A 57,033-nucleotide genomic window follows, 5' to 3' on the forward strand; every position below is an offset into this window, starting at 1 on the left:
TCGATTCCTCCAATGCCGTCGCGACGGGCGGTGGTCTGAACCTTGAGACGCTTGATCCAAACACGAATACGGTTGTTCGCAATCCTTTCGTGCCGGACGCGATTTTCGATGATGCGATCGACACCAATGGCGACGGCCTGAAAGACATCAATCTGGTGAAGCGTCTGGTTGATTTCGGTCCTCGCGCCAGCGAGGCAACTCGCCAGACGTTCCGTATCGTTGGTGGCTTTAGAGGCGACATTGCTGAGGGCTGGAATTATGAAACGTTCGTCAATTATGGCGAAACGAACATCGCTCAAACAGGCACGGGTCAGATTAACATTCTGAATTACCGCGCTTCGCAGCAGATCATTTCCGATGGCCAGGGTGGTTTCCAGTGTGCGGATGCAAATGCGCGCGACGAAGGTTGCGTGCCGGTTGACTATTTCGGGCTGAATTCCTTCACGCCTGAAATGATTAACTATCTTGCTGCTCCGCAGGCGTTCAACGCGAAAATTTCGCAGGTTTCCGTCGGTGGTAACGTGGGCGGTGAGCTGTTTTCAATCACGCCGGATGACCCCGTTCTGGTGACGTTCGGTGCGGAATATCGTAAGGAGCAGTCGGCTAGCCAGTGGGATGCGCTGCAGCAGCAGGGGCTTAATGGCGGTAACGCGCTGCCCCCGACCGTCGGTGAGTTCGACGTTGTCGAAGGTTTTGCTGAAGTTCTCGTGCCGCTCGTTCGTGAATCTTTCATCCACGATCTTTCGGTCCGCGGTGCTGTCCGGATTTCGGATTATTCCACGGTCGGTAGCACACTTAGCTGGAATGCCGGCGGTGAGTTTGCACCGATTGAGGATATTCGCTTCCGCGCCATGTACGCAAAGACAGTGCGTGCGCCTAATATCAGTGAGCTTTTTGATGGTCTGAATCAGACATTCCCGACGCTGACTGATCCTTGCGAAGGTGTTACTGCTGCGGGCACAGACGCGCTTTCCGTAAATTGTCGGGCCGCTCCCGGCGTTAACGAAAATATCGCTCAAAATGGCGGTGTCTTCTTTGTCGGCCAGGCCGATCGCCAGGGCATTTCCGGGTTTACGGGCGGTAATCCAAATCTTGATGAGGAAAAAGGTGAGACGATCACTGCCGGTGTTGTTATCAACCCGCGTTCGATTGATGCACTTCGTAACCTGAGCCTCTCGGTCGACTACTTCCAGGTCAAGATTGAAGATGCGATTACGAACACGCCGCGCCAGTTTATTGTGAACCAATGCTATCAGGCTGGTAATCAGGACTTCTGCGACTTCATCACACGTCGTTCCGTCACCGCTGGCTTGAACAATGTCGGTGCGCTGGAGTTCGTGAATACGGGCCCATCTAACTCGGGGGGTGAAGAAATTCAGGGCATCGATGCTGTCCTTACTTACCGTCACAGCTTCCCGATGGGTGATGAGGATTTGGGCGTGAACTTGCGGGTTGCTTATACGCATCTGCTTGATCACTTTGTGATCCCGCTTCCTGGCTCCGACAAGGACAATCTGGATGGTGAAGTCGGTAACGCAAAGGATCGCTTTAACGTCTCCCTCGTTGCCGACCGTGGGCCAGTACAATTCAGCCTGACCGGTACATATATTGGTGAGTCCTTCCTCGATGATCAGTTTACTGGCGTGGAAGAAGGGGAAGATGATGCATTCCGTCTGCATCCTGAGTTCTATCTTGATACTCAGATCCGGTTTGCCATTGCCGAGCAGTACGAATTCTATGTTGGTGTAGACAACCTGCTCAACAACGATCCTATCTACACCGCCAGTGTCCCTGGAGCGTCGACGACTGGTCAAGATGCCAATACAGGTGTGTATGACCCACTGGGTCGCCGCTATTATGCGGGTGTCAAGTTGAGCTTCTAATTCATAGCAGCATAACTTAAGTTAGGGGCGGTACTACGGTACTGCCCCTTTTCTTTTTGGTTTCCGAATATGGGGCCTGCTTGTCGCGATTGAGTCCCAATCCCGCTTGGGGGAAACCGGCGCAAAGCGAATTGACGTTGGCACGCTCTTGAAGGGGTCTCTTGCGTAATTGACTATTGGAGGCTGATTTTCACCGCAGAGAATATTCAGAAATCACACGGACAGTGGAATTGTCCTTAGGCCGTAGACTCATAGAACTCGAAATCATGGGCGCATTGAGGCGAGTTGGGCCACTGCCAGGGAGTTTTCAGCAAACTTGCCGTATCTGGTGGTAACGTGACGGACATGCTTCAGCTTGGAAACGAAGCGTTCGATCAGGCTCCGCTCGCGATATAGCTGTGCTGAAGTAGGGTTTCCATCGCCGGTTGGTCTTGGGCGGAATTTTGGCAAACGCTCCCCCGTTTCGCGGGAAGACACGCGGATGCGATTAGCATCGTATGTCTTATTATCCGCTAGCAAGCTTGTTTCTTCGCCAACATGATCTGGTAGCGCGTCATGGCTTTGCCCAGCGGACAGGCTCGGCCGGATCGGGAGACCCTTTCCGTCAACAACCGCATGAATTTTGGTTGAGAGTCCACCTCGGGAACGACCGAGACGATGATCTCGATCCCTTTTTACCGTTGCGGCTTGTTGGTGGGTGCGGACGGAGGTGCTGTCGATCATTTGGATGTCGCCAGCGCGCGAAGCAGTTATAGCAGGTGGTACGCGGTCCATAGCATTCCGGTAGATCGCGCCACGGCGCACCGGATCTCAGCACCCAGAAGTTGCCGTTCAAAACGCGGCGATATCATCAACGCGAGGTATGCCTCGAGGCTTGTCGGGCAGCAGGGGTTCGATCCCGCGCGATTCGAAGTCTGGGGACAGTATCGGCTCATGAGCAGCGTGAATTTGAGAGCGGCACGATATGAAGGCGATTTGTCGGGCAACGCCGATTAGGGCAATGTTCAAACGGGTTGCGGCCCCAGATTGAAGCAGTCATTGATCTTATTATGACCCCGGCAACAGATACACAGACCACAATCGTCCGTCCTTACGTTACGTCCGACCGGCGAGACTGTTTTTCGTTGTTTGACGGTAATGTTCCCCGGTTCTTTTCTGCCGCGGAGCGAGCAGATTTTGCGGACTTTCTGGATCAGGAGGCAGGGGCCTGGTCATATCAGGTTATTGAACGGAGCAATCGTGTCATAGCATGCGGCGGACATTCGGTGGATGCGCAAGGTCAGACGGCTTACCTTTGCTGGGGAATGGTTGCGAGGGAGCTTCAAGGTACGGGATTGGGCAACATCCTCACCAATGCACGCTTGCGCGCTGCCCAAACTACGCCCGGTGTGACGCAGGTCCGTTTAGACACCAGCCAGCACACCCAAGGGTTCTATCGCCGGTTCGGTTTTACCGTCGAGAAGATCGTACCTGACGGGTATGGACCTGGCTTAGATCGATGGGACATGCTTCTCTGCTTTTGAGCGAGATGCGCACTCCACCAGCCACAAAAGCCTGCCCTTGCCCAACCTTCCGATGTCAGCCATTCCCGTTTGTGGGTTCACGGCCTAGTATCTCATGCGGCCGCCAGTGCCGAAGCACCAGACATGATACCTAATTCTAGACGGCGCCAATTCCTGGCACGCTATAATCCAAAAATAGCGGCGGCCATGGTACCGTTCGGTGCCTTGGCCGCCCTTCTCATGATCCGCGAGTATGATTACCGACTTTTGGCTGTTTGTCCCTGCCGTCCAGCACCGGAAGGTCCGCTACGCCGTGGGCCCTGCTTGGCGCCGCGCGGTTTTCCGTGGTGCTGGCCCTGCGTTTCGCCCTGGGGACGACCGCCGGGCTTGCCCTTGCGATGCGGCTTGCCGCGAGTTTCCGGAACGGCCTCGCCGACCGGTTTGCCGCGTCGGTTGCCGCCGTTGCGGTTGCCATTCCGGTCGCCGCCGCCGCCATTGCGCGGCCCGCGTGAGCGGCCGCCGCGGCCGCCCTCATATTCTCCGCCTGACTTTTTCGGCGGCAGTTTGAGCGCGCCGATGCGGTCGACGTCGGCCATGAAATTGTCAGGCAGCGGGACCATCTCGACCTTCTGGCGTGTCAGTCTTTCGATATCACGAAGATAGGGACGTTCGTCCTTCGCGACGAAACTGATGGCAAGGCCCTCAGCGCCGGCACGCGCGGTGCGGCCGATGCGGTGTACATATTGCTCCGGCACGTTCGGAATCTCGAAATTGATGACGTGGCTGATGCCATCGACATCGATACCGCGCGCCGCGATGTCGGTCGCGACGAGGACACGGCATTTGCCCTCGCGGAACGCCTCCAGAGCGCGTTCACGCTGGGCCTGGCTTTTATTGCCGTGGATCGCCGCGGCCTTGACGTTCGCGGCGAGCAGGTGACGGACCACACGGTCCGCGCCATGTTTTGTGCGGGTAAAGACAAGCGCCCGCTCGATATTCTCGCGCTCGAGCGTGACGGTCAGCAGCGCCTGCTTTTCCTTGCCGTTGACAAGCACTGCGCGCTGCTCGATCCGCTCCGCGGTCGTTGCAACGGGGGTGACAGCGACCTTTTTCGGGTTTGTCAGATACTTGCCTGCGAGCTCTGCAATGTCCTTCGGCATGGTTGCCGAGAAGAAGAGCGTCTGGCGGCTCTTGGGGACAAGAGGCACGATCCGGCGCAGCGCATGGATGAAGCCCATGTCCAGCATCTGGTCCGCCTCGTCGAGGACGAGAACTTCGATACCGTCAAGCGTCAAGGCGCGCTGTTCGAGAAGGTCGATCAGGCGTCCCGGCGTGGCAACGAGGATGTCGACACCGCGGTCGAGCGCGCGTTTCTGTTTGCCGACCGGCGTGCCGCCAAAAGCTGTCTCCACCGACAAGCGAAGAAATCGGCCATAGGTCCGGAAGCTGACCGCAATCTGCGTCGCGAGTTCACGCGTGGGTGCGAGCACCAGTGCCCGCGGACGGCGCGGCGCAATCTTCGTCGTATTGCGGCTGAACCGGTCGAGGATCGGCAGCGCGAAGGCTGCGGTCTTGCCGGTGCCCGTCTGCGCAATGCCGAGGACATCATGGCCGTCAAGGCAGATGGGAATGGTCTGCGCCTGGATGGGCGTCGGGGTATCATATCCTTCGCTCTCCAGCGCGCGTAGCAGCGGCTGGGCGAGGTTCATGTTCTTGAAACTGGTCATAATCTTTGTTCTTTATCTTTCTGTGCGCGCATGCTGCGCGCAGCGCCGCAGCACCATGCCGATGGGCAGGGCGCGTACGTCCGCGAGGGTTGACGCCCCGCGTGAATCAGGTCGCTTTTAAACTGGTGTGCATCCAAACGCGGTGACTCTACAGGGGATGTCTCTCCCCCGGCGATTCACGCCGCCCCGCGATCATGCCGCATAAAAGGGGCAGTGATGCTGGCGCGCATATGAGGGGCAAACCTGGCGAAGTCAATGGCGCTGCCTTTGACGCAGGCGGGCATAGCGGTAAGACGTACTGTTCCTTTGTATAGAAATCGCCATCACATGCAGTCTGATACTTCCTCCTCCGGAATTGCCTGGTGAGCGACCTTCCCGTCCGCGAGGCGATCCTTGAATTCGTGAAAGCTGCGCCCGGCCCGGTCGGGCGGCGGGAGATTGCCAAAGCGTTTGGCGTGCGCGGCGATCAGCGGCGCGGGCTGAGGGCGCTGCTGAATGAAATGGCGGATGAAGGCGTGATCGATTTCGGCCCTAAAAAGTCCGTATATGAAGGCGGCGGGTTGCCGCGCGTTACCGTGCTGCGCGTCACTCATGTCGAGGATGGCCGGGCGTTCGCCGCTCCCGAAGGGTGGGACCGGCCTGACCCGCCGCCGCGCATTGTGATCAAGGAACTGCGCGGCGGGCGCGGCGGTGGCCGTCAGAATGCACGGCAGTCAGCGCTTGGCACTGGCGATCGTGTTCTGGCGCGCATCGAGGAAACCGGGCGCGGACACATTGCGCATGTGATGAAACCCATCGGCCGGGCCGAAGAACAGCTAATGGGCATCCTGCGCCGCGATGCGAGCGGATGGTATCTGCAGTCGGCGGACAAGCGTGTCCGCGCGATGCTGCCTGTCGACGATGCGGGCGGTGCCGATGCCGGTGAACTGGTGCTGGCGCGCAAGGAAGGACGCACGGCGCGGGTCACCGAGCGGCTGGGCGATCCCTTCGCGCCGCGGTCGATCTCGCTGATCGCCATTCATGCAAAAGGCATCCCGGACAGGTTTTCTGAAGATGTGCTCGAAGAGGCCGAAAAGGCCGCCGACCTCCCCCTTGGCGATGAGCGCGAGGACCTGCGGCACCTGCCCATCATCACCATAGATCCGGAAGATGCGCGCGATCATGACGACGCGATCTGGGTCGAGGCGAATGAGGATAAGGATGGCTGGCACGCCGTCGTGGCCATTGCCGACGTATCCTTTTACGTCCGCCCGGGGACGGCCCTGGACCGGGAAGCGCGGAAACGCGGCAACAGCGTCTATTTTCCCGACAGGGTGGTCCCGATGCTCCCCGAAGTGTTGTCGGCGGGCGCATGTTCGATCGTCGAGAATAAGGACCGGGCCGTCATGGCCTGTCATCTGGATATTGCGGCGGACGGCAGCCTGCGCGGCTGGCGTTTTTCGCGTGCGGTTATCCGCTGCACAGCGAATATCGCTTATGAACAGGCGGCGGAATATCCGGGAATCGACGCGATGTGGGAGGCGTGGCGCGCGCTCTATGCCGCGCGGCAGCGCCGCGAGCCGCTGGAACTGGACCTGCCGGAGCGCCGCGTTGAACTGGATGAAGACGGGCGTGTCGCGCGGATCGCCGTCCGTGAACGCCTGGACGCACATAAGATGGTCGAGGATTACATGATCGCGGCGAATGTCGCGGCGGCAAAAGCGCTGGAGGCGAAACGCTCTCCGGTCGTTTACCGCGCGCATGAGACACCCAGCGCGGAGAAAATCGATGCCCTGCGGGAATATCTGAAGACGATCGGCATTCCGTTCGCGAAGGGGCAGGTCGTCAAACCAGCCATGTTCGCACGCGTCCTTGACGGGATCGAGGATGATCTGCTCCGCGAGCAGGTCAGTATCGAAGTGCTGCGCAGCCAGACGCAGGCCTATTACGGGACCGACAATTTCGGACATTTCGGACTTTCGCTGGCCAGCTATGCCCATTTCACCTCGCCGATCCGGCGCTATTCCGACACGCTGGTACACCGCGCTCTGGTGCGGTCGTACAAGCTGGGGGCAGGCGGCCTGACCGACGCGGAAATCGGCGAACTCGATCAGATCGCCGAACATATCTCCAAAACCGAGCGCCGCGCAATGGAAGCGGAACGCGATACCACGGATCGCTATGTCGCCGCCTATCTTGCCGAGCGGGAAGGGGAGATGGTGACGGCGCGCGTGACCGGCGTCACGAAGCACGGGCTGTTCGCCACCGTTGACGGTGTCGGCGGCGATGGATTGCTGCCAATGCGTGCGCTGGGCGTCGACTATTATAATTTCGACGAGACGTCGCGGACCATAAAAGGGGAGCGGACGGGGGAGACGTTCTCGCTGGGCCAGCGGCTCGACCTGAAGCTGGCGGAGGCCAATCCCGTCACCGGTGGTCTGCGGTTCGAGCGCGCGGATGGTGAGTTCGCGCTGCCACCACGCGGCGGCGGGAAGCCAAGGACGAAGCACCGCGGGAAGGCGGGCAAAAAATCAGGCAAGGTGAAGCGCCGCCGCGGCTAGAAAGCGGCCGCGCGCGCCGTTATGACGGTTCCGGCCTATGTGGACGCTCCATCATTTCACGCTCTGCCCATTCTCCCGGAAAGTACGCATTGTACTGGCCGAGAAAGGCGTGGAGTTCACGCTTGAAGAAGAACTGCCATGGCTGAAATCTGACGAACTGATGGATATGAACCGTGCGGGACAGACGCCGGTTCTGTCAGGCGGCAAGGCTGGTCCCATCGCGGATTCCATTGCGATCTGTGAGTATTTTGAGGAAACCATCGAGAAGGCCCCGCTTCTGGGCAGCGGCGCAGCGGCGCGCGCCGAGGTGCGCAGGCTGACGGCATGGTTCGACCAGAAATTCTATGCGGAGGTCGTCAATCCGCTGCTGACGGAACGGATGTTCAAGCGGCTGGTCATGCGGGCCTCTCCCGACAGCGCCGCGCTGAGGGTTGCGGCGCGGGCGATGGCGGTGCATCTCGACTATATCGAATATCTGCTGGGCGACCGCCGCTGGCTGGCGGGATCGACATTCAGCCTCGCGGATATTGCCGCCGCCGCCCAATTATCTGTCGCGGACTATCTTGGCGGCATCGACTGGCGCGGTTATCGCGATGCCAAGACCTGGTATGCCACCGTTAAATCGCGGCGCAGTATTCGCGCCATGTTACCGGAACGGATGGCGGGGATCAGCCCGCCGATCCATTATGACAAGCTGGATTTCTAACGCCTAGCTGAACGTATCGGCGATGGGCCTGCCAACGAGCATTTCATAGGCTTTCGCCGCGAACACCGCCGCCAGGATGCCGGTGCCGGAGGCGACGACGCCCGCGGCAATCGCCTCCAGAAGACCGGCATCCCCGATTTTCGGATCACCCAGTCCCAGGATTCCGTCCAGCGCGGACAGGGCGACGACCGGCATCCCCGCCAAGAGAACCACGATCATAAGCATGGCGAACAGCCCCAGGATCTTGAGCGTGTGTCCGTCGGTCATCGCCCAGCTGCGTTTCATGATGTCGATTGTCCTGCCCCGCTCCTCGATAAGCACCGGTATGACCAGCCACAGCCGCGCGGCGATGATAAGGCCGGGCACGATCAGCGCGAAAATGCCGATGATGGTGGCGATCCCCGACAGGAGTGCCAGTATGAACGCGGCAGGAAAGAGCTTCCCGGCCCGCCTGATCGCCATTCCGGTCGGGACTTCTGGCGATAGCGACTTGATCGTGATCGCCAGCGTTCCCATCACCGCGACGATGTTCGTCAGGCCGCCCCAGCGTATCGCGGGATTGTCGAGCAGTTCAGCATCCGGGGGGACATTGACCAGCAGGCTGACCGCAAGGCTTGGCAGGAAATAGAAGGCGGCGGCCGGAAGCAGATAATCGCCCAGTCGTAGGCGAAGGTCTGTCTGCACGGCGGCCCAGAGGCGATTCAGATTGAAGTCCATGATCGCTGCGCCTAGCGGGTTCGGGCGCCGATTAGCAAGTCGCGCGATTCGAACGATTGACTCATTCGCGGCCCTCCCGCAATGCCGTCCCTGCCGTCGGACTCCGGTCCGGCATCCCGCGCGGGAGAGGTGCTGGCAGGGACCGGTTTTGGAACCCCTGAAAGCGCCGCCGAAGGAGCAAGCCTTCCCCCGGAATCTCTCAGGCGCACAGGACCGCGTCGGGATGCAGTCAAGCGGCACTCTGGAAAAGTCCGGCGACGGGCTACCGACGGGGTAAGGTCGTGCAGACGACTGGAAACTCTCAGGTTCCGCGACAGAGGGGGAAGACGTTCCGAATGCCGCGCCACAGTTGCGCGTGCGTTTCGGCCTGTCGAACCTAAATGCGTGGAACCAGATGACCGATACCGAAACCACAAAAGATGTTGAGACGCTCTCGCTGGATGCGCTGCACAGGGAACTGGGCGCGAAAATGGTGGCGTTTGCGGGCTATTCCATGCCGATCCAATATGGTGACGGCATCATGGCGGAACATCTCTGGACCCGTGAGAAGGCCGGACTGTTCGACGTCAGCCATATGGGCCAGCTGGAGATACGCGGTAAGAATGTCGCCGCCGAACTCGAAGCGCACATGCCGGGCGACTTTATCGGTCTGAAAGAGGGACGTCTGCGCTACAGCATGCTGCTGGATGACAATGGCGGTATCATCGACGATCTGATGGTCACGCGCCGCGCCGACCATTTCTATCTGGTCGTGAACGGCGCGGTGAAGAATTCGGATATCGCACATCTGAACCGGCATCTGCCTGCCCATATCGAAGTCAGGGAACGCGCCGACCTGGCGCTGCTGGCGCTGCAGGGGCCGCGGGCAGCCGACGTGCTGGAACGCCTTGGCGCGGAGGTTGGCCTGATCACGTTCATGCGCGGGTCCGAAATTCGTCTGCGCGGCGTCGAGATGTGGATCAGCCGCTCGGGTTACACCGGTGAGGACGGTTTTGAGATTTCCATACCGGCGAAGAAGGTTGCCGGCCTCGCCAGGCTTTTGCTGAAGGATAAGGATGTGCGTCCGGTCGGGCTCGGCGCGCGCGATTCCCTTCGTATGGAAGCAGGGATGCCGCTTTATGGCCATGATCTCAGCCGCATGTCCACGCCGATCGAGGCGGGTTTGGCCTTTGCCGTGTCCAAGCGGCGAAAGATGGAAGGTGGCTTCGCCGGTTTCGACCGTATCGACAGGCAGATCAAGGACGGTACGAAGGTCCGCAGGGTCGGCCTGAAGCTTGAGGGGAAACGCCCCGCACGCGAGGGTGCGCCTGTTTATGCGGGCGAGAGGAAAACCGGCGTGCTGACATCGGGCGGCTTTGCCCCCTCCGTGGATGCACCGATCGCCATGGCATATGTTGCCAATGAAGACGCCGCTGACGGCACCGAGCTGGATGTCGAGGTGCGCGGCAAGCGCCTGCCCGCCACCGTCGTCGCGATGCCCTTCGTGCCGCACAAATACGTTAGATAAGAACTTCAAAAAAACGAGCATTGGGAGAGAGGGATGAGCGTCTACTTCACCGAAGACCATGAGTGGGTCAGTGTCGAGGGGGATACCGGAACCGTCGGCATTACCGACTATGCGCAGAAGCAGCTTGGCGATGTTGTCTTCGTCGAGCTGCCTGAAGTCGGCAAAATGCTGGCACGAGGCGATGAGGTTGCCGTTGTTGAATCGGTAAAGGCGGCGTCGGAAGTCTATGCTCCGGTGTCCGGCGAAGTGATGGACGTCAACGAAGCGCTTGAGGATGAGCCCGCTACCGTGAATGCGTCAGCCGAAGAGGATGGCTGGTTCGTCAAGGTCGCGCTTTCCGACAAGTCCGAACTCAGCGAACTGATGGACGAACAGGCGTATAAATCCTTTGTAGGAGGTCTGGAAACCTGATGGCAGGCGCGCCCTCAACCGCGGCCACAAACCTTTGGGATGCCGGCGCCTATGCTGAGAATGCAGGTTTCGTGCCCGCACTTGGCAATGCGGCGCTCGAGCTGCTGGCTCCGCGCGCGGGGGAACGGATATTGGACCTTGGCTGCGGCGACGGTGTCCTTACGGAAAAGATCGTTGCGGCGGGTGCGGATGTGCGCGGCGTGGATTTTGACGAGGGCATGGTCGCGGCGGCACGCGCACGCGGGATCACTGCGGATGTCGCCGATGGACAGGCACTTGCCTTTGACGCTGAATATGATGCGGTTTTCTCAAACGCCGCCCTGCACTGGATGCCTGACCATGATGCCGTGTTTTCGGGCGTTGCAAAGGCGCTGAAACCCGGCGGGCGCTTTGTTGCCGAATGCGGCGGGTTCGGCAATATTGCGGCCATGCGCACGGCACTTCGGGCCGTGCTTGCAAGACGCGGTCTCGGCTCCCCGGATCAACAGAATTACCCGACTGTCGCTGCGGCAACGCGGCAACTTGAGGCGGCGGGCTTTTCGGTCGAAACCTGCGTGCTGGTCCCCAGGGCGACACCGCTGGCGGCGGGTATGGCGGCGTGGTTCCATACCTTCCGCCATGGCTTCCTGCCCGAGGAAGGCCGTGACGAGATAATTGCCGAGATCGCCGAGCTGCTGCGCCCGTCGCTCTGTGACGGGGATGGCAACTGGACGGCGGACTATGTCCGGTTGCGGTTCAAGGCTGTAAAAACAGCATAAAAACAAACATTAACTTTTCTCCTTCGGAGTATGTTCGCTTGAGATACCTACCCCTTACAGATACTGATCGGCAGCAGATGCTGTCGGCGATTGGCGCAGCCGACATAGACACGTTATTTGCGGATGTTCCTGAAAGCGTGCGGCTTGACGGTCCGGTTCGGGAGCTGCCGCCACACGCCAGCGAGATGGCCGTCGAGCGCGACCTTGGCCGGATGGCGCGAAAGAACCTGACCGCATCTGACGCGCCCTTTTTCCTGGGCTGCGGCGCCTATAAGCATCACGTGCCCGCAAGTGTCGATCACCTGATCCAGCGCGGGGAGTTTCTGACGAGCTATACACCGTACCAGCCGGAAATCGCGCAGGGTACGCTGCAATATCTGTTTGAGTTCCAGACGCAGGTCGCCCGCCTGACCGGCATGGATGTCGCCAATGCCAGCATGTATGATGGTTCCACCGCATGCGTAGAGGCGATTTTCATGGCGCGCCGTATCACGCGCCGAAAGCGCGCGCTGATTTCCGGCGGCGTGCATCCGCATTATGTTTCTGTCGCAAAGACACTGACACATTTCACGGACGACGTGCTTGACGTTCATACGCCGGTTCTGCGGCCCGGCGCGCCGGGCGATGATCTGGACGCGCTCATCGCCGCCATTGACGAGGATACAAGCTGCGTCGTCGTGCAGAATCCCAATTTGTTCGGACATGTCGCGGACCTTGGTGCGCTCGCCAGTGCCTGTCATGAGAAGGGCGCATTGCTGATCGCCGTGGTTACGGAGATCGTGTCGCTCGGCGCGGTGCGCTCGCCCGGAGAAATGGGCGCGGATATTGTCGTGGGCGAAGGGCAGTCGATCGGCGGCGGCCTCAATTTCGGCGGGCCGTATCTCGGTCTGTTTGCCTGTAACCAGAAACATATACGGCAGATCCCGGGGCGTCTTTGCGGTGAAACGGTCGACGCCAGCGGAAAGCGCGGCTTCGTGCTGACGCTGTCCACGCGCGAGCAGCACATCCGCCGCGAGAAGGCGACTTCGAACATCTGCACCAATTCCGGCCTTATGGCGCTGGCATTCACCATCCATATGAGCCTGCTGGGGGAGGCGGGCATCCGGAAACTGGCCGCGCTCAACCATGCACGCGCCTGTCAGGTCGCGGACCGCCTTGGCGCATTGCCAGGTGTGACAGTCCTCAACGACACTTTCTTCAATGAGTTCACGATCCGGCTGGACCGCGAGGCCCGGCCGGTTATCCGGCACCTGGCCGATAAGGGGGTGCTGGGCGGCGTCGCGCTCGGGCGTCTCTACGCCGACGATGGCGATATTGAAAACTGCGTCACGCTCGCGGTCACCGAAACGGTTACCGATAGCGATATCGATGCCCTGGTTGCCGCCTATGAAGGAGCGCTGTCATGCTGAAGACGGGAAGAGCCACCGCCGCCGGTGTCACCATGAGCGAAGCGCCGGAAACCTTTTCTGGAAACCGTGCGCTGATGCTGGACGAGGCCCTGATCTTTGAGGTCGGCACGCGCGAAACAACCGGGGTCGACCTGCCTGATGTGCCGGATGTCAGGATGCGGCTTGGCGGCACGGAGCGCAACAAGCCGATCGATCTTCCCGGCCTCGCAGAGCCTGAGGTTGTGCGTCATTTCACGCGCCTCTCGCGCATGAACTACGCCATCGACATGGGTGTTTTCCCGCTCGGTAGCTGCACCATGAAACACAATCCGCGCCTGAATGAGAAGGTGGCGCGCCTGCCGGGCTTTGCGGACATTCATCCGTTGCAGCCGGTCGGCACGGTGCAGGGCGCGATCGAACTGATCGATACGCTGGCTTTCTGGCTGAAGACGCTGTGCGGTATGCCGGAGGTCGCGATGAGCCCGAAGGCGGGCGCGCATGGCGAATTGTGCGGCATGCTGGCGATCCGCGCCGCGCATGAGGCAAAGGGGGATGCAAGAAAACGCGTGCTCGTCCCGGAATCAGCGCATGGCACCAACCCGGCGACGGCGGCATTTTGCGGCTATGATGTCGATTCCATTCCGGCCACACCGCAGGGCCGCGTCGATCTGGCCGCGCTGAAGGCAAAGCTTGGCCCGGACGTGGCGGGTGTGATGATCACCAATCCCAATACGTGCGGCCTTTTCGAAAGCGAGCTCAAGGACATTTCCGACGCTGTCCACGCCGCAGGCGGCTATGTTTATTGTGACGGCGCGAATTTCAATGCGATTGTCGGCAAGGTCCGCCCCGGCGACCTTGGCGTCGACGCCATGCATATAAACTTGCACAAGACGTTTTCCACGCCGCATGGCGGCGGCGGTCCTGGCTCTGGCCCCGTCGTATTTTCCGCCGCGCTTGCGCCCTACGCACCGCTGCCATTCGTGCGAAAGGGCGATGAAGGTTATGAACTGGTGGAAGAGGAGCAGGTTGCCGCCGGCTCCCATAAGGGCAGCTTTGGCCGCATGGTCGCGTTTCACGGCCAGATGGGCATGTTCGTGCGGGCCCTCAGTTATATGATGTCACATGGTGCAGACGGCCTCCGCCAGGTCGCGGAAGATGCGGTCCTCAATGCCAATTACGTCCTCCGCCAGCTTGAGGACGATATGACGGCACCCTTCGCGGAATCCGGCCCGTGCATGCACGAGGCGCTGTTTAGCGATGAATGGCTGGATGGTACCGGAATTACGACGCTCGACATTGCAAAGGCGATGATCGACGAGGGGTATCACCCCATGACCATGTATTTCCCGCTGGTGGTGCACGGCGCGATGCTCGTCGAACCGACGGAAACGGAATCGAAGGCGAACCTCGACGCTTTCATCGACACGATGCGTGCCCTGGCCCGTGCCGCCAAAGCCGGCGAAGTCGAGCGTTTCCACGAGGCACCGTTCTACGCGCCGCTACGCCGCCTCGATGAAACCGCGGCCGCGCGAAAGCCGAAACTAACATGGTCCGAACCGGAAGTCGCCAAGGCGGCTGAGTGAAGCCGCCACAAATGGTGCCGCAATTCGCGTTATTCGTCGAGGTTGTGCTCACCAAGCTTACGGTAAAGCGTTGAGCGGCCGATACCGAGGCGGCGGGCGACTTCGCTCATTTTGCCGCGATAGTGGCGCAGTGCGTACTGGATATGTGCCGCTTCGACGTCGGCCAGACTGAGAATGTGGCCGTCATGATCGACGGCGGCGTGACTGTGCACGCCGCCTGCCTGATGCTGGTCGGGGCCATTGCCGGACGCGGCGGCGGGCGGGTGCACGCCATTTTTTGGATGAGCCGAATGACGATCTGCCTCGCCGCCTCCCGCCATCGCGGCTGACGCACCCGCAGCGGCTGCGGCACTGCCGCGGGGAATGACGAAGGTTCCGCTTTGTCTGGCAAGCTCCGGAAAGTCCTTTAATCCAAGGCAATCGCCGTCGCACAGGACGCCCGCGCGGAAGATGGCGTTCTGTAGCTGCCGGACATTACCGGGCCAGTCGTAATTGCTGAGGAGGGCCATCGCCTCCTGGTCAATGTCCGCACAGGCAATATCGCCTTCTTCATGCAATTGGGCCGCGAAATAGCGGGCAAGAGCAGGAATGTCCTCACGCCGCTCCCGCAGCGGCGGGATTGTGATGGGAACCACACCCAGCCGATAATATAAATCCTCGCGGAAACGTCCTGCGATGACTTCTTCGGCAAGGTCACGATTGGTGGCAGCCACGATCCGCACGTCTACGGTCAAGTGGCCCTTCCCGCCGACCGGTTCAATCTGACCGGTCTGCAATGCGCGCAGCAACTTGACCTGAGCGTCCAGCGGCAACTCGCCCACTTCATCGAGAAACAGCGTGCCGCCGTCCGCTTCAACGAAACGGCCTTCATGCTTCGCGGTCGCTCCTGTGAAGGCGCCCTTTTCATGGCCGAACAGGACGGATTCGACGAGGTTCGCCGGGATTGCGCCGCAATTGACGATGACCAGCGGTTTGTCCGCCCTCGGGCTTGCGGCATGGATGGCATTGGCAACGACTTCCTTGCCCGTTCCGCTTTCTCCGCCAACGAGAACGGGCACGTTCCGTTTTGCGGCCTTTGCCGCGATTTTCAGAGCGGCGCGGAACGAGGTTGCCGTGCCGACAACGTCCTTGAAGGCGGCCTGCACCGGCAGCTTTTCAGTGATCGGGCGTAGCTCGCCCGCCTCTTTCTCGCTGGACATCGCGCTGGAAAGAGCGGCGGCGATCTTGTCGGGCTTGGCGGGTTTTATGAGAAAATCGGTGGCGCCCGCGCGCATCGCGTCAATGGCGACTTTGACAGTGGAGTGACCTGTCAACATGATGACCGGAAGTTCGGGGCATTTTGGCCGCAGCGCCTGCAGCATCTCCAGACCGCTCATATCCGGCATGGAGTGGTCAAGGATGACGGCACCTATATTCGTGTCGGGAGACGCAAGTGCTTCAAGCCCGCTGCGGCCGCAGCCTGCCTCCACCGTGTCGTAACCGGCACGCTCGACGATCATCCTGAGCAGCGTGCGCTGCGCAGGTTCGTCGTCGACAATCAGGACGGAGGATGCGGTTCGATGCACGTTGTTTGAGGCCCTTCCCTGCTCAACTTCGCGGCCCATCCGTTAAGACCGGACTAAAATGTCGCATCTTCCGCTTCACACGCCGCGCCGACCGGGTCATAAGGCGGTAAGATGAACAAAAAGGATCATTCGGATCATGAGTGCGCAGAAGCCTTATACCCATAAAGCGATGAAGGATCACGCGAATACATATGCCGGGTTCAAAAGCCTGATGAAATGGTCGATCGCGGTAATTGTGCTGGTTTTACTGGCCCTCGCGGTTTTTGCGCTTTGAGCACGGTATGAAGATTGCCGTTCTGAACGAAGGTGACGCGGACGAACCCCGCGTTGCCGCCACACCGGAAACGGTCAAGAAGTTTTGCGATCTCGGTGCGGACGTTCACGTTGAGGCGGGCGCAGGTCTGCGCGCCGGAGTCGCTGATTCTGCCTATGCGGATGCCGGGGCCGAGATCACGGCACTGCGCGCTGACGCGGTTAAGGGCGCTGATGTTATCCTTGCCGTTCGCGGACCTGAGCCGGCAACGCTTTCGGGTGCCGCGCCCGGCGCGGTTCTTTGCGGCATTTTAAATCCTGTCCAGAACCGTGACCTGCTGGACAGCTACGCGCAGGCGGGCCTGACGGCGATGGCGATGGAATTCATGCCGCGCATCACCCGGGCGCAGTCGATGGATGTGCTGTCATCGCAATCGAACCTTGCTGGTTATAAGGCTGTTCTGGATGCGGCCGCCGAATATGGCCGCGCCTTTCCCATGATGATGACGGCGGCAGGGACGATCAGCGCCGCGAAAGTTTTCGTCATGGGCGTCGGCGTCGCGGGATTGCAGGCCATTGCGACGGCTCGCCGCCTTGGCGGCCAGGTGAGTGCAACCGACGTACGCGCCGCAACGAAAGAGCAGATCGAGTCTCTCGGTGCGAAAGCCATCTTCGTCCAGGATGTCGCCGGTATCGAAGGCGAAGGCACGGGCGGCTATGCGACCGAAATGTCGGATGAATATAAGGCTGCGCAGGCCAAGCTCGTCAGCGATCATATCGCCAGGCAGGATATCGTCATTACGACAGCGCTGATCCCGGGCCGCGCCGCGCCGCGGCTGGTTTCGGACGAGCAACTGAAGACGATGAAACCGGGCTCGGTGCTGGTTGACCTCGCCGCAGAGCAGGGCGGCAATGTCGAGGGGGCAATTCTCGGTGAGATTGTGGAGAAGCATGGCGTGAAGATCGTGGGACACAAGAATGTCCCCGGCCGCCTCGCCGAGGTGGCGAGCCAGCTTTACGCGCGGAATTTGTGGAATTTCCTCAGTGCTTTCTGGGACGCTGATGCCAAGGCGCTCATCTGGCCAAAGGATGATGAGATCGTTCAGGGGGTGCGCGTCACACATGGCGGTATTGTGGGCAATGAGCGGCTCGACGGCTAATGGGCCTGTTTAGCTCCCACGAGATCACGCCTGGCGAAATTCAGGAAAAGTTCGGGCAGCATTTGTTGCCGGACGAAAATGTGCTCGCTGCTTTCAAGACGATCCGGGATATCGCCTTTCTGACCGATCTTCGTTTTGTGATGATCGACGTGCAGGGCCTTACAGGCAGCAAGGTGGACGTCGCCAGTGTGCCTTATAAGTCCATTACGCGTTTCAGCGTTGAAAGTGCCGGAACGCTCGACCTGGACACCGACATGAAGATTTGGGTGTCTTCGCGTTCACAGCCCTTCGAAGTCAAAATTTCTCGCAAAAGCGACCCGGCGTTGATCCAGCGCCTGCTCGCCGAGCGCGTGCTCGCGCATAATTAGGAGGACACTCGAAATGGACTTCATTTCAATCCTGTCGATCTTCGTGATGGCCTGTTTCGTGGGCTATTACGTGGTCTGGTCGGTGACCCCCGCGCTGCACACGCCGCTTATGGCGGTCACGAACGCGATCTCTTCGGTGATTATTGTCGGCGCGTTGATCGCATCCGCCGCGGCGGGTGTCGCGTCTGCGAAGTGGCTGGGATTGATCGCCGTCGCGCTGGCCAGCGTCAACATTTTCGGTGGCTTCGCCGTCACAGCGCGTATGCTCGCCATGTACAAGAAAAAAGAGAAAAAGGCCCTGGCCGTAAAGGCGGGGAGCTAGCGCGATGGAGCATGTCGTAAACACACCTGCATGGGCGCTACTCGCCTATCTCGTTTCGGGCGTTCTTTTCATTCTTGCACTGCGCGGGCTTTCCTCGCCGGAAACGAGCCGTGCGGGCAACCGCTATGGCATGGCAGGCATGCTGATCGCCGTGGTGACGACGCTCGTCATGCAGCAGCTGGCCGGAATCCTCGAAATTGCTGTCGCCATTGCGGTTGGCGGTGCCATCGGGCTCGTCACCGCGCGCAGGATCGCGATGACCGATATGCCGCAGCTGGTCGCGGCGTTTCACTCGCTGGTCGGCATGGCGGCCGTGCTCGTCGGACTTGCGGCCTGGCTGAATCCCGCCGCCTTTGGCATCGCCGACAGTGCGGGTCAGATCTTCGCCATCAGCCGTGTGGAGCTGGCGCTTGGCACCGCGATTGGCGCGATTACATTTTCCGGGTCGATCATCGCCTTCGCGAAGTTGAACGGCAACATGTCCGGCGCGCCGATCATTCTGCCGGGGCGGCATCTTATCAACTTCGGCATTCTTGGCGGAATTATCGTTCTGGTTGTTCTCTACGTCCTGTCCGGGGCGGGCGGGGCCGGAGAGGGGTCGCTGATCCCGACCGTGGTCGCCCTCAGCTTTCTGATCGGCTTCCTGTTGATTATTCCCATTGGCGGCGCGGACATGCCCGTCGTCGTATCCATGCTCAACAGCTACTCCGGCTGGGCCGCGGCGGCGATGGGGTTCACCCTGTCGAACAGCGCGATGATCATCACCGGCGCGCTGGTGGGCTCATCGGGTGCGATCCTCAGTTACATCATGTGCAAGGCGATGAATCGCAGCTTCATCAGCGTGATTTCGGGCGGCTTTGGCCAGGACGCGACCGCCGCGGGTGGCGGTCCCGTCATCGATCGCCCCTATAAGACCGGCAGCGCCGACGATGCCGCGTTCCTCCTTAAAAATGCGGAGAAGGTCATCATCGTCCCGGGCTATGGTATGGCTGTGGCGCAGGCGCAGCATGTCCTGCGCGAGATGGGTGATCTGCTGGAGGAGCAGGGCGTGGACGTGCGTTATGCCATCCACCCGGTGGCGGGCCGCATGCCGGGCCATATGAACGTCCTCCTCGCCGAGGCAAATGTGGATTATGAGAAGGTTTTCGAACTGGAAGACATTAATTCCGATTTCGGGCAGGCGGACGTCGCCTTCGTGATCGGCGCGAACGATGTCACCAATCCAGCCGCGAAGACAGACAAGACATCGCCGATTTACGGCATGCCGATTCTGGACGTCGAAAAGGCGGCCACAACGCTGTTCATCAAGCGTTCGATGGGGGGCGCGGGGTATGCCGGCGTCGAGAACGAACTGTTCTTTCGTGACAACACCATGATGCTCCTCTCCGATGCTAAGAAGATGGTGGAAGAGATTGTGAAGGCGCTCTGAGCGCGGGCCACTGAACAATCCGCGTATATCGGCGTTGGGTATCCTGAAACGGGAGAATAACGCATGAAACGCATCGGCCCTGTCCTGGGTGCCTCCACCGCAGTCTGTCTCGCAATGGCCATCGCCGCCTGTGCAGCGGGCGCGGATGACGAGACGGTCCAGGCTGCCAGCAGCGCGCCGCCACCGCCGTCCAGCGTTGCCTATGCGCAATTGACGGGCGCGGCGGGCACGTTTCATGGCCGCGCGGTATTCACCGATGTCGGCAATGATATTTCGGTCGACGTGAAGTTTCAAAATCTGCCTGGCGGAACCCACGGCGTCCATATTCATGCCGTCGGCCGCTGTGCCGCCCCGGATTTCACAAGTGCGGGCGGGCATTGGAATCCGACCGATGAGGCGCATCCCCGGCATAAGGGGGATCTGGGCAATGTGACCGCGAATGCTGACGGCACGGCACAATTGCGTGCGATCGTTTCGGGCGCGTCTTTGCTGGACGGTGAGATATCATTGATCGATTTCGACGGTGCCGCGCTGATTGTGCACGCCATGGCGGACGATATGATCAGCCAGCCATCAGGAGCGGCTGGCGCGCGGATTGCCTGCAGCGCGATCACGGTAGGATGAGTGAAATGCCCAAGGCACGTCCTTTCAATGTCGATCAGCAGGCCTTTGAGGATATTGCGCGGCAGATAGACCGCGATGGTATCGATCCAAAATCACCGGCGGCGATCCGCGCCCGCGTCGAAGTGCTGGAGACCGTGCTGGAGAAGGCCATCCGCCTGCCTGTGCGGCTGCCGATCATCGGTGACCGTGTCGGCCTGGACGCCATTCTTGGATTTCTGCCGGTTGTCGGCGACGTTATCGGCGGCATCATGTCGAGCTACCTGATCTGGGAGGCGCGCAATCTCGGCATGTCAAAATGGAGCCTGGTGCGCATGGGGTGGAATACGCTGTTCGACACAGCGATCGGTTTCGTCCCGTTCCTCGGCGACGCCGCCGACGTCCTGTTCCGGTCGAACACCAAGAATTTGCGTATCGTGAAGAAGCATCTCGACAAACATCATCCCGAAAGCGCGATTATAGACGGCGACTCCCGCTAGCTCGTTCGCCGCTGAACTCGCCGAAAGTTCATCGGTTTTTAAAGATTTAGCATTTTCCCGTGCTACCGCGCTCGACCAGCCTGTAGGGCAGGGTCATCTGCGTAACCTCCACATCCGCACCGCTAATGACGCCGGTAAGGATGCGCACCGCCTCCGACACCATGTCGACGATCGGTTGATATACCGTCGTTAGCTGGGGGCTGATCACGCTTGCGACGGACGTATCGCCGAAGCCCGCAACGCTAAGATCGCCCGGCACGCGCATGTCGCGGCGATAGGCGGCGGCGATGACAGCGGCGGCCATATCGTCATTGGCGGCGAAAATCGCGCTTGGCGGATCGTCCAGATCGAGCAGCCTGTCCGCCGCCACGAGGCCGCTGTCCCAATCAAACCTGCCAGAGACAACCAGCGTGTCCTCGGCGGCGATATGGGCGTCTGCGAGGGCCGAGAGATATCCCCTGCGGCGCAACGATGACGCCGGGTCGTCCGGATCGCCCTGGATAAAGCCGATTTGCCGATGACCAAGGCCGATCAGCAAAGCCGTCATTTCCCGTGCCGCCGCCTCATCATCCATTCCGACATGTGGGGTGCCAGGCCCCGGCGCGACAGGCGAGATCAGCACGTAACGGAAATGATGGCGCTCAAGCAGGGCGATAATCTCAGCATTGTCGCAAAGCGGCGGTGTCACGACAACGCCCATCGGCGCCGTTTCGAGAAGGCTACGCTCCAAAGCCTCGATATTCACCTCTATGTCCGCCGCCGCGCTTTCGACGACCACGTGCACACCGGCCTGCTGGCATTGCTGTAGCGCGCCCAGATGCACGCTTTGGGTGTACGCGCGGCTTTGATTGCCAGTCAGAAGACTGACGATCTGCGCGGACCCCGAGCGCAGGCTGCGGGCCGCATGATTGAACTGATAATCGAGGCTGCGGGCGGCCTCCAACACCTTGCCGCGCGTTGATTCCCGGACATAGGCTTCACCATTGAGCACGCGGGACACGGTCTTGAACGATACGCCTGCGGCATTTGCCACGTCGATCATCGTCGTTCGCGCAGCGACGCCTGCCTGCCCGCCTTTGCTGTCAGCCATATGCGGCCATGCCATCTCTCCCAGGAACAGAAGCGCCTAACCGATCGGCCTTTTCGTGACAATGTTGTCAGTGAAGGTACGGCGGTCGCGTCGTATACCGGGTCGCCCGCGCCCGGCGCATCGGGTCGGCACTTCGCGCCGATGTTGTCGTCGCAGCATTTTCGTTGACGGCCTGATGCCCCCTTGGCAATAGCGGCCCCAGACGGTGCCTTGCGGGCCATTGCGGCGCGCAAAGCTAAGAGGGAAGCCGGTTCAATGCCGGCGCTGTACCCGCAACTGTATGCCGGGAATTCCGGGCCATTCATGTCACTGGACGCGCACGCGACCGGGAAGACGGCCTTGGGAGTGAAGATCGGCAAGCCAGGAAACCTGCCGTCGCGTCGTTCGTCCGGGACCGGGTAAGTCCGCCGGGACGGGGAACATGTGTTTCCAGAGTAACGACAAGAGATGGCCGCCTTATGGCGTGACCGGGTGAACCGTCGTGTCTTCATGCGCAGACGGAATGCCGGGTCACGGGCCGGATTGTCATGAACCCGCGCTCGGCCCCGGCCCGCGCGTCGGGACCGTTCTGGATTACTGAAATTATGAGAAGTCTATTCATCAGCCCATGGTTTGCCGGGTGCGTTCTGGCGAGCACGGCCCCTGTCAGCGCTCAGGTCGCCGACATCGATGCCGCCACCGACCAGACCATTGTCGTCACCGCGAACCGGACGGCGCGTGCGCTGTCACAGGTCGGCGAGTCTGTCGCGATCATCGGCGAGGAGGAAATTACGCGCCGCCAGTCTACCGAGACGCTCGATATTCTGCGCACCGTGCCGGGCCTGACGTTCAATCGAAACGGCGGTATTGGCGGCAGCGCCTTTGTCAGCATTCGCGGCGCCAATACTGATCAGACCGTTGTGCTGATCGATGGTGTGAAGCTGAACGATCCCGCATCGCCCGGCGGCGGTTTCGATTTCGGCCCGCTATTGACCGGAAATATTGCGCGCATCGAGGTCGTGCGCGGTTCGCAGTCGGTGCTGTACGGCAGCCAGGCCATTGGCGGCGTGATTAACATGATCACGCGCGTGCCGACAGACGACCTGGCCGTTACGGGCCGTGCCGAATATGGCGAACGGAACAGCGCGCAGCTGATCGGCAATGTGTCAGGCCGTGCCGGTCCCGCCGCCATCAGTGTTGGCGGCGGCTATGCAAGGACGGACGGCATTTCTGCCTTTAACGCAGCGGGCGGTGGGCAGGAGGCCGACGGCTTCGAAAGCTACGGCGCGAATGCGAAAGTCGGTGTTGAGCTGACAGAGGCGCTTTCCGTCGATCTTCGCGGTTTCTACGCCGACAGCACGACCGAGATTGATGGCTTCGGCCTTGGCGGTTTTCAGGACACGCTCGATGAAAGTCATCGCCGGGACCTGGTTGGCTATGCCGGTCTGAACGCGGCGTTCCTGGACGGGCGGTTCCGCAATCGCATCGCCTTTGCCTATACGAACATCGACCGGCTGAATGTCGATGGCAGCGGCGCGGACACGTTCGAAGCGGAGGGCGAGAACCGCCGCTTCGAATATCAGGGCGTCTTTGACGCGACTTCGTTCGCGCAGCTGATCTTTGGCGCGGAGCGCGAGACGTCGGAATTTCGCACGGTCAGTTTCGGTGGACCGGCGTCACGCGCGAACACATCCATCGACAGCGCCTATGCGCAGCTGAACCTGACGCCTGTGACCGGCCTGTCGCTAACCGGCGGCGTACGGCATGACGATCATGAGACATTTGGCGGGGAGACGACGTTTGCCGCGAGCGGTGCCTATACACCGAATGATGGCGCGACGGTTCTTCGGGCGAGTTATGGCGAGGGCTTCAAGGCACCGTCGCTGTTCCAGTTGTTCAGCGATTTCGGCAACCGCACGCTGACACCCGAAACCGCATCGACGTGGGACATTGGTGTCCGTCAGAACCTTTTGGACGGCCGCGCCGAAATCGGCATTACCTATTTCAGTCGGCAAGCCCGGAACCAGATCGTCTTTGCCAGCTGCTTTGGCGTGACCGATGCGATCTGCGACAATCGCCCCTTCGGTACCTATGACAATGTGGACAGCGCGAGCGCGGAAGGCGTCGAGATCGGTCTGGCCCTGCGTCCGGTGGACGGCTTCGACCTCAGCGCGAGCTATTCGCTCATCGATACGCAGGATGACGAAACCGGCGAGCCGCTGGCACGGCGGCCAAAGCATCAGCTCAATATGGTTGCGGACTACGCATTCGACTTCGGCCTCAAGATGGGTGCGACCGTGCTGCATGTCGGCGAGAGTTTCAATGGCGGTTTCTTCAATCAGCGCCTGGACGGTTATGTTGTCACGGATGTGCGCATGGCCTTTCAGCTGAAAGACGGCCTTGAACTGTTCGGCCGCGTGGAGAATGTGTTTGACGAGGAGTATGAGACCGTCTTTCAATATGGCTCACCCGGCCGCACGGTCCTTGGCGGCATAAGGATGGCCCTGTAGCGGGCGATGACGGTTCGGCTGCCTCTCCTCATGATCCTCGCGCTGGCGGGATGTGCAGGGGAGGCTGTGCCCGCAGCCGATGGGCCGCGCCGGATTGTCAGTCTGGATTATTGTGCTGACCAGTATGTCCTCAAATTCGCCGCGCGCCGGGACGTCCTCGCTTTGTCGCCTTTTGCCGAGGCAGACTTTTCCTATATGCGTGAAGCCGCGGCGGGTCTGCCGACCGTGCGCCCGCGCGCGGCAGACATATTGGCACTGCAACCCGATCTGGTCGTCCGTTCCTATGGCGGCGGCGCGCAGATGGCGGGCTTTCTGAAACGGGCAGGTGTGCCCGTCGTGCAAGTCGGCTATCCGGGCACCATCGCCGATGTCCGCAGCGAAATCGCACGCATGTCGGCGGCGCTCGGCAATCCGGAAAAAGGGCGAACGGTAATTGCGGATATGGATGCGCGTCTTACGGAAATCGCGAGCCGGAAAGGGCGCAGCGCGCTTTACATGACACAGCTGGGCGCGACGAGCGGTACGGGCACGCTGGTCAATGATATCATCGAAGCGGCGGGCCTCCGCAATTTCGAGGCCCGCTGCGGCTGGCATCCGATCCCGCTGGAACGGCTTGCCTATGAAAGCCCCGACATCGTCGCGGCGGCATTTTTCGATGAAGATGGAGACGATGTCGACAGCTGGAGTGCGGCCCGGCATCCGGTCGCGAAGCGGCAATTGGAGCGCCGCGCGGCCGTGCCGATCTCGGGCGCGTGGACGTCATGCGGCGGTTGGTTCCTGATGGACGCTGTCGAGCGTCTTGCCGAGGCAGCCGAAGAATGACACGGTCCGCCCTTATTCTGTGCGCAGCGTGGCTTGCCGCGATGGCGACCGCGATCATGTTCGGATCGGTGCCGCTCGGCCCCGAACGTGTTTTGGCCGCGGTATCCGGTATGGGCAGCGCAGGCGACCAGATCGTCATATGGCAGATACGCCTGCCGCGCGCGCTGGCGGCAACTCTGGTGGGCGCCGCGCTTGGTATGAGCGGTGCGGCACTGCAAGGGCTCCTTCGCAATCCGCTTGCCGAGCCGGGGGTGCTTGGCGTTTCCGCCAGCGCCGCGCTCGCAGCGACGACGGCGCTCTATTTCGGACTGGTCAGCGCAGGACCGCTCGTATTGCCGCTGGCCGCGATCACCGGCGCGCTCGCCGCCACCTTCATCGTCGCCGCGGCGGCGATCAGGACGCGCTCCGTCGTCACGCTGATCCTGATCGGTGTCGGTCTGTCGAGTTTCGCCGGGGCGCTGATGGCGCTTTTGATGAATCTCGCACCCAATCCGTTTTCGCTCGCGGATATGGTGAACTGGATGTTGGGCACGGTGGCAAATCGCAGTCTTGATGACCTGATGATGTCGGCGCCGTTCCTGATCGCGGGCATGGCCATGCTGATGAGCCGCCGCCGCGGCCTTGCGGCGCTCAGCCTGGGTGAAGAAGCCGCCGAAGGGATCGGCCTTGACCTTCGCCGCCAGCGGCTGATGGTGATCCTCGGGGCCGGTCTTGCGACGGGCGGCGCTGTCGCACTAGCAGGCGCCATTGGCTTTGTCGGCATTGTCGCTCCGCACCTTGTTCGGCCCTTTGTCAGATATGATCCGGCACGGCTATTGCTGCCGTCTGCGATGCTGGGGGCGGTGATGCTCGTTGTCGCCGACATTGGCGTGCGCCTTCTGCCGACGGATGCGGAACTGAAGCTGGGCGTGGTCGCCGCGCTTGTCGGTGCGCCGGTCTTCATCTGGATCGCTGCGCGCCGCAGGAGCGTGGGCGCATGACGATCCTGTCCGCCATGGGCCTGAGCTATCGTGCAGACGAACGCGCGCTGGTCGACAATGCATCTTTCCAGCTTGGCGAAGGCGGTTTTACCATGCTGATCGGGCCAAACGGGTCGGGCAAGACGACCTTGCTTCGTCTGGCGCTCGGCCTGCTGCGGCCGGCCGCCGGCCGTGCTCTGCTTTGCGGGAAGGATATGTCGGCGCTGCCCGCCGCTGCGCGTGCCCGCAGCGTTGCGTATCTTCCGCAAGGGCGCAGCCTGGCATGGCCCCAGCCCGTTCGTGACGTCGTGGCGCTGGGCCGTTTTGCCCATGGCGGTGCCGTGGGCCAGCTGGCAGCGGCTGACAGGCAGGCGATCGAGATGGCCATGCAGGATTGCGGGCTGACCGGGTTCGAGAACCGCGCGGTCGATACGCTATCGGGCGGCGAACTGGCGCGTGTACATATTGCGCGCGCGCTTGCAGGCCAGGCGCCGTTGCTCATGGCTGATGAGCCGATCGCCGCGCTCGACCCGCATTATCAGCATGACGTGATGCAGCTATTCCGCACGCTGTCGCGCAGCGGGCGGACGGTGCTCAGCGTCGTGCACGATCTTGGCCTTGCCGCGCTTTACGCCGACCGGCTGATCTGGATGCAGGGCGGGCGGATCGTGGCTGACGGTTCCCCGGCGGACACGATGACAGCGGCGCGGCTGCGCGACGTGTTCGGGGTGTCAGCCGAGGTTCGGCAGACGGCACATGGCCTTCAGGTGGATATCCATGGTGCCGCGTGATCCCGGGGGCGTCAGGCCAGACCGATCTCGCGCAGACGCTGTTCCAGAAAATTCTGCGCCGTAATCGGCTCAGGATAACGATTTTCCCGTCCGTCCAGACATGAAGGCAGCGTCTCAATCAGGAAATCAGGGCGGAAGTGCAGGAAGAACGGCATGGAATAGCGGGCATTGCCTCGCCGCTCCGGTGGGGGATTGACGACCCGGTGACTGGTTGATGGCAGTACATCATTGGTCAGGCGCGACAGCATGTCGCCAATGTTGACAACCAGCGCGCCGGGCGGCGGCGCGACCGGCAACCACCTGCCGCTCCTGTCCTTCAGTTCCAGACCGGCCTCTTCCGCGCCCAGCAATAGCGTTATGGTATTGATATCCTCATGCGCGCCGGCCCGGACGCCAGGTGCGTCGACGGATATGGGCGGGTAGTGCAGTAGACGAAGCACTGAATTCCCGTCCGTCACGCCGTCCCGCAGCAGGTCACGGCCAATATCAAGATAGTCGGATATGCCGTCGAGAATGCGGATACCCGCCTTGTCGAGGGCATCGAACAGGGCGGCGAACGTCTGCTCGAATCGCGCGACCTCCTTTGGCCAGATGTTCGGCGGCATTATCTCCGCATGTTGGTGATCCGCGGGAAGCGCGCGGCCGATATGCCAGAATTCCTTCAGATCATGTGCCTTCGCGTCCTTGGCGATTTCGGTGCCAAAGGGCGTGAATCCGCGCGCTCCGGCGGCACCCGGCACGTGGTAGGCGCGCTTCACATCCTCCGGCAGGGCGAAGAAGACGCGCATGTCCTCTTCTGCCTGTGCGATCAGATCGGCAGGCACGCCATGGTCTGCGATGACCGCAAAGCCATATTCGCGAAACGAGGCGCCAAGGCGCTCGGCAAAGCCGGCGGCGTCTTTGTTTTGCAGGTCAAGCGAAAGGGCGGGCAGCACGGTTTCGGTCATGCCGGCATCATTATAGGGAAAGTATCATCCCTGCCAGCGCTGCACTCATCAGGTTTGCGAGCGATCCGGCCAGCAATGCGCGCAAGCCAAGTCTGGCAATGACTGGCCTTTGATTCGGAGCCAGACTGCCGGTGACCGCCATCTGGATGGCAATGGAGCTGAGATTGGCGAAGCCGCAAAGCGCGAACGTCACGACAGCGACGGTACGCTCGCTCAGCGTGTCCTCGACGGCGCTTAGCGAGATGAACGCGACGAATTCGTTCAGCACGATCTTTTCGCCAAAGAGGCTGCCAGCCGTGCCTGCTTCCGCCCACGGAATGCCAAGCAGATACATGATCGGCGCGAAAATATAGCCCAGGATCTGCTGAAAGCTCAGGCCCTCGGCGCCGATCAGGTCGCCGATCCAGCCGCAAATGCCATTGGCCAGCGCGATCAGGCCCACAAATGCAAGCACCATGGCACCGACAGCAACAGCGATCTTGAGGCCGATCTGCGCGCCTTCGGCGGCGGCCATGATGATGTTGGCGGGCTTTTCGTCCTTCTCAAGTTCCAAATCGGCCTCGGGTTCGACAATCGGGCCTGGCGGATCCGGCATGATGAGCTTCGCCATCAGGATTCCGCCCGGTGCGGACATGAAGCTGGCCGCGAGTAGATAAGGCAGTGCCCGGTCGCCAAGCAGCGCGGCATAAGCGGCCAGGATCGTACCTGCGACACCGGCCATGCCGACGGTCATGATCACGAACAGCTGTTCGGGCGCCAATGAGCGCAGGAACGGCTTCACTGTCAGCGGCGATTCCGACTGGCCGACAAAGATATTCGCCGCCGAACATAATGCCTCGACACGGGAAATGCCGGTGATGAATTTCAGGCCGCCGCCGACCCAGCGGATGACAATCTGCATGATACCAATATGGTACAGAACCGAAACCAGCGCCGCGAAGAAGATGATGACGGGCAGGGCCGCGATCAGAAAGCTGCTGCCGCCGATTTCCGGCGACGCCAGCGGTCCGAACACGAAATTCGTCCCAGCCTGCGCGTAGCCAAGCAGGCTCGAGACGCCGCGCGAAAGGCCGCCGATCGCGGCGCGGCCCCAGGGCGTGTAAAGCACCAGAATTGCCATGCCCGCCTGTAACAGGAATGCGGGACCGACTGTCCTGATGCGGATGGCGCGGCGGTTGGTGGAAAACAGGATCGCCACCGCGATGATGGCCAGCATTCCCAGAAGTGCGATCACCAGATCATCCCCGCTTCAGTGCCCGCTCCTTCGCCAAGGGCGTCGATCAGTTCGTTGATATTGTCCGACACGATCAGCTTTTCACGCCGCTTCGCCGACATGAAACCTTCTGTCGTGACTCTGTCCAGAAAGCTCGCCAGTTCGTTCCAATAGCCGTTGATGTTAAGCAGGCCGAACGGTTTCGAGTGATAGCCGAGCGCATTCCAGCTCCACGCCTCGAACAGTTCGTCCAATGTACCGATCCCGCCCGGCATGACGATGAACCCATCGGACAATTCGGTCATCAGCGCCTTGCGCTCGTGCATGGTCTCGACCTTGTGAAGCCGGGTGAGGCCGGTGTGCGCGACCTCCAGTTCGACAAGGGCGCTCGGAATGACGCCGTCCACCTCGCCGCCCGCGACGAGGGCGCTGTCGGCGACCATGCCCATCAGGCCAAGCCGTCCGCCGCCATAAACCGTCCCGATACCGCGCATGGCGAGCGCGGTGCCGACAGCCCTTGCGGCCTCCGCATAAGCCGGACGCGCACCTTCGCTCGATCCGCAATAGACCGCGACCCGTTTCATATGCGCAAAAACCCCCGCCCTCATTTTTGAGGCATTGTCATGCCGTGTCGGTCTGCGCCCGTAAAGCCGCCCGCGGTCAGGCGAGCCGCAAGTCCCGGCGCAGGCCGCGCTCCGATGGCGCAGATCACGTCCGCCGCCGCTGCCGCGCCCAGCCGCAGGCAGCTGCGCTCGTCCTGCCCATTGGCTTCGGCGGCGAGATAGCCTGCCGCGAAGATATCGCCAGCGCCCGTCGTGTCGCGCAGCTGCAAGCAGTCGACCGAAGCGGCCTCTGTCACGCCGTCCGCCGTTACCGACAGCGCGCCGCCCCGCCCACGGGTGACCACCGACAGGGGAACCAGCGCGCGCAGCGCGGCCACGGCGTCATTCAGCGTCGTCTCCCTTGTGAGCGCCAGCACTTCTTCCTCATTGGCGAATAATTGATCGATTGCGCCGTCCGCCATCAGGGCGAGCAGGTCATGGCGGTTATTTTCGACCATGCGGATTGCGGCGAGCGTGAAGGCGATACGGCGGCCGGCGGCCCTCGCGATCTCAATCGCGCGGCGCATGGCAATGCGCGGCACCGGCTGATCCCAAAGATACGCCTCCAGCAGGATCGTTTTCGCCGCTGCGATTTCGGTTTCGTCCGTTTTGGTGAGCGCCAGGGTTTCGGACGCACCGCGCCATGTGTTCATCGTACGCTCGCCGTCCGGCGTGACGAAGATGAGGCAGCGGCCCGTCATGGGCGGTCCGGGCTGCGGCGGCTTTGGCATTGCCGCGCCGACGGCGACAAGGTCGCGGGTAAACAGGTCCCCCATCTCGTCATCGGCGACCTGTCCGATAAAGGCGGCGCGCCCGCCCAGCATGGCAAGGCCCGCCATTGTGTTCGCAGCCGAACCACCTGCCACGGCGTTCCGGTGCGACATCAATGCTTCGAGGCGTGCGGCCTCCGCTTCGCTCGTCATCACGCGCATCTGACCATGGACCATGCCTTCATCGGCAAGCAGGTCAGTGGTCGCCGGGCTGAGAATATCGACCATGGCATCGCCAAGGGCGAGCGCGTCGTAGCGAATGTCCGTCATGCCATCCGCTTAGGCGGCCCGGTGCCGCGTTGAAAGCGCGCTTTCCTCCACCGTCCAGCCGCGTTACGAACTTGTGATGGTGCCTTCACGTTCGCTCTTCGCAATTTCGGTTTTTTATGGCGGCATGACCTGCATTGCGGGCGTGCTTGGCAATAAGCTGGTCGCGCTCGGCCCGCTGGCGGTGGAGGCGGGCATTTTCGCCTTTCTGCTGCTCGTTGTGATGTCGAGCGTCGTTGCGGAAACCGCAGGGCGCGCGACGGCAAACCGGCTTGTCATATTCGGTTTCATTCCGCTGATTATTTCCATGTTACTGATCCGCCTGGTGCTTGCCTTGCCGCCTGCGGAGTTCTGGGAAGAAGAACGGCGCGCCGCTTTCGATATCATTCTGAACCAGTCATCGCGCCTGATGCTGGCGGGAATGATCGCCTATGGCGTATCGCAATTGCTCAACGTGTCGATTTTCGCGTGGCTGAAGGGCAAGGCAGGGGCGGGCAGCCGCTTCGCCTGGGCACGCGGCCTGATTGCGGGCGTGCTCAGCCAGACCGTCGATACGGTTCTGTTCATTACCATCGCGTTTTACGGCGTCGAGCCTATCGAGCTGATCCTGCCCGGACAGCTGATTGCGAAAATCGTGCTGACCGCGCTTCTGGTACCGCCGCTGATCCAGCTCGGCATCGCGCTGTCGCGGCGTGTCGATGGTCCTGCGATAGGGAAGCAGCCCGCTTAGGCCTCAAACAAGAAGGCAGCGATATTCGAGGCGGGCGCATCGCTATCTGCTTCGCGCCTGTCAAGCGCGGACATTCGCACGGAGACGAGTCGATGTCTCAATATCGGCGACCGAAAAAAAAGCCGCCTTCCGGTAGGAAGGCGGCCTTAATTGCCTGCTATTGGCACCGCTACTAGAACTCGTAACGAACACCTAAAACAATGCGCCAGGTAGAAGAGCTGACCGTTACGTCATTGTCGTCATCCGGATTGAAATCGGAGATGATGTAACGGCCTTGGTCGTCAACACCGCCATCGACAATGTCGACCAGCTCTTCACGTGAGCGCAGCTCGTTCCACTCACCGTTCAGGAGATTCAGAAAGTTATCGACATCGGCAAACACTTCGATGCGGTCGTTGCCGCCAAAGAGAGTACCAGGGCCGGGCAGTTCCTGCGCCAGACGCAGGTCGAGGTCGAAATACCAGTCGTTCCGGCAGCTATTGGCGCGGATCGACGTTCCGCGAGCATCCTTGGCGCAGCTCAGTTTGTCGATATAGCTGTTGAACATCATTTCAGTCTCGGCCGCCGTTTGGACAACGGTATCTACACCGTCGATCTCACGGATGGTGTCGACATATACGACATTCGTATCGCCCTGACCTGTCGGGATGTAAAGTAGCGCATTGTCCTCACCTGAAGATGCGTCGGCAAAAACGCCGCCACCATCGAATGTCAGGCTGTACGGACGACCCGAACGTGCTTGGAAGAAAAGGCCGAGCTCAGTTGCATAGTCTTCGAAGAACTGCTCTTCAAACCGGGCAGCGAACGTAATGTTGTGCCGCGTTTCATAGGTTGAGGTGCGCGTTGCTGGGTTCTGACGGTCGAAAGCCGCTGTTCGGTCGAAGCCGGAAGTTGCCGTCGAGTTGTCGTTCGTGCGGCGCTCTTCGGCGTCAGTGAAGGCATAGCCAAAGTTCATCGTAACGCTACCGCCCTCTGTGAAAACACCGCGGTCAAAGTTCTTTTGAAGGATGAACGATACCGCATGGCTGTCGAAACCACCGGCATTGGTCAGCTGAATTTCGTCGTCGCGGCGTGTGCCGAAGCAATCCGCCGTGACATTATTATAGACCGGCGATGTGCCACCGTCACCGACAAGGTTGGCGTTGCAGCCGTCGTTCAGCGGGTCAATCGGGCGCAGGATCGGACGACCGTCAACGGTAAAGCCGCCAATGCCACGGGAAGGATCGGGAATCTGCGATAGATCGACAAAGTTATACGGGTCGCGGAAACGGCTGTAGATATAGTCTATTTTCGCGGTCCAGTCGTCAAAGAACCCGCCATTTCCCGAACCGAAGTCGGTCGAAAAGCCGATATTGGCACGCAGCACTGTTGGAATTTTGATGTTCTGATTGGTCGACTGTGTGTCGGCGGAGCCGGCGCTTGCACGTTCGGATGCATTCTCGACAGCACACTGCGGGAAGCCTGTAAACTGACCTCCTGCCAATACATTGAAGCTGCCATCGTCATCCTGCAGGCCTGCGCAATTGCCACTGAACGTGCTACCGCTTGCCGTTGAGAAGCCATTGTTGGAAAACGCATTGGAGAACCAAACCGTTGGATCGCCGCCAGCGAAAAGGCCAACACCGCCGCTGACCTGCGAGTTGTACATAAACCCATCATTGTTGAAATCATAGGTAGCTGCAAGACGTGGCAGGAACAGTGGCTCTATGCGCGAGAAAGGCGTTGCATTCGAGATGCCATAGCGCTCGCGGAACTGCGGATTCTGGCGCGGCGCGTCTCCATCATACAGATCAACACGGGCACCGGCGAGGATACTCAATTGGTCGGTGACCTGCCAATCGTCCTGCGCGTAGAAAGTGTAGATCTGGCGTTTGAACGTTGCGGCTGCGTCATTGATGTCGCCGCTGGGCGATGCGTTGATGGTGCCGCCACCAATCAAGCCACCAACGAGATTTTCGCCAACGTCGCCGAAGACGGACGAGAAAAAGCCCGGTGCGACGCGGCCCGCTGCGAAATCGTCGAGATTTCGGAAGTACAGCGTGCCGGTTGCATTGATCGCAAACAGGTTGAAGACCTTGAGGCCATTATATTCGGCGCCGACTGTAAAATTGTGATCGCCAGCGTTCAAGCGCGCGGCGACCTTGAACTGGTCAACCGTAGTGTCGAGCTGGTTCGCGGAGCGGAAGATACCTGGGCCATCGGATAAGAATCCTGCCTCGCCATCGGGGCCGACAACGCCGACTGCCAGACGGACGCGCGGGTCGGCGGATTGAGCTTCGCCGCCACCTACAGGCCCCTGAATATCACCAACCTCGGAGCGTGAAAAGCGAACTTCGGTAGAGAAATTATCAGTCCAGTTCGAGAACAGGCGCGCCGAGTAATAGTCCGACACGGTCCCTTCGACCTCGAAGCTGTTCAGGCCGGTGTAATTATTGTCGTCGAAATCGGTTTCGACATTTTCTTCCTCGAGGCGTTGATAGGTCAATTCCAAGCGGTGGTCGTCGGTCAAATACGCATCAAGGCGACCGAAATAGCGAACACTCGATTCTGGCAGGGCGCGCGGGGCACCGCCACTGTCGCGACCATAGGAGGAGGACAGGATGCTCGAGAAGCGATCAAACTGATTCTGCGTCACAAAGTCCGCATCATTTGGGAAGCCGCCACCGTCGGGGCCAAAGTCTTGGCTATCACCAAGGTCCGTCTCCTCATAGCCGCCGAAAAAGAACAAGCGGTCCTTGATGATCGGCCCGGAGAACGTGGCACCCCAGCGCTTTTCTTGGAAGTCCGCCGGAATGAATTCCTGACCACCTGCTGTATCGCCGCGGAGACCGCCGTCGCGATAGGTAAAGAAGGCTGAGCCGTGGAAATCATTTTCGCCAGACTTTGTGACGACATTGATCGCACAGCCTGTGAAGGAGCCATATTCAACGTCGAACGGTGCGAACTCAACGGTCGTCTCGCGCACGGCATCAAACGGAATCGGCAGTGCATTGCGAGCCGCAAATGGCGTGCCATTCAAACCAAATACGTCGGCCTGCGCAATGCCGTCGACGGTAAAGGCGTTCGTGCGGTCATTGCCGCCGAGGCAAGAAATGCGGTCGACTTCATTGTCACGGTCTAGGCTTACGCGCGGGTCAATGCGAATAAGGTCGCGAATGTCTCGGGAGATACTGGGCAGTGCTTCAAGCGTCTCTATGCCGAAGGACTGGCCGGGGCCAACGGCCAACTGAGTCTGCCGGGCACGCGTACCGGTTACCACAATGGTGTCTTCGGCGACTTCGGAGGATGTAGCCGCCAGTGAGAAGGCAAGTTCGGTTGCACCCGAGAGTGTTGTGTTGATGTTTTCGAGCGTCTGACCTTGGAAGCCGGATGCTGTCGCTGTTACCGTATATGGACCACCGGTTGTCAGATTGCCTGCATTGAAGCGGCCCTGACTGCCGGTCGTCAACGTGCGCATGGAGCCAGTACGCTCGTCGCGAACCGTGACGGTGGCACCGGCGACGGCCGCGCCGTCTTCGCCTGTAACAGTACCTTCGATGGACGACGTAATTTGCTGCGCATGGACTGGCGCGGCGATCATGGCGGCCGGTGCGACAAGCGCGGTGGCGGCAAGCAGTAATTTCAGGTGACGCATGAGGGGGGTCCTTGCATTGGGTAAAGTGTGGCACTTGAGGAGAATGTTGCTGGCCTAATTATGCTGCGGTGCAGCGTAGGCTTGAGCGTCCGCGTAGAGGCCGAACGTGACAGCTTCTTTACAAAGATTGTTTTGGTAACTTCTGTTGCCGATCGGCAACAAGGGTGACATGCGACGAGTGGGGCCAAGCGGAAATTCGAGATGCGACAATTCAAGGGCAAGGCATTATGAAAGAACGTGAAATTTTTTTGCTGCGACGCGCTTGCGACGCAAGAATGCAGGCTTATGCGCCCTATTCGAACTTTCATGTGGGCTGCGCCATCGAGGCGACCGATGGCCGAATCGTGCTTGGCGCCAATGTCGAAAATGCCTGTTACCGGCTCGGTCAGTGCGCGGAACAGGTCGCGCTTGGCGCGGCGCAGCAGACATTTGGTATGGATAGTATCGCGCGCATCGCAATCGTCGGCGGGCCGGTGGAGACGGCAGGTGGCGGCGCGCTTATCACGCCCTGCGGCGGTTGCCGCCAGGCCATCGCCGAGGCCCAGGCCTTGTGCGGCGCGCCGATCGAGATCATCTGCGGCAATGCCGATGGCAGCGCATGTTCGCGGCACACCCTGCCGGAACTCTTGCCGGGTGCTTTCACGCTGACGCAGAGGTGAGACGCAGGGGTCAGTCCAGAAGGGCTGCCGCGGCCTCGATCGTCTTGCGGAAGTTGCGCGGGATCATTGATCCGACAATCATCTCGATTGCGGAAGTTGCGGCCCCGCGCCAGGCCACGGGAATTCTTGACAGCGCGGCGGGGTCGACATCGAATTCGCCCGTGAAGACGGCCTTTGTGCCGCGGCCGCCCATTGCTGTTTCGAAGCGTGTCGTCCCCGCACACCGAATTGCGCCAGGCATGAAAAAAGGCTCGATCCGCCACGTGCATTGGGTCAGGTCCGCTGTCCACAGGGCGTGATCGTTCCAGCCGAGCCTGTCGCCCGGGATCGCCTGTCTGACCGCGCTGGGGAGTTTCGGGTCCACCCGCCATTCATTGACGAGCCGCAGGCAGCCGTCCGCAATCTCCTCCCGATCCGTGACCCTGATGCTCGTGACATCGGCAAGCGATGGTGCGATCTCCGGCAGCCGGTCGCGAACAGCGGTAGCAATGTCCCGCAGAGGTTTTCTGACGCCGACGAGCGTGCTGAATGGTTTCACACTGCCTCCCGTTCCAGCGTGCGCTCTGCTGCATGCCGCGCCGCGCGCGCCGCATGGACCTTCCTGTCGAGGCGCATGTTGATGCGCGTCTCACGCGATACATGCGGTCCGGCTGATAGCCAGGCGAGCGCTCCTGCCAGGGCGTCCCGCGCGCTTTGCGGGCGGTAACCAAGCGCGGCCGCCGCCCCATGATCATACCAGTAATACCGCCCGACCATGGCGGCTTGTGTCCGCGTCGCGAGCGGCGCCCTGCCAGTGACGAGCGCGCGCACCTCTTCCGCGGCGGCAATGATCTGGCAGGTGAGGGCGCTCGCCATGTGCCGCGGCGGTTCGACACCTGCCAGCTGTGCGATCATCGTGTGGATCGCAAGCCAGGTCAGATTTTCCGAACCAAGTATATAGCGTCCGCCCGCCGCGCCGCGCTCCGCGAGCAGCAGGTGCCCGTCGGCGACGTCCTGAACGGCGACGATATTGCAGCCGCCCGCCCAGCTCAGCTTCAGCGGATCGGCAAGATAGCTTGTGATGACGCCGTTGCTCGGCCCCAGCGCGCTGCCATAGGCGCCGACGCTCATGGTGGGCAGAGCGAACACGACCTCCACACCGGCCTTTCCTGCGAAATCGGCGGCGGCTATTTCCTGCGCGATCTTCGCGCCGACATAGCCTGGCTGTCCGGCATCGTCTGGATCCGCGACGTCTCCTTCATTGCGCACGATCGGCTTAAGCCCTGCGCCCAGCGTGACGGACGAGGACGTTATGACGACACGCCGAACGCCCGCCTCCTGCGCGGCCCTGATGACATTGCGTGTGCCGTCCACGGCCGTTGCCTGCATGGCGGCGTTGTCATGGCCCCAATAGCTGAAATGAACGGCCGTGTGGAAAACGACGTCGCAGCCGGACATGGCCCGGGCGAGCGACTCGATATCCGTGACATCGCCGATTGAGAGAGGTGCAGGTAAATCGGAAATGTAGCTGACATCGGAGGTCGCCCGCACCAGACCAAGAGCCTGGTGCCCCTTGCGGATAAGCGACCGCAGAAGATTGGCGCCGATCAGGCCGTTCGCACCTGTTACCAGCGCTTTCACGACCGTATCCCAAGATCGACAGCCACTGCGCGCGTCATGTCGTTGAGCAGGCCACTGACGGCGCCGCGGGTCATCCTGACATCGGCTTCGCCCCCCGCCCGCCCACTAAAATGGCGCAGACCGTCAGCGTCGATGCGCGTCGGCACCGGCTGATCCTTGTGGTTCCCGTCTACGCGGCTGCGCAATGCCTCGATCCAGTCGTCAGGAAGGTCGTCACGCAGCCGTTCGGCAATGGCGGCAAGGCTGTCCACAGGAAGCGGCTCTTCGGCGTCAATGCGCGCGGCAGGCTTGCCGATACGCACATCGCGCCCCTCCAGAACGGCCTCCAGATTGGCAAATGTGCGGCTCGCGAAACGGCGGTACGCGTCGGTGACCAGCCAGTCGTGCAGCGCCGGAAACCGGCTGAGATCGATGGCCTCAACCAAAGCGGGCTGCCGGAAGTGCTGCCGCGCGAAGATCGTGACGACGGTGTCATCGCCCACGCCAGCAAATTCGACCAGCCCATCGTCCGCGAGCGCGGAGTCATTTTCACTGAACAGTGTCTGCCAGGCCATGGACTGGCGTCCGGCACCATATCGGATCGTTTCGATCTTCGTCACATCAATGACGCTGCCGCCAAGCAGTGCCGTGAAATTTGGTTGCGGCAGATACAGATTGCGTTCCAGCTGCCGCGTCACACGGCCTTCTGTATCGCGTGCGACGGTCAGGGCCTCGCCGCCAATATAGTCGTTCATGAACTGGATGGTGCGATTGACCGGGACGGCAGCCGCGAAGACGCCGAGCGGCAGCGGGAACCTGCGCACGCAATCGAACAGGACCGCATCGTCGATCATCCGCCAGCGCAAACCCTCCTCATCCGCGATGCATCCGCGCAGCAGCGCGCGCTGCCGCGCGATGGCGGGCGCGATTTTCCGCCATTCGGCGTCATCGATATTCTCGGCGCGTACGTTCAGCGCCGCCGGGCTGCGAATGATGGCATCCTTCGCGAACATGGTCTGCCACGCCGTTCGCGCCTCCGCGAGTTGAGCGAGGATGAGCCCGAGCAGCGCGTAGGTGCCGCGCCCGGGCGCCGCGTCCGCCGATAAAAACTGCCGCAGCCAGCCGTTCAGACGCGCATTTGCCTCATTCCGAAACGGAAACAGCGCTTCGTCCACCGCTTGCAGGACCGGAATTGCGCTGCGATCGAGGGCGGCGTCTTTTTGCCGTCGCCGCGCGGCATCCCGCGCCCTTGGTGACACGTTTATCCAGTCGGCATAGGGACGCAGCGATCCGATCATCGCATCACCGTCATCGCCTGGCACCTGCCACAGCCGAGAGACGTTTGGATCCAGACCCATTTTCAGCGCGCCAACCTGATCCGCCTGATAGGGGTCGCGCGCGACGATGATCGTGTGCGTGTCCAGCGGTAGCGGCTGGCTGCATCCGCCCTCACCGTGGCTGCTGACACAGCCATCGATGAGGGCGAGATCGACGGGCGCGGCGGCGAGGAGGGCGCGCACGACCGCGCCCGGATTTCGCTGCCGCACGTAGAGGCTGTCCTTGTCACGGCCGGGCAATACCGACAGCAGCGTACCCAGTGTCAGCGCAAAGCCATCCGCCACGTCCGTACGATTGGCGGCGAAGACGATCCGGAACGCCGCGTTCTGCCAAATCGCGGATAGCGGCACGCCGCAAAGCACGCCGTCCTCCGGGAACGGCGACTCCTCCGCATCTTCCGACAGATCGACAATATCATAGTCCCGGCCCGCGGGCGTTACGTAGCGATAGCCGAGCAGGTCTGCGCGCATGAACACGTCACGATTTTCCGCCCACATAGCATCGCTGCTCTCCGTCGTGCCGATGACGACGGAGTCTGCGCCGAGGGCGTAGAGATGATCGGCCAGATGTTCGACCAGCGCCGGGTCCGTCATGGCAGGCGAGCGTTTCGCAAATCCGGCCATAGCAGGCACGATCACGACCTGGCGATTGCTGTCTTTTGCCTTGAGGGCCGCGCGGACCAGCCGATCGAGCGAGATGGCCGCCGCCGCCCGGTCGAGAAGATGCGCAGGCTGCGCCGCCGCATCTGTCACCACGGCAATTGCGGGCGGCGGGGTCGTCAAGCGGCGTCTACGGCCAGGTTCAGGCGCAGTACCATGTCGTCAAAACCGTCCACGACGGCCTGCGCGGCGTAAGTCTCGCCAGCGTTCACTGTCCGGCCGTCCAATTTTACCGAGACGGCGATCTTCCGCTCGCTACCGGGCGGCAATGTGCAGGTCGGCGGATCAAACGAGGGCGTCAGCTTGGTCACGCGGGCGTCGGTGGAAAAGGCGGTTGCCGCAAAGCCGATGGTGACTTCGGCGTCACGCGGGTTTTCAATCAACATGTCTGCCGTCGCGGTTTCGCCGATCTTTCCGGACAGCATCAGGTCATGGACCGCACGCTGGCTGCCGGGCGATGTGCGGGCGCCCTTCGCGGAAAGCCCCGCCATCCGCGCGACGCCGCTTGCATAGTCCGAGGCCAGGTCAAGCAGTTCTCCGGGATATTTCACCGCTTCTTCCGCCGTCAGCCTAAGAGCGGCGCTCGCCGTCTTGCGGACGTCTGTGCGGCCCGCGCCATAATCGGAGAGGATTTGCCGATAGCCGTTCAGCGCGCCAACGCGGCGGCCCGCCCAGCGGCGGGCGAGTTCGGAGAGCAGCTCACTGACGTCTGCGATGGTTTCGGCAGCGCCTGGCGCTTCCTGCGCACGCTTTTCCATCAGCAGCAGGCCTGGCAGCAGTCGACCCGGTATGCGCCGCATTCGCAGGGCAGCACGGCAACGGCGATCCGAATGGGCCGCACATCGCAGCCCTTCATACGCAGGTCGGCATAGCAGACCACACAGCTTTCCACGTCCTCGGGAAGTCTGGCCGTCGTTCCGGTCGAATCATTGAGGCTTGCGATGCCCGCAATGCTGACGACCAGCATCAGCTTGTGCTCGCCGCAGGGTTCGATGGTGAACTTCAACGGGTCGGCAATGCGTCCTTCGATCTTCAGCTTGCTATCGCCGCAAGCCCAGTCGGACAGTTGCACCTCAATGTCTCTTTTGCGGCGCCATTTGTTCTCGATGATAATCGGAATGACGCGCTGTTCGCCAACCCTGGCCTCGATCACCAGGTCGCTGTCAGCGACGCAGCAGGTGCATCCGCAATCGTCGGTTTGGCAGTCGTCTTCACAGGCACAGCCATTTGCATTTCTGGTCCGCCTTGTTGTGCCCGTCCTACGCGCGATCATGTCCTCGACGCCGCCGCGCCAGCTGTCAAAGGCGTCTGTCCATGGCCGCATCACGTCGCGCGCCAGGGTTTCTATCGCCGCCACCGGATCTGCATTTGCGCTGATGGGTGACTGTCTTATGATTTGGGTCTGCATGGGATCAGCTCCTCTTCCTTTTTCCGCCGCCGGAGGTAGCGGGTTTGCGTAGATCAGGCTTGATGGCAGTGATGACGGCGATCTCGATTTCCGCGGCGTAGACGGGGACAAAAGCGCGGTACCGGCGAACCGGATCCAGCTTCGCATCCCAACTTGCCGAAAGGCGCGCGCAATGGGTCTGCCCCGGCGACAGGGTGAAGGGCCCCGCGGGCATGTCGATCGTGATAAGGCCGATTTCGGTCAGGACACGCGGCGCCCTGCTAAGCGCAGCGGTCAGGACGGCAAGAGCGGAATCAGCGCTTGACTGGTCCGCCGCCAGTGGGTCTTCCCGGCCAAGCGGATAAGCACCTCTGACATCGACCGGCAGCGAAACATTGCCGCGGTTTTCAAAGCTCACCATGGCCTCGCTGATGCGGGACCGGCCGGTGTCGATCACGACGGGGGCAGGGCGAATCCGTAGGGATACGTCCTCGACGATACCGAAGGACACGTCGCGCGCCAGGCCTGCGATGTCTATCGATGCCACATAGTCGCCCGGCGGCATGTTCCGGTCGAGCCTTAGCGACACATCACCGGTCGCTATGTTGCCATTTCCTCTCAGGTTCAGCGGTGCCGCGCTCGCGGCGTAGCTGTTGGCAGTCTTGGCTTCGGCTTTGTTGCTAACGGGTTTCACGCTCTTCACGCGCACCGGTTTGGCTACATTGATGTCACCGATTGTCTTCATTTTCATCGTGACGGGAAAGTTCAATGCCGCGCGCCGCGAAGATGTCGAGAGCGACGTCTTTTCGGGCCAGTCGATCAGTTCGAGGTCGTCAGTTGCCATGGCTATTTACCCAGCCTGACGCGCAGCCCGCCGGATTTCTGTTTTGGCTTGGCGAGCTTTATGAACGGGGCCTTTGGCAGGTCGGAAATATCAATGCGTGCCTCTCCCTCCAGCGTGACGCCGACGACTTCCACACCGAACAGGCGCAGCCCCACATGCTGGCGGCTGGGCAGGCAGATGCGGGTCGGCGGCAGCGGCGCCAGCGACAGACGCAGACACTGGTCAAGAACCACCGGTTGCAGGTCGACATTCGCGTTTACGTCCGACGTTGCGGTGATGTCCGACGCGCTGTCCAGACGGAGCTTGCTGTCGGTCTGGATCATATCGGGAATGCGCAGCGTCAGCTCGGATTCGACTTCCGCCTCCGTCCTGATCGGGTCGGGGAATCGGATGCGGACATCGTCGAGGCCGGTGATGTCGACATTTACCGGACCGCTATTCACCGTAATCGGATCATAATTTACATCGACATCCGCCATATCTTCCCTCCGGAAACGTACATTTGGTTCAGTTTCGTTTCTTGTCTTTTCCGACGTCCGGCCGGTCAGCCATAGGTCACCTGCAAGGCAGCGCTGGGCAGCGCCACCATCAGGCCCAGCAGGCTTCCCGCGATCAAGTCAGTCGGATAATGATGTCCCGCTGCCAGACGCGCCCAGCCGACCATCAGCAGAAGCGCGGCCATCGCCGGTAACAGCGTCGGCACGGCGACGCACAGCGGCGTCAGGACCGCGACGCAGCTCATCATGTGCCCGCTTGGAAAGCTGAAATCGTCGAGGGGAGGCAGCAAGGACGGGATCGATGGGTCGTACCTGAATGGTCTGCGCCGACAATAACGGCGCTTGATCAGTGGATAAATCAAGTGACCGAATGCCATGGCGACGGCCGCGCCGGCTACCGCGCCCGGCATGCCGTACCATAGCCAGAAAGCCGCGCCGATAATCAGATACAAGCTGCCATTTGCGAGCCGATTGGCGGCAAGCGCGAACATACGAATGGCTGGCTGTCGCATCTGCCGCGTGAACCAGCGTACGGTATTGATTTCCCTGGCGTTACCTTCAGCCAGAATATGCACTACCGGAGCGCGCGCCGTGCGTGCATGCGCACGCATTCGGCCAGCAAGCTCGGACGATTCAGTCAATCTTGTCATACTACCGCCTCAGTCAAGATGGTGTTTGGCAAGCAATTCAACAGACGAACGAACAGTCACGTATCAGAAAAGAGTCGCAAAGTCAGCATAGTGCCGATAAAATATTTGATAACGTATGCGTAACCTCTTTATTCTCTTGAAGTGAGCACAGCGTCATGCGTGATTATCCACTTGTTTTCTACGTCGCTCTCGACGGGAACGGAGTGAATGGTCTTGAGGGTATGGCGGGCATGTGCATGTTCCTGTTCAATCCCGCAGACGACAGCTACGCGTGGAAAATCCTGTACTATGACGGCATTGCGGCCGGGCATGCCTGCGCGATCAATCCTTCCGCAACGACCGGATTTCTGGGCAATGCCGGACAGCATTTGCTGTTTTTCGATCCGGAGACGCTGGAGGAGCAGGCCCGTATATCGACATTGCGTTTCGAAACGCCGCGCACATCACTTCATGGCAGCACGCATCTTGCCTGGCTGAACGATGACGAATTCATCACCGCCATAGGTGCGCATTTTTACCGCTTTTCCCTTGGCAGACTTGACGAGCCCGCGCAGCTGGAACCGCACGGGGTGAAGTTGCCGCACGCCATGAAGCTGACCCCGTCCGGGCGCTATCTTTGCTATGGCTCAATGGACAGCCCTGCGGACGGTCGGCGCGGCGAAGCCTGCCATGTCGGCGTCCGTGATATGGAAACGGGCGAGATCCGCATCGTGCCGCTGCCTGCGACGTGCTGGCATGTCCTGCCGCACAAAAGGAAGGAACTGTTTTACGCCATATCTTTCCGCGTCGCTCCGCAGGACCATCAGGATTATCACGAATGGGGCATGGCCTATCTGAAGGAATATGTATTTGAAATCGACCCGGCGGCGGGAAAGGTCGTGCGGCACTGGGCGACCGGGCGGGAAACCCCCGCGCACATCAATTCGGACATCACCATGTCGGACAGCGAACTGATCTTCTGCAATGGCGGCAGTCAGTCGGTGATCTTCCTGGATCTTGACGGGCTGGCGCGGTTCCGGATGATCGACGAGAAGGCCAGTCTGGCAGACCTCAGCCAGCGCCCGCGAGAGGTTGTGACACAGGTCTGCGATACGTTCGTCCGAGGCAATATATTCAGCAATTCCCAGCATTTTCTTGGCGCGCTGCGCGTCAGCCGGGGGTCGCTTCTCGATAGTGTCTATGGCTGCCAATTGTCGGCGGATCAGAGCCTGCTGTTCACGGCCAATCGCGGAATGAACCATATCAGCATCTACAATTATCCGGACAACAGCCTGCGTCTTCGCGTCCCCATGCCGGATCTGCAGGAATTCGTCCCGTCGCTATCGGCAAAGGCTGATCCGCGGCTTGGCTTCCACCATGCCGCGCTGATCGGCTGAGCCCGGTACGGCAGAACCGGTGCCGGGCCCAGTCCAGGCCCAGCCGGACGGTCCCCCGCATCCATGTTCACCGGGCTGGCACGATGAACCTTCCCCGATCGCCATGTGACAGGTGTTCGCGCGGCGGAAAATCTTTATCTAGCTGCAAAGTCGGAGACGAGGGGGATGGTTCTTGCAGTATGATGACGTGATTTTCGGTCGGCGGAGTATTCGCGGATACAAGGCCGATGCCGTGCCGCGCGCGCTGATCGAGGACATTCTCAAACTGGCGATGCGCGCACCTTCGTCGATGAATACCCAGCCCTATCATTTCTACGTCATCACTGGCGATGCGCTTGACCGAATACGCAAGGGGAACACCGAGCGGATGGCGGCGGGCGTTCCGCAATCGCGCGAATTTCGAACGGGCGAGGCGTTTGCGGGCGCGCACCGCGAGCGGCAGATCGGCGTCGCCAAGCAGCTCTTCTCGGCCATGGGCATCGCGCGCGAGGATCAGGATGCGCGCCAGAACTGGGTCATGCGCGGCTTTCGCCAATTCGACGCTCCTGTCTGTGTCATCATCACATATGACCGCGAACTTGCCGGCAGCGACGATACCGCGTTCGACTGCGGTGCGGTCGCAACCGCGCTTGTCAATGCCGCCTGGTCTCGTGGACTGGGCGCGGTCATCAACAGTCAGGGCATCATGCAATCCCCGGTGGTTCGTGAACATGCCGGGATCGCCGATGATCAAGTGATTATGAAAAGCATTGCGCTCGGCTGGCCGGACCATGATTTTCCGGCGAACGCCGTAATATCCGAACGGCGCCCGGTTGAGGAGGCAGCCATGTTTGTCGGTTTCGATGACGCCTGCTGAGATGTTTCACCGGTAACTTTCCCTGATGGACACGAGTTGCCATCGCCATTTGGGACTTGAGGACCTATGCAGGGTGCCGCGCTATATTCGGAACGAATAGGCTAAATTGACGGTGAGGACGCGAATGATCGGCAATAAGGTATTTCAGCTTCATGTTCCGGAACCGCAATGCCGCCCGGGCGATACGCCGGACTTTAGCGGTTTTGTGGTACCCGAAGCGGGCGCGGCGGCGCGGCCTCCGGTCGATGTCGATGCCGAGAATATTCACAATCTGGCCTATGACATCATCCGCGTCACTGATGACGAGGGGAGGGCCGTCGGCCCGTGGGCCGGGTCGCTGACCGACGAGGAGGCGTTGAAGGGCCTTCGGGACATGATGACGGTCAGAAGCTTCGATGCCCGCATGTTGATGGCACAGCGGCAGGGGAAAACCAGCTTCTATATGCAGGCGCTGGGTGAAGAAGCCGTGTCCTGCGCTTTCCAGGCGGCGCTCAGCCCGGGCGATATGAATTTTCCCACCTACCGCCAGCAGGGGCTGCTGGTCACGGCTGGCTACCCGCTCGAAACGATGATGAACCAGATTTATTCCAACAGCGCCGATCCGCTTTTGGGACGACAGCTGCCCATCATGTATTCATCGAAAGAGAAGGGTTTCTTCTCCATTTCGGGAAATCTGGGCACGCAGTTCATTCAGGCGGTCGGCTGGGCCATGGCATCGGCGATCGCGGGTGATTCCAAGATTGCCGCCGGCTGGATAGGCGACGGCGCGACCGCCGAGTCGGACTTCCACTCGGCGCTGGTCTTCGCGTCGACATTCCGTGCGCCCGTCATTCTCAATATTGTGAACAATCAATGGGCGATCTCGACTTTTCAGGGGATCGCGCGCGGCAAGGCGGCGACCTTCGCTTCGCGCGGTCTCGGTTTTGGCATTCCCGCCCTGCGTGTCGACGGCAACGACTTCCTCGCCGTTCATGCGGTGGCGAAATGGGCGGCCGAACGCGCGCATCTGGGCCACGGGGCAACACTGATCGAGCACGTCACCTATCGCGCAGGACCGCATTCCACATCTGACGACCCCTCAGGCTATCGTCCCAAGACCGAGGCCGCCGACTGGCCGCTGGGCGATCCGCTGGAGCGGCTTAAAAAGCATCTGATCGCTCAAGGTATCTGGAGCGAGGAACGGCATGCGCAGGCGCAGGCCGAAATCGACAGCGATATCATCGCAACACAAAAGCGCGCGGAAAAGAACGGCACGTTGCACGACGGACCGCACCCCAGCCCCAAGGACATGTTCGACGACGTATTCGCAAATCCGCCCGCGCATCTGATCCGGCAGCGGCAGGAGGCAGGCATCTGATGGCACGCATGACCATGATCGAGGCGATCCGCGACGCCCAGGACATCTGTATGGAGCGCGATGATAAGGTCGTCGTATTCGGTCAGGACGTTGGCTATTTCGGCGGCGTATTCCGCTGTACCAAAGGCCTTCAGGAAAAATACGGTCCGCAGCGCTGTTTCGATACGCCGATCAATGAAAGCGGCATTGTCGGCGCGGCCATAGGTATGGGTGCCTATGGCCTGCGCCCCTGCGTCGAAATCCAGTTCGCCGACTATATGTACCCGGCCTACGACCAGATCGTGTCGGAAGCCGCACGGCTAAGGCACCGGTCGAACAAGGACTTCATCGCCCCCCTGACGATACGCATGCCCACGGGCGGCGGTATTTTCGGCGGCCAGACGCATTCGCAGAGTCCCGAAGCGCTGTTCGCGCATGTGTCCGGGCTGAAGACGGTCATCCCGTCCAATCCCTATGACGCCAAGGGCATGCTAATCGCCAGCATCGAGGATGACGATCCGGTTATCTACCTTGAACCCAAGCGTCTTTATAATGGTCCGTTCGACGGCCATCACGAAGCCGCGATCACGCCCTGGTCGAAGCATGAATTGGGCGAGGTTCCCGAGGGGCACTATACGGTCCCGCTTGGCAGCGCCGCCATCCGCCGCGCCGGTTCGGACGTCACCGTTCTTGCTTATGGAACCATGGTGCATGTCGCGCTCGCCGCGGCTGAGGAAACCGGCGTTGATGCCGAAGTGATCGACCTGCGCTCGATCGTGCCGCTCGACCTCGAGACGATCAAGGCATCGGTGGAGAAGACCGGGCGCTGCGTCATCGTGCACGAGGCGACACGCACGTGCGGCTTTGGCGCCGAACTGGCCGCTCTGGTTGCGCATCACTGCTTTTATTCCCTGGAGGCGCCGATGGTCCGAGTGACAGGCTATGATACGCCCTATCCACATGCGCATGAGTGGGATTATTTCCCCGGCCCGGCACGCGTCGGCAAAGCGCTTCTGCACGTCATGGAGACCGAATGATGGGCGAACAGGTCATCAAGATGCCGGACATTGGCGAGGGCGTCGCCGAAGCGGAACTGGTCGAATGGGAGGTCGCGGTCGGCGACCAGGTGCGTGAGGATCAGGTCCTCGCCGCCGTCATGACCGACAAGGCCACGGTCGAGATCCCCGCGCCGCGCGATGGCAAGATCATATGGCTGGGTCCCGACATCGGCGAAATCGTCGCCGTAGGCTCCCCGATTATCCGCATGGAAGTCGAGGGGGACGGCAATGCCACGCCCGGCGAGATGGATGAACCCGTCATGCGGTCTGCCGTTGACGATGGTTCCGAACCGCAGTCGCCCGGCGCCGCCGCCCGCGCGCAGGAGGGCACCGCGCCCGCGCCTGCCGAGACCGCCCAGCCAGATGCGGCTGTTCCAGACGCCAAGCCCGCTGCCCCGGCAAAACCGGGGTCCGCGCCGTCCGGCAATTACAAGCCGATCGCTGCCGTGCCGCGCGCGGACGGAGAAAAACCACTGGCGTCCCCCGCTGTCCGCCGCCGGGCGATGGATGTGGGTATCGACCTGCGCCGGGTACCGGGAAGCGCTGCGGCAAATCGGATCACCATGGACGATCTGGACGCCTTCATCGCATCGGGCGGCGAAGCCGCGGCTCATTCTGCCAGGCGGACGCGCGACACGTCCGTCGATGATGTGAAGATCGTTGGCCTGCGCCGCAAGATCGCCGAGAAGATGGCGACCGCCAAGTCGCGCATTCCGCACATTACCTATGTCGAGGAAATCGACGTCACCGCGCTGGAAGAGCTGCGCGCGAAACTGAATGCAGGTCGCGGCGAAGGGCGACCGAAGCTGACGCTGCTGCCCTTTTTGATGCAGGCCATGGTCCGCGCCATCCGTGAACAGCCGCAGATGAACGCGCGCTATGACGACGATGCGAATGTGGTCCACCGGCATGGCGGTATGCATATCGGCGTCGCGGCGCAGACCGATAATGGCTTGATGGTCCCCGTGGTGAAGCACGTGGAGTCGCTGTCGCTATGGGACTGCGCGGGCGAGTTGAGCCGTCTGGCCGAGGCCGCGAAGGACGGCACGGCCAGCCGCGATGATCTGTCCGGTTCCACCATCACCATCACATCGCTTGGCGCGATGGGCGGTATCGTCACAACTCCTGTTATCAATTATCCCGAAGTGGCCATCGTCGGCGTCAACAAGATGCGGATCATGCCCGTCTGGCAGGACACCCAGTTCGTGCCGCGCAAAATGATGAATCTGTCCTCCAGCTTCGATCACCGGGTGATCGACGGCTGGGACGCCGCCGTTTTCATTCAGCGCATCAAGGCGCTGCTGGAAGCCCCCGCCATGATTTTCATCGAGGACTGAATGACCGACCTTTCCTGCAAATTTCTCGTTATCGGTGCTGGTCCCGGCGGTTATATCGCCGCCATTCGCGCGGGGCAGCTAGGGATCGAGACGGTTATCGTCGAGGCGGCCCCCGTCGGCGGAACATGTCTGAATGTCGGCTGCATTCCGTCAAAGGCACTGATCCACGCTGCCGAGGAGTTTGAAAAGGCGGTGCACTTCGCTGGCGATAACCCGCTCGGCATCAGTGCCGGTACGCCGAAGCTCGACCTGGCGCAGACCATCGCGTGGAAAGACGGCATTGTTGGCAAGCTGACCGGCGGTGTCGCCGCACTTTTGAAAAAGGCTGGCGTGAAAACCGTGAAGGGCCGGGCGACGTTCGTGGACGGGAAAACCGTTCGCGTGGACGGCGAAGATGGCCCCATGACCATCCGCGCCGAAGCCATATGCATCGCGACCGGGTCGGTGCCTGTGGAACTCCCCTTCCTGCCCTTTGGTAAGGACATCATATCCTCGACAGAGGCGCTGTCGCTGAGCGCGCCGCCAAAACATCTGGCCATCGTCGGCGCGGGCTATATTGGTATGGAACTTGGCATGGCCTATGCCAAGCTGGGATCGAAGGTCACCATCGTCGAGGCGGAAGAGCGGATCCTCCCGCTATATGACAAGGAACTGACCAGACCCGTTCAGAAACGCGCACAAGCGCTGGGTATCGAATTGCTGTTCGGCGCAAAGGCAAAAGGCAAGGCGGCAACCGGCCTGCAGATCGAAACCGCCGACGGCAAAGACGCAACCGTCAAGGCGGACAAGATTCTGGTGACGGTCGGCCGCCGTCCGCTGACGGAAGGTTGGGGCCGCGAGAATCTGGTACTGGATATGCACGGACGCCACATCCGCATTGACGAGCGATGCCGCACCAGCATGGCGGGGCTCTATGCCATCGGTGACGTGACCGGCGAACCCATGCTCGCACACCGCGCCATGGCGCAGGGCGAAATGGTCGCCGAAATCGTCGCGGGCGAACCGCGTAAATGGGACAAGGTGGCCATTCCCGCCATCTGTTTCACCGATCCCGAAATCATTAGCGTTGGCCTGTCACCTGACGAAGCCAGGGACGGGGAGCACGACATTGAAACTGCGATATTCCCCTTCGCCGCCAATGGCCGCGCATTGACCATGGAAGCGGATGACGGCTTTGTACGGGTCGTCGCCCGCAAGGACAATCATCTGGTGCTGGGCCTGCAGGCCGTTGGCAAGGGCTGCGCTGAACTTTCTGCCGCGTTCGGCCTCGCCATGGAGATGGGCGCGACGCTCGAGGATATTGCCGGGACGATACACGCCCACCCCACACAGGGCGAGGCCTTGCAGGAAGCTGCCCTGCGCGCATTGGGTCACGCGCTTCATATCTAGGTGAAATCGGGATCGCCAATTGCCGCGGCCCATCGCCATTGAGATGGCAGGGAGGGAGCCGGTCCACCGCATGACACTTCTGCATATATGGCTCATTCAGGGATGAACTGCGGCGATGATTGCATCTGGTAATATGATCTTGCTTTGGATGGCTATCCTGGGTGCGGTGATGGGTAGTTTTATCGGCGTGGTGGCACTTCGCACCGGGCGGGACGACGGGATTGTCCGGGCTCGTTCGCGTTGCGACAATTGCCGCAGGCAACTCGACATATGGGAACTTGTTCCTGTCGTTTCCTTTGCCGTGCTTCGCGGGCGATGCCGAACATGCAAGGCGCGCATAGCCGTACTTCTGCCCCTTTTGGAAATAGCGGGAGCTGCGATCGGTATGGCGAGCGCATGGATCGCAGATGACTTCGCGGACCTGATGCTTGCGGGAATGGGATGGACGCTATTGTGCCTGGCTATTCTCGATATGCGGCATTTCTGGCTGCCGGACCGCGTCACGCTGCCCCTCGCTGTGGCGGGAATCATGTTCGCGGCGCTGCAGGGCGACTTAATATCGTCGCTTGCCGGCGGCGCAATTGGCTGGGCGGCGCTCGTTCTTGTTGCGGGTATATATGAACGTATTACGAGACGTCAGGGGCTGGGTGGCGGCGACCCGAAATTGCTGGCTGCCATCGGTACATGGGTCGGCGCCGGGGCGCTGCCATTCATTGTCACGGCTGCGGCACTGGCAGGACTGGCTGCCGCGTTCATCATGGCGATACGCGGCCAGGACATCGGGCGTACGACCCGGCTGCCCTTTGGCACGTTGCTCGCCATCGGCACCTACATATATGTGCCGATGGCGAGCTTTTCCTTATCCCTGCCCTATGCGGTCGGCTGGTGACCGTGCGGGTTGCTGGCGGCCGTGCCGTCTAGAACGTGACGCCAATGCTGGCGGCAAAGCTGCGGCCACGTTCAAAGACGTTACGGTCAAGGCGGGAACCGTTGAATTCCTGGAATTCCTCATAATCCTCGCCGAGAATATTGCGTGCCTCCAGCTTCAGCTCCGCCTCGATACCGCCAAGTTCGATGCCCTGACGTACCACGAAGTCCAACTGAAACCCCGGATCTTCCTTGAACGGAATGGCGGCAATGCCGCCGCCGGAAGTTGCGCTGACAAAGCGGCTTGTCACACGCTCAGAGGCGTAATTCAGGAGAAGGGTCTGCTGCGATAGTCTCTCGGAATCTTCAAAGCCAATCTGCAGGTTGATCAAATGGTCGGATTGCCCGGTCAGCGGTTCGCCATCGGTAAACAGCGTGCTTGCGGCGACCTGCCGCCCCTCATTGTTGAGAACCTGCTCATTACCGACTTTGATTTCGGATTTTGTATAGGTGTAATTCGCCACCAGCACGAGATCACGCGTTTCAAAGAAGCCGGTATCGGCGACTGTGAAGCGCTTCTGCACTTCAAGCTCGGCACCGTAAAGCTGCGCTTCGGGCGCATTTGCAAAGGTCGTGAAAAACGCCTCGCCCTGCACAAAGGCAACGGCTTCAATCGGGTTGTCGATATTCTTGTAGAAACCGGCCAGACTGATGGTCTCGTTGCGCCCGGGATACCATTCGAAGCGCGCCTCCGCATTGATCAGGCTGGAGTCCCGCAGGAACTGGTTGCCGATGAACGTCCGGTTGGATTCGATGTCCAGAAACTGTTGCGGTGCCAGTTCACGAAACTGCGGTCGTGCGATGGTTTTCGACGCGGCAAGCCGGAACTGCATGTCATCGGCGAAGTTCCAGGTCAGCGTACCTGCGGGCAGGAAATAGTCATTCTCCAGCCGCGTGTTGACCAGACTGGCATCGCCGCCTGTCCCGACACCGCCAAAAATATCAAACGTGTCGATCGTCTGTGTCGCCGTTTCATAACGGACCCCAAGGGTACCGCGGACAAAGTCGATGGGTTCGGCTTCCACCTGCGCGTAGACGCCGTGAATTTCGAGGCCGGCGTCATATTCGATGACCTCTCCGCCGGCGGCCTGCTCGCGCAGGAGCACGTCGAATTCACGGACCACGAAATCGGATGTCAGATAGTCGGGCCGTGCCTGCGCGATGGTGGACGGTAGCGCGCGATCCGAGCGATAGACAAATGACCGGCGGAAACTGTTCCGGCTCGTGTCAGAGTAGGAGTAGCCTGCACTCAACGTCATGTCGAAAGCGGCGGGCACATTATAGGACAGGTCAACCGCGCCCGCATATAGGTCTTCCTGTAGTTCGGAGAATGCGATGGTGGCGTTCTGGCCGTTTGAGCGAAGATCGTTGACGAAATCGCCGATCTCGGGATTGAACTCGTAACTGAAGCTGCGTTCATACGGGCTTTCGCGCTCGGTCTTCGCATAGCTTGCCCGGATGTCGGCGCCGAAGTCACCAAAATCGAATTCCGCGACGAGCTGTGTGTCGATCAGCTGGCGCTCGAACCAGGTGGTCCGCTGGCGGAGCAGCCGGTTGTCGCCGACCACTGACGCAAACCCGTTATCAAGGCGCGCTTCCTTCAGAGAGTCGCGAATGTATAGATTCGTCCAGCGGATCTTGTGTTCGCCAAATTCGTAGCCAAAGCCAAGGAGGCCGTTCACGACAATCCTGTTCTGCGTTGCCAGAAATTCAAAATCGCTGGTGGGAACGAGCGTGTTATCGCCATCCAGACCTGTCGTGAACTGCTGAGTCCCGCCGCGCGTCTGCCAGCTATTGTCCCAGCCGATATTGGCGATGACGCCAAGGCGGTCATCGCCAATATCGATCGCCGTTCCCGCGGTCAGCTCAAGTGAACCGTTGATGGGAATATCGTCGTTACGCTGTACGATGGTGGTGGAGGCGTTGTTGAGCGCGGCGGTAATCCCCTCAAGCTGCTCGAGGGAGAAATTGGGACCGCGATTGATGCCGCCCTCAGCCGCGAAGGCGGCGCGCAGCGCATCGGGAATATCGCGCGATCCGTCGTCGAAGCCCAGAAAATCGGTATCCGACCCGAAATAGGTGTAACCGAGTTCGCCGGTCGTCTCGGTGTTGGCGCCGATGCCCGCACCGACCGTCAGGAATGTCTCCTCAGGAACCGCCAGAGTCGTCAGGTTGATGACACCGCCGCCAAATTCACCCGGATAGGCGACGGAGTAGCTTTTCTGTACCACGGACGAAGCGATGACACTGGTAGGGAAAATGTCGAGCGGAACCACGCGGCGCTGCGGTTCAGGACTGGGCAGCGGCGAGCCGTTGAGGAGGGCGAGTGAATAGCGGTCGCCAAGGCCGCGGACATAGACGAAGCGTCCACCAACGAGGCTGAGGCCGGTGACCCGCTGCAATGCCGAGGCGATGTCGCCTTCGCCTGAACGCGCAATGGCCTCGGCATCGAGGACATTGAGGACTTCCGAGGACGCGCGAACGGGTTCGGGAATGAAGCGTCCCTGAACGACAATGACCTCATCCTCGTCGACCGACCCCGGACCAGAAATATCGACCGGGCGAGTCTCTTGCTGGACCTCCTCATTCGGATTCTGTTCGACGGTTTGAGTGGTTTCGGGGTCCTGGGCGCTCTGTGCGAACGCTGCGCCGCCGAAAAGTGGGCTGAAAAATGGGAGGGCGAGCGCGCTTGAGAGCAGCAGCAGGCGTGTTTTGGATGATGTCAGCGGCATGGCGGGGCAATCCCTTGATATGTCTTGTGAAAAGGGGGCGGCGGCCACCTATGTATGTGGACGCCGCCCCTCTTTGATACTCGTCCCGAAGCTTAGCTGCCTGCGGGGACGATGGTCTGCGGACGGGTCTCGCAGGCCTCGCTGCTACCCAGGCCGCAAGCCCAGCCGTTGAACCACAGATCATTCTCATCCTTGACGGCGCCGATATAGTCGGTGGCGATAAGGAAGCTGTTCAGGGTCGACGCGTCGAAAGCTGTCACAGCCGTCTCATTGGCACCGTTTACGAGGCCAGACGTGCCGCCGAGGGTGGAGGTGAATGCAGCATCATTATTGTCGCCGCCGCCCGTGAACAGCGCCAGATCGTCAATGCCATCGCTGTCATCCGACGCTGCGGTGCCGCAGGCAAGGACGACCGACTGGAAGACCGGCGGGCCATTCTCGTCGTTCGCCGCATCTGCCGCTGCGGCGGTCTGCGCGCCGTCAATGTCGATGCAGGTGCCGGTGGGTGAAACATATATGCCATTGGCGAGCACATAGTCGCCGCCGCCGCGCAGCGTGTTCACCGTGCCGCCATTGGCCAGGAAGGTGAAGTTGGCAAGGACGGTATCCTGACGCGGCAGGCGGTTCTCATTGCCATCGGAATCTGCTTCCCAGGCATGGTCGCCGCCCGAGTCGCGCTGCGTAACGATCACGAACTGATTGACGCCGGTATAGCCGGAGTCGCTGTCGATCGAGTCATCGTCATTACCCGTGAGGACGAGGAACTTGCCGTTCACCGTGCCGCCGAACCATTCAATGCCGTCGTCCGAATTGTTATGGACCTGAACATTATTGAATGTCGTGCCGCTGCCGACACCGGCCAGCGTGATACCGTTCAGCTCGTTGCCAGCGGAAACTTCAAAGCCGGCATAGCGTACCGAAAGATACTGGACCGAGCCGGACGAATCGCCGGGCAGGTCGCCGCCAAAGAAGGCGTTGGACGTGCCTTCAACCGCGCCCGTGCAGTCCGCCGTGCCGCCGGTGCCCGCCGTGCAGTCAGAGAAAGGTGCACGGCCAAGAATGACGACACCGCCCCACTGGCCGATCGATTCGGCCGTCGCGGTGCCTTCCATATTCTGGCGGCTGGTCATGATCACGGGCGCTTCCGCCGTACCATCGACGCGCAGTTGCGAACCGCGGTTGACGAGCAGGAAGTCCGCGCCGCTGGAGCCGAAGATAACGACGCCTGGATCGACGCTGAGCGTGGCCTGCCGCGAACCCGCTGCCGGGGCATCGGTCGGACCGACATCGGTGCCGACCTGAACGCGGCCGGACAGGGAATAAACAACGCCCGGAAGCGCCTCGAGGCGGAGGTCGTTGCCGATGACGCCGCGTAGCTGGCAAACGCGCGCATCGTCACTGTCCGCCGCTGTGCCGTAGTCCAGAATCTCGTTCGTGCGCGTCGTGCCCGTGGGGCAGTCATCGGCTGGTCCCGAACCCGGGCCAGGAGTCGGCGTGGGTGTCGGGGTTGGCGTGGGTGTGGGCGTAGGTGTTGGAGCCGGTGCCGGAACGATGACAATTCCGTCACCGGGAGATGCGACATCGTCAGCGCCGCAGCTGGCAAGTGCGAAGGCGGAGCCAAGAAGGAGAAGAGAACGGGTGCAGGACATGGTGAAAACCCCTTTAGGTTCTAAGCAATATCTAGTCGGAGGATCCGAGTGTTGCGGGACGTGCAGCCGCGACCTGGCAAGAGCTTCGCCGCAGCTTCGAGCCGGGAGCTAGTCACAAACAATGATGCTTATATGACAATGAAAACAAAAAGTTTTCTATGAAAAACACATGACATTGATGTTGCGTTTTTGTGACTCAAGTGGCCGCCGGTAGGGCGTCAGCGCTGGGGAATTTCCACCGTTCGTTCCGCGCCCGCGCGAACATATGTCAGCGTTCCGCCGCGTCCTGCGACAACATCTCCTGCAAGTTCCTGAACGCGCTCGGAATCGTCAAACGGATTATCATCGAACTCCACCAGCAGGTCGCCTGCGCGCAGACCGAGCGCCGACAGAACCGGCGGCGCGGCCGTCAGCCGATAGCCGCGATATCCCGCCTCTTCGGCTTCTTCCATGCTTAGGCTCATCGCGGTGAAGGCGGTGTCGCGCGCGGCTGTGGCGGTCTGAGCGGTTGCACCGATATCTGCGGATGCGGACGGTGCATCAGTTGACTTCGCGCCGTTAACGTCTGCGCTCTCCAGGCCCGCAGCTGTCAGTGTGAGACGCCGAGTCGCGCCCGACGCCGTACCAAAGATCGCGTAGCGCGGTCCGACTTCGGTCAGCGTCCAACCGCTTATCATGGTGCGTCCAACAGGCACGCGGCGCTGTTTCCCGTCCGCCATTTCCAAAAAAGCGGCACCGCCGCCGTGCCGGGCGGAAACACCGGTCAGTGTGATCCCGGCGGGCCAGGTGGCGGTTGCGGGCGGCGCGGGCTGGGCACGCGAAATGGCTGGCCGCGCCATTTGCGGCTGGGGAGCGACAAGGATGGGAGCGCGGTCCGTCTCCTGGGTTTTATCCGTACTGGAAAACACGAACACCAGGGCAAGAATGACAATGATTGCCGCGCCAAATAGCAGCATGAGGCGCTCGCGGCGGGACAGGCGGGTTAGATATTCGATAGCCATAGGTCGCCGCTAAACGGATGCGGCTGTTCCAGCTAGTCGCAAACATTAATGTGACGAAATTGACCGAGAAATGTCAATAAAGTGTCACGTCGTCGGCCTAGTCATGCGGAAAATTTCCATCCGCTACTTAACGATTCGGACGGCTCATGACACCTGTTATCCACAGGGCATTTCCGCGCGCCTTTCCTGTATTGGAGGGCATATTCATGTTTGGCGTCGCCATTGCCGCCGCGCATCTGATATGGGCATTCTTCGCAACTGTCGGACCTGTCGGCGACTATCCGGTGCCGCAGAAGACCACTGCGCCGGCAACCGAATTTGTCGGTCTGGACGCGGTTTTCGGATTTCAGGCGCAGGGCGGCGATACCGTGATCAGCGCCAGCGGCATCGAATTGTTCGGGCTTCGCCTCAATCGTGCCAGCGGCCAGGGTTCGGCCATTCTCGCGCTGCCTGCCGAGCCGCAGCGGAGTTATCGCGTGGGTGAAGAGATCGGGCCCGGTATCGCGC

Annotated in this window: 51 protein-coding genes and 3 riboswitches (1 of these 54 only partly in view); of the genes, 30 read left to right on the forward strand and 21 right to left on the reverse strand. The window is 61.0% G+C overall.

The features are described 5' to 3' along the window. A partial coding sequence (locus tag KCG44_RS13310) for a TonB-dependent receptor domain-containing protein (protein WP_218446609.1) occupies nt 1–1,883 on the forward strand: 1,883 nt, incomplete at its 5' end. A 264-nt stretch (nt 1,884–2,147) separates the two neighbouring features. On the opposite strand, the gene KCG44_RS13315 is transcribed toward KCG44_RS13310, so the two are convergent. Continuing rightward, entirely contained in the window at nt 2,148–2,606 is a 459-nt protein-coding gene (locus tag KCG44_RS13315) for an IS5 family transposase (protein ID WP_439651451.1), read from the reverse strand. Nucleotides 2,607–2,932: 326 nt separating this feature from the next. Between KCG44_RS13315 and KCG44_RS14610 the strand changes: the two genes are divergently transcribed. Then, entirely contained in the window at nt 2,933–3,406 is a 474-nt protein-coding gene (locus tag KCG44_RS14610; protein ID WP_218446610.1) for a GNAT family N-acetyltransferase, read from the forward strand. Between the two features lie 236 nt (nt 3,407–3,642). On the opposite strand, the gene KCG44_RS13325 is transcribed toward KCG44_RS14610, so the two are convergent. After that, entirely contained in the window at nt 3,643–5,112 is a 1,470-nt protein-coding gene (locus tag KCG44_RS13325) for a DEAD/DEAH box helicase (RefSeq protein WP_218446611.1), read from the reverse strand. A 362-nt stretch (nt 5,113–5,474) separates the two neighbouring features. On the opposite strand from KCG44_RS13325, the gene KCG44_RS13330 reads away from it, so the two are divergent. Continuing rightward, entirely contained in the window at nt 5,475–7,652 is a 2,178-nt protein-coding gene (locus KCG44_RS13330; protein ID WP_218446612.1) for a ribonuclease R family protein, read from the forward strand. 37 nt (nt 7,653–7,689) lie between these two features. Then, nucleotides 7,690–8,358 (forward strand): glutathione S-transferase family protein, encoded by a 669-nt coding sequence (locus tag KCG44_RS13335; RefSeq protein WP_218446613.1) that lies wholly within the window; start codon nt 7,690–7,692, stop codon nt 8,356–8,358. 3 nt (nt 8,359–8,361) lie between these two features. On the opposite strand, the gene KCG44_RS13340 is transcribed toward KCG44_RS13335, so the two are convergent. Continuing rightward, on the reverse strand, nt 8,362–9,075 hold the full coding sequence (locus KCG44_RS13340) for a glycerophosphoryl diester phosphodiesterase membrane domain-containing protein (protein WP_218446614.1): 714 nt from the start codon (nt 9,073–9,075) through the stop codon (nt 8,362–8,364). A 111-nt stretch (nt 9,076–9,186) separates the two neighbouring features. Beyond that, a riboswitch (glycine riboswitch) is annotated at nt 9,187–9,301 on the forward strand. Between the two features lie 5 nt (nt 9,302–9,306). After that, a riboswitch (glycine riboswitch) is annotated at nt 9,307–9,402 on the forward strand. A 67-nt stretch (nt 9,403–9,469) separates the two neighbouring features. On the opposite strand from KCG44_RS13340, the gene gcvT reads away from it, so the two are divergent. Genes gcvT through gcvPB form a run of 5 tightly spaced genes read left to right on the forward strand, consistent with a single transcriptional unit; the run spans nt 9,470 to nt 14,722 of the window. Further along, nucleotides 9,470–10,582: a glycine cleavage system aminomethyltransferase GcvT gene (gcvT, locus tag KCG44_RS13345; RefSeq protein ID WP_218446615.1), complete on the forward strand. Its 1,113-nt coding sequence runs from the start codon at nt 9,470–9,472 to the stop codon at nt 10,580–10,582. A 33-nt stretch (nt 10,583–10,615) separates the two neighbouring features. Next, entirely contained in the window at nt 10,616–10,993 is a 378-nt protein-coding gene (gcvH, locus tag KCG44_RS13350; RefSeq protein WP_218446616.1) for a glycine cleavage system protein GcvH, read from the forward strand. Continuing rightward, complete coding sequence (locus KCG44_RS13355; protein WP_218446617.1) at nt 10,993–11,751, forward strand: class I SAM-dependent methyltransferase; 759 nt, start codon at nt 10,993–10,995, stop codon at nt 11,749–11,751. Before gcvH ends, KCG44_RS13355 begins: the two co-directional genes overlap by 1 nt. A gap of 38 nt (nt 11,752–11,789) precedes the next feature. After that, nucleotides 11,790–13,160, forward strand: coding sequence for an aminomethyl-transferring glycine dehydrogenase subunit GcvPA (gcvPA, locus tag KCG44_RS13360; RefSeq protein WP_218446618.1), 1,371 nt, complete (start codon nt 11,790–11,792; stop codon nt 13,158–13,160). Next, nucleotides 13,154–14,722, forward strand: coding sequence for an aminomethyl-transferring glycine dehydrogenase subunit GcvPB (gcvPB, locus tag KCG44_RS13365; RefSeq protein ID WP_218446619.1), 1,569 nt, complete (start codon nt 13,154–13,156; stop codon nt 14,720–14,722). Before gcvPA ends, gcvPB begins: the two co-directional genes overlap by 7 nt. A 29-nt stretch (nt 14,723–14,751) precedes the next feature. Here the strand turns inward: gcvPB and KCG44_RS13370 are convergent, their stop codons facing one another. After that, nucleotides 14,752–16,326 (reverse strand): sigma-54-dependent transcriptional regulator, encoded by a 1,575-nt coding sequence (locus tag KCG44_RS13370; protein ID WP_218446620.1) that lies wholly within the window; start codon nt 16,324–16,326, stop codon nt 14,752–14,754. A gap of 97 nt (nt 16,327–16,423) precedes the next feature. Here KCG44_RS13370 and KCG44_RS13375 point away from each other — a divergent pair, with 97 nt between their 5' ends. The 7 genes from KCG44_RS13375 (at nt 16,424) to KCG44_RS13405 (ending at nt 20,918) form a co-directional block, all read left to right on the forward strand. Continuing rightward, a complete protein-coding gene (locus KCG44_RS13375) occupies nt 16,424–16,561 on the forward strand; it encodes an aa3-type cytochrome c oxidase subunit IV (protein WP_218446621.1) in 138 nt (45 codons plus the stop codon). Between the two features lie 7 nt (nt 16,562–16,568). Next, entirely contained in the window at nt 16,569–17,699 is a 1,131-nt protein-coding gene (locus tag KCG44_RS13380) for a Re/Si-specific NAD(P)(+) transhydrogenase subunit alpha (RefSeq protein ID WP_218446622.1), read from the forward strand. Beyond that, complete coding sequence (locus KCG44_RS13385) at nt 17,699–18,067, forward strand: PH domain-containing protein (protein WP_218446623.1); 369 nt, start codon at nt 17,699–17,701, stop codon at nt 18,065–18,067. The genes KCG44_RS13380 and KCG44_RS13385 overlap by 1 nt, the downstream gene beginning before the upstream one ends. A 13-nt stretch (nt 18,068–18,080) precedes the next feature. Beyond that, nucleotides 18,081–18,389, forward strand: a complete 309-nt coding sequence (locus KCG44_RS13390; protein ID WP_218446624.1) for an NAD(P) transhydrogenase subunit alpha part 2 — start codon at nt 18,081–18,083, stop codon at nt 18,387–18,389. Between the two features lie 4 nt (nt 18,390–18,393). Next, nucleotides 18,394–19,818 (forward strand): NAD(P)(+) transhydrogenase (Re/Si-specific) subunit beta, encoded by a 1,425-nt coding sequence (locus tag KCG44_RS13395; RefSeq protein WP_218446625.1) that lies wholly within the window; start codon nt 18,394–18,396, stop codon nt 19,816–19,818. Between the two features lie 63 nt (nt 19,819–19,881). After that, nucleotides 19,882–20,442, forward strand: coding sequence for a superoxide dismutase family protein (locus tag KCG44_RS13400; RefSeq protein ID WP_218446626.1), 561 nt, complete (start codon nt 19,882–19,884; stop codon nt 20,440–20,442). Between the two features lie 5 nt (nt 20,443–20,447). Then, nucleotides 20,448–20,918 (forward strand): DUF4112 domain-containing protein, encoded by a 471-nt coding sequence (locus KCG44_RS13405; RefSeq protein WP_218446627.1) that lies wholly within the window; start codon nt 20,448–20,450, stop codon nt 20,916–20,918. A gap of 46 nt (nt 20,919–20,964) precedes the next feature. Here KCG44_RS13405 and KCG44_RS13410 read toward each other — a convergent pair whose 3' ends face one another. Beyond that, nucleotides 20,965–22,008, reverse strand: coding sequence for a LacI family DNA-binding transcriptional regulator (locus tag KCG44_RS13410; protein ID WP_218446628.1), 1,044 nt, complete (start codon nt 22,006–22,008; stop codon nt 20,965–20,967). A gap of 186 nt (nt 22,009–22,194) precedes the next feature. Beyond that, a riboswitch (cobalamin riboswitch) is annotated at nt 22,195–22,398 on the forward strand. 194 nt (nt 22,399–22,592) lie between these two features. Here KCG44_RS13410 and KCG44_RS13415 point away from each other — a divergent pair. The 4 genes from KCG44_RS13415 to KCG44_RS13430 are packed head-to-tail and all read left to right on the forward strand — an operon-like array spanning nt 22,593 to nt 27,069. Continuing rightward, a complete protein-coding gene (locus tag KCG44_RS13415; protein WP_218446629.1) occupies nt 22,593–24,497 on the forward strand; it encodes a TonB-dependent receptor plug domain-containing protein in 1,905 nt (634 codons plus the stop codon). Nucleotides 24,498–24,503: 6 nt separating this feature from the next. Further along, entirely contained in the window at nt 24,504–25,319 is an 816-nt protein-coding gene (locus KCG44_RS13420; RefSeq protein WP_218446630.1) for an ABC transporter substrate-binding protein, read from the forward strand. Then, nucleotides 25,316–26,299 carry a FecCD family ABC transporter permease gene (locus KCG44_RS13425; RefSeq protein ID WP_218446631.1) on the forward strand — a complete coding sequence of 328 codons (984 nt, stop codon included), beginning with the start codon at nt 25,316–25,318 and terminating at the stop codon, nt 26,297–26,299. The genes KCG44_RS13420 and KCG44_RS13425 overlap by 4 nt, the downstream gene beginning before the upstream one ends. After that, complete coding sequence (locus tag KCG44_RS13430) at nt 26,296–27,069, forward strand: ABC transporter ATP-binding protein (RefSeq protein ID WP_218446632.1); 774 nt, start codon at nt 26,296–26,298, stop codon at nt 27,067–27,069. The genes KCG44_RS13425 and KCG44_RS13430 overlap by 4 nt, the downstream gene beginning before the upstream one ends. 11 nt (nt 27,070–27,080) lie before the next feature. On the opposite strand, the gene KCG44_RS13435 is transcribed toward KCG44_RS13430, so the two are convergent. Genes KCG44_RS13435 through KCG44_RS13450 form a run of 4 tightly spaced genes read right to left on the reverse strand, consistent with a single transcriptional unit; the run spans nt 27,081 to nt 30,871 of the window. Next, nucleotides 27,081–28,016 (reverse strand): isopenicillin N synthase family dioxygenase, encoded by a 936-nt coding sequence (locus KCG44_RS13435; protein ID WP_218446633.1) that lies wholly within the window; start codon nt 28,014–28,016, stop codon nt 27,081–27,083. 10 nt (nt 28,017–28,026) lie between these two features. Further along, the gene (locus tag KCG44_RS13440; RefSeq protein ID WP_218446731.1) at nt 28,027–29,232 is read right to left on the reverse strand and encodes a NupC/NupG family nucleoside CNT transporter; all 1,206 of its coding nucleotides are present in this window, start codon (nt 29,230–29,232) and stop codon (nt 28,027–28,029) included. Between the two features lie 14 nt (nt 29,233–29,246). Then, a complete protein-coding gene (locus KCG44_RS13445; RefSeq protein ID WP_218446634.1) occupies nt 29,247–29,813 on the reverse strand; it encodes an LOG family protein in 567 nt (188 codons plus the stop codon). A 20-nt stretch (nt 29,814–29,833) separates the two neighbouring features. Next, entirely contained in the window at nt 29,834–30,871 is a 1,038-nt protein-coding gene (locus KCG44_RS13450; protein ID WP_218446635.1) for an adenosine kinase, read from the reverse strand. Between the two features lie 76 nt (nt 30,872–30,947). Between KCG44_RS13450 and KCG44_RS13455 the strand changes: the two genes are divergently transcribed. Next, nucleotides 30,948–31,598, forward strand: coding sequence for a queuosine precursor transporter (locus KCG44_RS13455; RefSeq protein ID WP_218446636.1), 651 nt, complete (start codon nt 30,948–30,950; stop codon nt 31,596–31,598). 172 nt (nt 31,599–31,770) lie between these two features. On the opposite strand, the gene KCG44_RS13460 is transcribed toward KCG44_RS13455, so the two are convergent. After that, the gene (locus KCG44_RS13460) at nt 31,771–35,232 is read right to left on the reverse strand and encodes a TonB-dependent receptor (protein ID WP_218446637.1); all 3,462 of its coding nucleotides are present in this window, start codon (nt 35,230–35,232) and stop codon (nt 31,771–31,773) included. Nucleotides 35,233–35,459: 227 nt separating this feature from the next. On the opposite strand from KCG44_RS13460, the gene KCG44_RS13465 reads away from it, so the two are divergent. Continuing rightward, complete coding sequence (locus KCG44_RS13465; RefSeq protein WP_218446638.1) at nt 35,460–35,891, forward strand: cytidine deaminase; 432 nt, start codon at nt 35,460–35,462, stop codon at nt 35,889–35,891. Between the two features lie 10 nt (nt 35,892–35,901). Here the strand turns inward: KCG44_RS13465 and KCG44_RS13470 are convergent, their stop codons facing one another. From KCG44_RS13470 to KCG44_RS13505, 8 genes are all read right to left on the reverse strand, one after another. Beyond that, entirely contained in the window at nt 35,902–36,429 is a 528-nt protein-coding gene (locus KCG44_RS13470) for a hypothetical protein (RefSeq protein WP_218446639.1), read from the reverse strand. Further along, complete coding sequence (locus KCG44_RS13475; RefSeq protein WP_218446640.1) at nt 36,426–37,511, reverse strand: NAD-dependent epimerase/dehydratase family protein; 1,086 nt, start codon at nt 37,509–37,511, stop codon at nt 36,426–36,428. The genes KCG44_RS13470 and KCG44_RS13475 overlap by 4 nt, the downstream gene beginning before the upstream one ends. Further along, entirely contained in the window at nt 37,508–39,610 is a 2,103-nt protein-coding gene (locus tag KCG44_RS13480; protein WP_218446641.1) for a DUF362 domain-containing protein, read from the reverse strand. Before KCG44_RS13480 ends, KCG44_RS13475 begins: the two co-directional genes overlap by 4 nt. Continuing rightward, the gene (locus KCG44_RS13485) at nt 39,607–40,245 is read right to left on the reverse strand and encodes a hypothetical protein (protein ID WP_218446642.1); all 639 of its coding nucleotides are present in this window, start codon (nt 40,243–40,245) and stop codon (nt 39,607–39,609) included. The genes KCG44_RS13480 and KCG44_RS13485 overlap by 4 nt, the downstream gene beginning before the upstream one ends. Next, nucleotides 40,245–40,895, reverse strand: coding sequence for a hypothetical protein (locus KCG44_RS13490; RefSeq protein WP_218446643.1), 651 nt, complete (start codon nt 40,893–40,895; stop codon nt 40,245–40,247). The genes KCG44_RS13485 and KCG44_RS13490 overlap by 1 nt, the downstream gene beginning before the upstream one ends. A 4-nt stretch (nt 40,896–40,899) precedes the next feature. Continuing rightward, nucleotides 40,900–41,718, reverse strand: coding sequence for a hypothetical protein (locus KCG44_RS13495; protein ID WP_218446644.1), 819 nt, complete (start codon nt 41,716–41,718; stop codon nt 40,900–40,902). Nucleotides 41,719–41,720: 2 nt separating this feature from the next. Next, nucleotides 41,721–42,197, reverse strand: coding sequence for a hypothetical protein (locus KCG44_RS13500; RefSeq protein ID WP_218446645.1), 477 nt, complete (start codon nt 42,195–42,197; stop codon nt 41,721–41,723). A gap of 65 nt (nt 42,198–42,262) precedes the next feature. After that, nucleotides 42,263–42,865, reverse strand: a complete 603-nt coding sequence (locus tag KCG44_RS13505) for a phosphatase PAP2 family protein (protein ID WP_218446646.1) — start codon at nt 42,863–42,865, stop codon at nt 42,263–42,265. A 155-nt stretch (nt 42,866–43,020) separates the two neighbouring features. Here KCG44_RS13505 and KCG44_RS13510 point away from each other — a divergent pair, with 155 nt between their 5' ends. The 7 genes from KCG44_RS13510 to KCG44_RS13540 all read left to right on the forward strand — a co-directional run bounded on the left by KCG44_RS13510 (nt 43,021) and on the right by KCG44_RS13540 (nt 51,106). Next, on the forward strand, nt 43,021–44,241 hold the full coding sequence (locus KCG44_RS13510; protein ID WP_218446647.1) for an NHL repeat-containing protein: 1,221 nt from the start codon (nt 43,021–43,023) through the stop codon (nt 44,239–44,241). Nucleotides 44,242–44,413: 172 nt separating this feature from the next. Continuing rightward, nucleotides 44,414–45,097 carry a nitroreductase family protein gene (locus KCG44_RS13515; RefSeq protein WP_218446648.1) on the forward strand — a complete coding sequence of 228 codons (684 nt, stop codon included), beginning with the start codon at nt 44,414–44,416 and terminating at the stop codon, nt 45,095–45,097. A gap of 124 nt (nt 45,098–45,221) precedes the next feature. Then, nucleotides 45,222–46,454 (forward strand): 3-methyl-2-oxobutanoate dehydrogenase (2-methylpropanoyl-transferring) subunit alpha, encoded by a 1,233-nt coding sequence (locus tag KCG44_RS13520; protein WP_218446649.1) that lies wholly within the window; start codon nt 45,222–45,224, stop codon nt 46,452–46,454. Beyond that, nucleotides 46,454–47,470, forward strand: a complete 1,017-nt coding sequence (locus KCG44_RS13525) for an alpha-ketoacid dehydrogenase subunit beta (RefSeq protein WP_218446650.1) — start codon at nt 46,454–46,456, stop codon at nt 47,468–47,470. Before KCG44_RS13520 ends, KCG44_RS13525 begins: the two co-directional genes overlap by 1 nt. Next, nucleotides 47,467–48,828 (forward strand): dihydrolipoamide acetyltransferase family protein, encoded by a 1,362-nt coding sequence (locus tag KCG44_RS13530; RefSeq protein ID WP_369411991.1) that lies wholly within the window; start codon nt 47,467–47,469, stop codon nt 48,826–48,828. The genes KCG44_RS13525 and KCG44_RS13530 overlap by 4 nt, the downstream gene beginning before the upstream one ends. Continuing rightward, nucleotides 48,829–50,217, forward strand: a complete 1,389-nt coding sequence (gene lpdA / locus KCG44_RS13535; protein WP_218446651.1) for a dihydrolipoyl dehydrogenase — start codon at nt 48,829–48,831, stop codon at nt 50,215–50,217. Between the two features lie 148 nt (nt 50,218–50,365). Further along, nucleotides 50,366–51,106, forward strand: a complete 741-nt coding sequence (locus KCG44_RS13540) for a prepilin peptidase (protein WP_218446652.1) — start codon at nt 50,366–50,368, stop codon at nt 51,104–51,106. Nucleotides 51,107–51,134: 28 nt separating this feature from the next. On the opposite strand, the gene KCG44_RS13545 is transcribed toward KCG44_RS13540, so the two are convergent. From KCG44_RS13545 to KCG44_RS13555, 3 genes are all read right to left on the reverse strand, one after another. After that, on the reverse strand, nt 51,135–53,876 hold the full coding sequence (locus KCG44_RS13545) for a TonB-dependent receptor domain-containing protein (RefSeq protein WP_218446653.1): 2,742 nt from the start codon (nt 53,874–53,876) through the stop codon (nt 51,135–51,137). A gap of 92 nt (nt 53,877–53,968) precedes the next feature. Continuing rightward, nucleotides 53,969–55,525, reverse strand: coding sequence for a beta-helix domain-containing protein (locus tag KCG44_RS13550; protein WP_218446654.1), 1,557 nt, complete (start codon nt 55,523–55,525; stop codon nt 53,969–53,971). Nucleotides 55,526–55,743: 218 nt separating this feature from the next. Beyond that, on the reverse strand, nt 55,744–56,526 hold the full coding sequence (locus KCG44_RS13555; protein ID WP_218446655.1) for a PDZ domain-containing protein: 783 nt from the start codon (nt 56,524–56,526) through the stop codon (nt 55,744–55,746). A 146-nt stretch (nt 56,527–56,672) separates the two neighbouring features. On the opposite strand from KCG44_RS13555, the gene KCG44_RS13560 reads away from it, so the two are divergent. Continuing rightward, a protein-coding gene (locus tag KCG44_RS13560; protein WP_218446656.1) for a type II secretion system protein N crosses the window boundary here: on the forward strand, nt 56,673–57,033 show its 5' portion. The gene runs 113 nt beyond the window's last position; 361 of the gene's 474 nt are visible here — the first part of the coding sequence; the start codon lies at nt 56,673–56,675; its stop codon lies beyond the right edge, outside the window.

This window comes from Pacificimonas pallii, assembly GCF_019204005.1.
Taxonomy (GTDB): Bacteria; Pseudomonadota; Alphaproteobacteria; order Sphingomonadales; family Sphingomonadaceae; genus Pacificimonas; species Pacificimonas pallii.

What these genes read in the sequence shown, in the direction of transcription:
- KCG44_RS13335 (WP_218446613.1), top strand. Translation starts at nt 7,690, where the DNA reads ATGTGGACGCTCCATCATTTCACGCTCTGCCCATTCTCCCGGAAAGTA.
- gcvPB (WP_218446619.1), top strand. Translation starts at nt 13,154, where the DNA reads ATGCTGAAGACGGGAAGAGCCACCGCCGCCGGTGTCACCATGAGCGAA.
- KCG44_RS13455 (WP_218446636.1), top strand. Translation starts at nt 30,948, where the DNA reads ATGGTGCCTTCACGTTCGCTCTTCGCAATTTCGGTTTTTTATGGCGGC.
- KCG44_RS13545 (WP_218446653.1), bottom strand. Translation starts at nt 53,876, where the DNA reads ATGCCGCTGACATCATCCAAAACACGCCTGCTGCTGCTCTCAAGCGCG.
- KCG44_RS13385 (WP_218446623.1), top strand. Translation starts at nt 17,699, where the DNA reads ATGGGCCTGTTTAGCTCCCACGAGATCACGCCTGGCGAAATTCAGGAA.
- KCG44_RS13505 (WP_218446646.1), bottom strand. Translation starts at nt 42,865, where the DNA reads ATGACAAGATTGACTGAATCGTCCGAGCTTGCTGGCCGAATGCGTGCG.
- KCG44_RS13380 (WP_218446622.1), top strand. Translation starts at nt 16,569, where the DNA reads ATGAAGATTGCCGTTCTGAACGAAGGTGACGCGGACGAACCCCGCGTT.
- lpdA (WP_218446651.1), top strand. Translation starts at nt 48,829, where the DNA reads ATGACCGACCTTTCCTGCAAATTTCTCGTTATCGGTGCTGGTCCCGGC.
- KCG44_RS13370 (WP_218446620.1), bottom strand. Translation starts at nt 16,326, where the DNA reads ATGGGCCGCGAAGTTGAGCAGGGAAGGGCCTCAAACAACGTGCATCGA.
- KCG44_RS13315 (WP_439651451.1), bottom strand. Translation starts at nt 2,606, where the DNA reads ATGATCGACAGCACCTCCGTCCGCACCCACCAACAAGCCGCAACGGTA.
- KCG44_RS14610 (WP_218446610.1), top strand. Translation starts at nt 2,933, where the DNA reads ATGACCCCGGCAACAGATACACAGACCACAATCGTCCGTCCTTACGTT.
- KCG44_RS13495 (WP_218446644.1), bottom strand. Translation starts at nt 41,718, where the DNA reads ATGGCAACTGACGACCTCGAACTGATCGACTGGCCCGAAAAGACGTCG.
- KCG44_RS13490 (WP_218446643.1), bottom strand. Translation starts at nt 40,895, where the DNA reads ATGCAGACCCAAATCATAAGACAGTCACCCATCAGCGCAAATGCAGAT.
- KCG44_RS13440 (WP_218446731.1), bottom strand. Translation starts at nt 29,232, where the DNA reads ATGCTGGCCATCATCGCGGTGGCGATCCTGTTTTCCACCAACCGCCGC.
- KCG44_RS13355 (WP_218446617.1), top strand. Translation starts at nt 10,993, where the DNA reads ATGGCAGGCGCGCCCTCAACCGCGGCCACAAACCTTTGGGATGCCGGC.
- KCG44_RS13465 (WP_218446638.1), top strand. Translation starts at nt 35,460, where the DNA reads ATGAAAGAACGTGAAATTTTTTTGCTGCGACGCGCTTGCGACGCAAGA.
- KCG44_RS13445 (WP_218446634.1), bottom strand. Translation starts at nt 29,813, where the DNA reads ATGAAACGGGTCGCGGTCTATTGCGGATCGAGCGAAGGTGCGCGTCCG.
- KCG44_RS13530 (WP_369411991.1), top strand. Translation starts at nt 47,467, where the DNA reads ATGATGGGCGAACAGGTCATCAAGATGCCGGACATTGGCGAGGGCGTC.
- gcvH (WP_218446616.1), top strand. Translation starts at nt 10,616, where the DNA reads ATGAGCGTCTACTTCACCGAAGACCATGAGTGGGTCAGTGTCGAGGGG.
- KCG44_RS13510 (WP_218446647.1), top strand. Translation starts at nt 43,021, where the DNA reads ATGCGTGATTATCCACTTGTTTTCTACGTCGCTCTCGACGGGAACGGA.
- KCG44_RS13395 (WP_218446625.1), top strand. Translation starts at nt 18,394, where the DNA reads ATGGAGCATGTCGTAAACACACCTGCATGGGCGCTACTCGCCTATCTC.
- KCG44_RS13340 (WP_218446614.1), bottom strand. Translation starts at nt 9,075, where the DNA reads ATGGACTTCAATCTGAATCGCCTCTGGGCCGCCGTGCAGACAGACCTT.
- KCG44_RS13405 (WP_218446627.1), top strand. Translation starts at nt 20,448, where the DNA reads ATGCCCAAGGCACGTCCTTTCAATGTCGATCAGCAGGCCTTTGAGGAT.
- KCG44_RS13425 (WP_218446631.1), top strand. Translation starts at nt 25,316, where the DNA reads ATGACACGGTCCGCCCTTATTCTGTGCGCAGCGTGGCTTGCCGCGATG.
- KCG44_RS13375 (WP_218446621.1), top strand. Translation starts at nt 16,424, where the DNA reads ATGAGTGCGCAGAAGCCTTATACCCATAAAGCGATGAAGGATCACGCG.
- KCG44_RS13435 (WP_218446633.1), bottom strand. Translation starts at nt 28,016, where the DNA reads ATGACCGAAACCGTGCTGCCCGCCCTTTCGCTTGACCTGCAAAACAAA.
- KCG44_RS13540 (WP_218446652.1), top strand. Translation starts at nt 50,366, where the DNA reads ATGGCTATCCTGGGTGCGGTGATGGGTAGTTTTATCGGCGTGGTGGCA.
- KCG44_RS13450 (WP_218446635.1), bottom strand. Translation starts at nt 30,871, where the DNA reads ATGACGGACATTCGCTACGACGCGCTCGCCCTTGGCGATGCCATGGTC.
- KCG44_RS13325 (WP_218446611.1), bottom strand. Translation starts at nt 5,112, where the DNA reads ATGACCAGTTTCAAGAACATGAACCTCGCCCAGCCGCTGCTACGCGCG.
- KCG44_RS13420 (WP_218446630.1), top strand. Translation starts at nt 24,504, where the DNA reads ATGACGGTTCGGCTGCCTCTCCTCATGATCCTCGCGCTGGCGGGATGT.
- KCG44_RS13525 (WP_218446650.1), top strand. Translation starts at nt 46,454, where the DNA reads ATGGCACGCATGACCATGATCGAGGCGATCCGCGACGCCCAGGACATC.
- KCG44_RS13390 (WP_218446624.1), top strand. Translation starts at nt 18,081, where the DNA reads ATGGACTTCATTTCAATCCTGTCGATCTTCGTGATGGCCTGTTTCGTG.
- KCG44_RS13415 (WP_218446629.1), top strand. Translation starts at nt 22,593, where the DNA reads ATGAGAAGTCTATTCATCAGCCCATGGTTTGCCGGGTGCGTTCTGGCG.
- KCG44_RS13460 (WP_218446637.1), bottom strand. Translation starts at nt 35,232, where the DNA reads ATGCGTCACCTGAAATTACTGCTTGCCGCCACCGCGCTTGTCGCACCG.
- gcvT (WP_218446615.1), top strand. Translation starts at nt 9,470, where the DNA reads ATGACCGATACCGAAACCACAAAAGATGTTGAGACGCTCTCGCTGGAT.
- KCG44_RS13555 (WP_218446655.1), bottom strand. Translation starts at nt 56,526, where the DNA reads ATGGCTATCGAATATCTAACCCGCCTGTCCCGCCGCGAGCGCCTCATG.
- KCG44_RS13430 (WP_218446632.1), top strand. Translation starts at nt 26,296, where the DNA reads ATGACGATCCTGTCCGCCATGGGCCTGAGCTATCGTGCAGACGAACGC.
- KCG44_RS13500 (WP_218446645.1), bottom strand. Translation starts at nt 42,197, where the DNA reads ATGGCGGATGTCGATGTAAATTATGATCCGATTACGGTGAATAGCGGT.
- KCG44_RS13550 (WP_218446654.1), bottom strand. Translation starts at nt 55,525, where the DNA reads ATGTCCTGCACCCGTTCTCTTCTCCTTCTTGGCTCCGCCTTCGCACTT.
- KCG44_RS13410 (WP_218446628.1), bottom strand. Translation starts at nt 22,008, where the DNA reads ATGGCTGACAGCAAAGGCGGGCAGGCAGGCGTCGCTGCGCGAACGACG.
- KCG44_RS13520 (WP_218446649.1), top strand. Translation starts at nt 45,222, where the DNA reads ATGATCGGCAATAAGGTATTTCAGCTTCATGTTCCGGAACCGCAATGC.
- KCG44_RS13485 (WP_218446642.1), bottom strand. Translation starts at nt 40,245, where the DNA reads ATGGAAAAGCGTGCGCAGGAAGCGCCAGGCGCTGCCGAAACCATCGCA.
- KCG44_RS13400 (WP_218446626.1), top strand. Translation starts at nt 19,882, where the DNA reads ATGAAACGCATCGGCCCTGTCCTGGGTGCCTCCACCGCAGTCTGTCTC.